Raw genomic sequence first — 57671 nt, forward strand, 5'->3', positions numbered from 1 at the left:
GGTAGCTGACGCAGGTCATAGTCGAACTCTGCCGTTATGTCGAACTGGCGCTCCATGGATCCTCCTGCACAAAGTACTTTTTACTTTAGCAGCGCCCTGTCTTTCGTCAACGCCCGTTCGCTCATTACTTGAGATTGCGCAGAACTACCCCGCCAGATAATTGTTCTTCACCCGCACATAATGCTCGGCCGAATACTTGAGGTAGGCGATCTCCTCCGCGCTCAGCGCCCGCGTCTTGACGGCCGGGCGGCCGATGTACAGGTGGCCGCTTTCCAGCACCTTGCCGGGCGAGACCAGGCTGCCGGCGCCGACCATTACCTGGTCTTGCACCACCACGTCGTCCATGATGATCGAGCCCATGCCGATCAGGCATTCGTTGCCGATGGAGCAGCCGTGCAGGATTACCGAGTGGCCGATGGTGACGTAGTTGCCGATGGTCAGCGGTGAACCGTCGGGTTTCGATGCGCTCTTGTGCGAGACATGGCCCATGGCAAAGTCCTGCACATTGCTGCACTCGCCGATGACGATGCGGTTGACGTCGCCGCGCAGCACGGTGTTGCACCATACCGAGCTGTCGCGGCCGATCTTTACGTCGCCGATCACTTGCGCCGATTCGTGGACGTAGATGTCTTCACCGAGCACGGGGCTGGTACCGAGGTAGGAAGTAAATGGCATAAAGGCTTTCTGGAAAGGGCAAACTGCCAGGAAAAGCGCCAGTGTAACCCGGTCAAGCCTGCAACAACACCGTCGCGCCGCGCGAGATCGCCTTCACTACTTTCATCACGTCCCAGTTGGTCAGACGGATGCAGCCGTGCGACTGGGTTTTGCCGATATTGGCCGGCTCGGGCGTGCCGTGAATGCCGTAGTGATCCTTGCTCAGGTCGATCCAGGCCACGCCCACCGGGTTGTTCGGGCCGGGGGCGATGCGCGCCTTGACGTCGCCCGGCTTGGCGTCCCAGAACAGCTTGGGGTTGTAGCGGTAGTCGGGATTGACGGCCACGCCCAGCACGGTCCAGCGCCCCTCCGGCAACGGGTCGTGCTTGCTGCCGGTACTGGCCGGGAACTGGGCGATCGGCATGCCACCAGCATCGAGCAAGGTCAACGTGCCCTCGGTGGCATCGACCAGGATGGTGGCGGCCTTGGGCAACGGCGGTGCGTTGACGACATTGGGCACCAGCAGTTGCTCACCCGCGCGCTTGAACGTCTTGCCCGGATTGAGCTTGCGCAGCAGCGCCGGGCTGCTGTGGAATTTTTCACCGAGCGCTTCGAGCAGGTTGGCGTATCCGAGCCGGGCCAGCTTGGCCTTGTCGCCCATGGCGGCGGGCACGGGCGCATACGGTCCGGCGATGTCTTCGGCGGTGAGCGTGTACACGTCGAGCGTGGGCGCCTGGTCGGCCTTGAGCGCGGCCCAGGTGGCGTCGTCGAGCTTGCCGGTTACCGGCAACTGGCGCAGCTTCTGGAAACCGGTGACAGCGCGGCGCAAGTTGCTGCCCACCGTGCCGTCGATCTCGCCAGATGAAAAATGGGCGCGGTCGAGCAGCACCTGGGCGCGCAAAATATTGTTGACGACAGGTGGCGCGATGGTGGGACTCGCAGCAGCGTTGGCAGAGACAGCGGTGGCAGCACCGGCATGGACGGCGACCGACAGAAGCAGTGCAGGAATCAGGAATTTCAAATCGAACTCGGTGCTTGAAGCGGACCCGTATTGTAGCCGCTGGTCGCTATGCGGGCAGGTACGTTACACCTGTAGCGCATTGAGACAGTCTCCAGAGCAAGGCGCAGCGATGCAGACAGTACGCCAGCACGGCGAGGAGCTGTAACGCCGCTATGGAGGCTGGTCAGGCGTTCTAATCCTGCTTGCGGTATTTTTCCAGGGTATAGCCGAGCCGACTGCGATTGACGTCGAGCCAGGTCCACAGCGCTTCGACCTGCGGGCGGTGTGCGCGGTAGTAGGACTCGTTGAACGCCAGCCACACGCGCGTGCTGATCAGCGGCTGTGGCAGTTGCACGATGGCGCCCTTGTAGCGGTCCAGCATGAGCTTGAGGTGCTTGGGCACCACGGCTGCCGCCACCACGCCATCGACGCGGCCGAGCCGCAGTTTTTCGATATTGCGGTCGAGATCGCGGCCGCCGTCATCGATGTTCAGGCCGGCCTCGCGCAGGCGCGCAGTGTAGCTTTGCCCGAGTGCCACGCCCAGCACCTTGCCTTGGAAATACTGCATCGGATCCGTGGTCGCGGGCAGCTTGTCCCTGGCGCGCACCAGCACCACCAGGGTGTTGTGCATGGCGCGCTCGAGGTCGATGTTGCCCTTCTTGTCGCGCGGCAGCGCGATTCCGGCCGGATAAGTGGGCATTTCACCGAGTGGCGACATGTCGATGTCGCCAGTGGCCAGCGCCACGCGCAGGCGCGCCGGCGGCAACCGTACCAGCGTGGGCGCGCAGCCGAAGCCGGCGGCCTGGGCGGCGTCGCGCATCAGGTCCACGCCGGCGCCGGGCGGTTCAGGCACCTGCTCGCCCTCGCCCATCCAGTACGGCGGGCGGTGCTGGTCGATGTAGCCGATTCGCAGGGGAATGCAGGTGTCAACAGCGCTGGCGGGGGCAACGGCCGCAACAACAGCGGCAGCGGCAAACACCGGGCCGGACATCGCGCCCAGTGCGAGCATCGTCCACAGCATGATGGCGCGCCAGAGCATGGTCAATGGGCTGGCGCGGGACGGGCAGGAGCATCGGCCGACGGCGGCGCCGCCAGCGGTACGTTCGGCACGGAATGGCCCTTGCCGACGATTTGCACGAAAATCTCGTTTTCCTTGATCATGCTGAGCTCGTAACGGGCGCGTTCCTCGACGGCGCCGGTGCCGTCCTTGAGGTCGCGCACTTCGGAATCGAGCTTGGCATTGCGGGCCAGGAGCTCCGCATTTTTCTTGTGGGCCGCATCGACTTGCGCCTCGAAATCGGCTACGCGCAGCCAGCCGCCCTTGCCCAGCCAGAGCGGGTACTGTATCAACAGCAGCAGGACTGCCAGGCCAAGTGTAATCAGACGCATGGAATAGGGAGTATAAAAAAGCGGCCGGGAAGTTCCGGCCGCTCGGTACAGAATTACTTCAGGTTGTAGAAGGCGTCGCGGCCTGGGTAGGAAGCGATGTCGCCCAGATCTTCTTCAATGCGCAGCAGCTGGTTGTACTTGGCCATGCGGTCCGAGCGCGACATCGAGCCGGTCTTGATCTGCAGGGCGTTCAGGCCAACAGCGATATCGGCAATGGTCGAATCTTCGGTCTCGCCCGAACGGTGCGAGATCACGGCCGTGTAACCGGCGCGCTTGGCCATTTCGATGGCCGCAAAAGTTTCGGTCAGGGTGCCGATCTGGTTGATCTTGATCAGGATCGAGTTGGCGATGCCCTTCTGGATGCCTTCTTTCAGGATCTTGGTGTTGGTGACGTACAGGTCGTCGCCTACCAGCTGGATTTTCTTGCCCAGTTCCTTGGTCAGGATCGCCCAGCCGTCCCAGTCACCTTCGTGCATCGCGTCTTCGATCGAGATGATCGGGTACTTGTCGCACCAGGTGGCCAGCAGGTTGGTGAACTCGGTGGCGGTGAGCGACAGGCCCTCGCCTTCCAGTTCGTACTTGCCGTTCTTGTAGAATTCCGACGCGGCGCAGTCCAGGCCCAGCGCGATCTGGGTGCCTGGCTCGTAGCCGGCTTCTTCGATGGCCTGGATGATCAGCTTGATGGCTTCCTCATGGTTGGCCAAGGAAGGAGCGAAACCGCCTTCGTCGCCCACGGCGGTGCTCAGACCCTTCTTGTGCAGGATCTTTTTCAGGGTGTGGAACACTTCCGCGCCGTAACGCACGGCTTCCTTGAACGATGGTGCGCCCACCGGAATGATCATGAATTCCTGGATGTCCAGGTTGTTGTCGGCGTGCGCGCCGCCATTGATCACGTTCATCATCGGCACTGGCAGTTGCATCGCGCCCGAACCGCCGAAGTAGCGGTACAGCGGCAGGCCCGCTTCTTCGGCAGCAGCCTTGGCCACGGCCATCGACACGGCCAGCATGGCGTTGGCGCCCAGGCGGCTCTTGTTTTCGGTACCGTCCAGGTCGATCAGAGTGCGGTCCAGGAACGCTTGCTCATTGGCGTCGAGGCCCATGATCGCTTCCGAGATTTCGGTGTTGATGTTTTCGCAGGCTTGCAGTACGCCCTTGCCGAAGTAACGCTTCGGATCGCCGTCGCGCAGCTCGATCGCTTCGCGCGAACCGGTCGATGCGCCCGACGGCACAGCCGCACGGCCCATCACGCCCGATTCCAGCAACACGTCGCATTCGACGGTTGGATTGCCGCGCGAGTCGATGATTTCACGGCCGATAATATCAACAATAGCACTCATTTAATTCTCCAAAGTTAGACGAAACAGAGTCCGCTCGATGCATCTTGCGCGCATGTGCGAGTGAAATAATAACGGGAATATAACCCAGTGCGGGCGCTTATGGCTACACGCGCGCACCGGGCAGACTGCTTTGGTGGAGGCTGCCAGCGCTTTTTACGCCGCCTCTCCTTGTGGTTGACCATCGGCAGGGCGATTGCCGCCGGCAGCCTTGTGAGCCAGTGCCGCCTTGATGTACGAGGTGAACAGCGGATGGCCGTCACGCGGGGTCGATTTGAATTCAGGGTGGTACTGCACGCCCATGTACCACGGGTGGGCGTTGTCGCCGGTGCGTGGCAGTTCCATGATTTCGCACAGGTCTTCGGTCGGCGTACGGGCCGCCACCACCAGGCCGGCAGCTTCCACGCGCGGCAAGTAATGGTTGTTGGCTTCGTAACGGTGACGGTGACGCTCGGTCACCACGGCGCCGTAGATCTCGGCAGCCAGCGTACCCGGCTTGATCTCGCAGGTTTGCGCGCCCAGGCGCATGGTGCCGCCCAGGTCGGAGTTCTCGTCGCGTTTTTCAACCTTGCCGTCCTGGCCTTGCCACTCGTCGATCAGGGCGACGACCGGTTGCGCGGTGTCGAGGTCGAACTCGGTGGAGTTGGCGGTGGTGAGACCGGCTTTATGGCGCGCATATTCGATCAGCGCCACCTGCATGCCCAGGCAGATGCCCAGGTAAGGAATCTTGTTTTCACGGGCAAACTGCGCCGCCATGATCTTGCCTTCCACGCCGCGCTTGCCGAAGCCGCCCGGTACCAGGATGGCGTCGTACTTGGCCAGGTCGGCGCAACCGGTGGTTTCGATTTCTTCCGAATCGATGTACTCGATGTTGACTTTCGATTCGTTGTGGATGCCGGCGTGGCGCAGCGCTTCGGTGAGCGACTTGTACGATTCGGTCAGTTCCACGTATTTGCCGACCATGCCGATCGACACTTCCGACTTCGGATGCTCGAGCGTGTAGATCAGTTTGCTCCAGACCGACAGGTCGGCCGGCGCAGGATTGATGTCCAGCGCTTCGCAGATGATCGCGTCCAGGCCCTGGTCGTGCAGCATTTGCGGCACTTTATAGATGGTGTCCACGTCCCATACCGAGATCACGGCCTGCTCTTCGATGTTCGAGAACAGCGAAATTTTGGCGCGCTCGTCGTCGGGAATCGGACGGTCGGCACGGCACAGCAGCGCGTTGGGCGAAATGCCGATCTCGCGCAGTTTTTGCACCGAGTGCTGGGTAGGCTTGGTTTTCAGTTCGCCAGCCGACGCAATGTACGGCACCAAAGTGAGGTGCACGAAAGCGGTGTTCTTGCGGCCAGCGCGCAGGCTCAGCTGACGGGCGGCTTCGAGGAACGGCAGCGATTCGATATCGCCCACGGTACCGCCGATTTCGCACAGGGCCACGTCGTAGCCTTCGGCGCCACGACGGATGTAGTCCTGGATTTCGTTGGTGATGTGCGGGATGACCTGCACGGTTTTACCGAGGTACTCGCCGCGGCGTTCCTTGCGGATCACGGATTCGTAGATCTGGCCGGTGGTGAAGTTGTTCACCTTGCGCATGCGGGTGGAGATGAAGCGCTCGTAGTGGCCGAGGTCGAGGTCGGTTTCAGCGCCGTCGTCGGTGACGAAGACTTCACCGTGTTGCATGGGGCTCATGGTGCCAGGATCGACATTGATGTACGGGTCGAGCTTGAGCATGGTGACTTTGAGGCCGCGCGATTCGAGGATCGCGGCGAGGGAGGCGGCGGCAATCCCTTTACCAAGGGAAGACACAACGCCACCGGTGACGAAGACAAATTTGGTCATTGCAGATGGTGCCGAACGGCACGTGCGGGAAATTGAAATTATATCCTAAAACCGCCAAATCAGCAGCATTACCCCCTGAAAATTCGGCTTTGACCATGCTGCACGACTGTGGCAAACCGTACAGACAGGTTGCATAAACAAGATCAGAATGACAACTCACAAATGCACAGGAGATAACCATGAGCTATACCGAACGCGATCCATACGGCATGTACGTGGACAACGGCCGCAAAGGCCCGGGTCCTGAATTGATGGGTGCCGACACCCTGATCGGTGACCACGTGCACAACCTGCAAAACGAACACCTGGGTGAAATCAAGGAAATCATGCTCGACATGCGCACCGGCAAAATCGCCTACGCGGTGATGGCCCACGGCGGCGTGCTGACCATCGGCGAAAAACTGTTTGCCGTGCCTTGGGAAGCCTTGACGCTGGACACCGTCAACAAGCGCTTCACGCTCAACCTCGACAAGGAACGCATCGAAAACGCCCCCGGCTTCGACAAGGACAACTGGCCCAATATGGCCAACCAGACCTGGGCGTCGCAAATCGACAGCTACTACGGCACCACTCGCCGCAGCAGCCTGAATTCGCCGATCGACTGATCCTGATTGCACTTTAAACGCATAGTCATCACCAGCGCGCCCGCCGTACGGGGCGCGCTGAAAACACTTTATTTTAGGCTTCAAGCATGGCGGTACGTATGACTACGTAGCGGTGAAACCTTAAAACAACACTAATAATGTTTGGTCCGCCAAACCGTGAGAAATCCTCATGTTGTTATGAGTAATTTGACTAGAATCAAATTTTGCTCATCGGAGATGCCACGTGTTTGCAGTTACCCATTTGCGTCAAGCCGTCCTGCTCAGCCTGTACGGCGCCTCGGCCATCACCGCCCTCGCCTTGGCCCCTGCAGTGCACGCCCAGACCCTCGCCACAGCCGAAGCCGACGTTGCCCCGGCGCCGCTGCAATCGGTGACCGTGGTCGGCTCGCGCCGCGCCACGTCGTCGTCCACCGACACCGTGGTGCCGGTCGATCTGATTCCGATGAACAAGCTGGCGGAACAAGGCGGCCAGTTCGACCTGGCCCAGACCCTGACTTACATCTCGCCGTCGTTCAACTCCACGCGCCAGAGCGGCGCTGACGGCGCCGACCTGGTCGATTCCGCCGCCCTGCGCGGCCTCGGTTCGGACCAGACCCTGGTGCTGGTCAACGGCAAGCGCCGTCACACCACCGCGCTGGTCAACCTGTTTGGTGCGCGCAATCGCGGCAACACCGGTACCGACCTCAATGCGATCCCGATGCTGGCCATCAAGGACGTGCAAATCCTGCGTGACGGCGCCGCCGCCCAGTACGGCTCGGACGCGATCGCCGGCGTCATGGATATCAGCCTCAAGAAGAGCAAGGGCTGCGAAGCGATTGCCGGGTACAGCCAGTACTCGGCCGGCGACGGCGAAAACTGGATGGGCTCGGCCTACTGCGGTTTCGACCTCGGCAACGGCGGCGTGCTGGCCCTGACCGGCGAGTACCTCGACCGTGGCCGCTCCAACCGTGCCGAACCGGACAATCCGCGCATCATCGGCGACACCAAGACCGAGAGCCAGACCATCTACGCCAACGGCGAACTGCCCACTACCGGCAACGGCCGCCTGTACTTCACGGCCGGCGCGCAAAAACGCGACGGCTCAAGCGCGGCATTCGCGCGCGGCGGCGTCGGCTCAGACGATATTCCAAGCCGTAACTCCGCTGCCATGTACCCGAACGGTTTCGTGCCGTTCATCAATGCCAAAATCGAGGACCGTACCGCCATCCTCGGCCACCGCATCCAGCTGGGCGAGTGGAACACCGACATCTCGCAGACGTACGGCTACAACAAGATGAAGTACGACATCAGCAACACCATCAACGCCTCGATCGCCAACCTTGACCTGCAGAACGGCGGCCGTGGCGTCAGCGCCAGCCAGTTCAATGCCGGTGGCTTCTCGTTCCAGCAACTGACCACCAACCTCGACCTGAGCCGCTACTATGACGGCATCATGGGCAAGGGCATGAACGTGGCGTTCGGCGCCGAGTATCGCCGCGAGGAATTCAAGATCTTCGCCGGCGAAGCCGGTTCGTACATCGACGCCGACGGCGTGGGCAACGGCGGTAACGCCGGCAGCCAGGGCTTCCCCGGCTTCCAGCCAGGCGATATCACCAACGCCAAGCGCCACAGCAACGCCGCCTACCTGGACCTGGAAGCGGACTTCACCGACCGCGTCAAAGCCCAGGCCGCCGTGCGTTACGAGAAATTCAGCGACTTCGGCTCCACCGTAACCGGCAAGCTGGCCGGCAGCATCCGTGTTGCCGATAGCGTGCTGCTGCGCGGTTCCGCCAGCACCGGCTTCCGCGCGCCGTCGCTGCAGCAAAGCCATTTGTCCACCACCTTTACCGACTTTATCGGCGGCGTACCGAAAGAAGTGGTGCTGGCGCCGAACGGCGGCGTGGTGGCCAACGCGGCCGGCATTCCGAAGCTGAAGGAAGAGAAATCGACCAGTTTCACCTTGGGCACCACCTGGACCCCGACCCAGGCGATCTCGCTCACGGCCGACCTTTACCACATCAAGATCAAGGACCGCATCGTGCTGTCGGGCCGCTTTACCGCCGACAACTACCCAGACCTGTCCGCGCGTCTGGCCGCGCTGGGCGTGGGCGAGGCGCAGTTCTTCGTCAACTCGGCCGACACCAAGACCCAGGGTATCGACCTGACCGCCTCGCACAAGGCGACCGTGCTGGGCGGCCGCCTGAACACCTTCCTGGCGATGAACGTCAGCAAGACCGAAGTGACCGACGTCCACGCACCGGCTTCGCTGCGCGGCTTCGAAGACGTGCTGCTGTCGGAAAAGGAACGCCTGTATATCGAGCAAGGCGCGCCGCGCTCGAAATTCACGCTGGGTTTCAACTACGGCCTGGGCGCGTGGGACACCGACCTGAAAATCATCCACTTCGGCCCGCAAACCCTGGGCACCTTCAGCGGCACCGCCGAGGGTGTACCGAACCAGCGCTACAAGTCGAAAACCTCGGCCGACCTGGCGTTTACCTACAACATCAACAAGAACATGAAGCTGACGTTTGGCGGCAACAACCTGTTCGGCGCGCGTCCTACCGCGCAGGACGCGGACCAGACCGACAATGGTTTCAAGTATGAGAGTGTGCAGTTCGGTTTGAACGGTACGTCTTACTTCAGCCGCCTGTGGGTCAAGTTCTAAAGTCGTTGTAGTTTCACCATCAAAAAGCCGCCATCCCCGCCGGGGAATGGCGGCTTTTCAGTTTCATGGCCGAGGTAACGTTTGCTTACATGGCGTTAACGCCATCCAACTTCCTGCCGCAATACACTATACTCATATTTACTCCAAGCAACGGAACATCCCATGCGTCCCGCCATCGTCCTCATGTTTTTCGTCACCGTGCTGCAAGGCGCGCTCGCCTACGCAGCGCTCGGTAGTGCACCGTCCGATTTCGGCGGCACACCGGTACGCGCCGCGCGCAGCCTGGCAGCAGCCGGCAACAATACCGCCAACGCGGTCTACACGGTCAGCCAGAGCACGCTCGACAGCGGCACCATCGTGCGCGAATACACGGACGCGGCCGGCAAGGTGTTTGCCGTCAGCTGGACCGGCCCTACCCTGCCCGACCTGCGTACCCTGCTCGGCAGCAAGTTCACCGCGCTGACCGACGCCACCGGCAGGCGCACCCAGGCCGGCCACTCGCAGCTGGCGCTCAACCAGTCCGACGTGGTGATCGTCTCGAACGGCCACATGCGCTCGTTTGCCGGCCACGCCTTCATCCCGTCGGCCGTGCCGGCCGGCTTCGATACCACCACGATAGAGTAAGGAAGTTCCGCATGACCAGCCTGTTGCAACGCGCTCGCGCGGTATTGACCCCTGCCCGCCCGGCACTGATTGCTGCTGACGCGAAGCCGACAGCCGAGGCATCCGTTGTTGCCCGTGCCAGCCGCTGGGTCGCCAGCCGCTGGACCGCCAGCCGGGCGGCCACCGCCGTTACAACCATACTGTGCTTGGCGCTGACCGCCTGTGGCGGCGGTGGCGGAGGTAGCAGCAGTGCAACAAACACCGCCTCAACCACGACCACGCCGACCGTCACGGCGGCTGCACCCGTGGTCAGCATCAGCGCCACGCCTACGGCCACCACGGTGGGCCAGGTGATCACGCTGACCTGGAGCGTGAGCAATGCCACTGCCGCCAATTGCACTGCGTCCGACGCGTGGAGCGGCACCGTGGCCACCAGCGGTTCGCAAACCGTGACTGCCGGCGCGGCCGGCACCGCGCGTTACGCGCTCACGTGCAGCGGCGTGACCAACAGCACTTCCGTCACCATCAGCTCGCCGCCACCGGCGCCCACGGTCAGCCTGACATTGGCGCCGGCCGCCATCAACACCACCCAGACGTCGGTGCTGAGCTGGTCGTCGGCCAATGCCAGCAGTTGCACCGCCAGCGGTGCGTGGATCGGCAACCGCGCCACGTCCGGCTCGGTCACCGTATCGTCGGCAACTGCCGGCAATATCACCTACAGCCTCACCTGCACCGGCAGCGGCGGCGAGGCCAGTGCCAGCGCGCAGCTGGGCGTGACCGCCGTTCTCAGCAACAGCGTGCCGATCACGGTGGACAACGGCCCGGCCGGCGCCAGCGGCGTGATCAACGTTCCTTACGTCAACGTGACCATCTGCCGCCCCGGCACCACCACCTGCCAGACCATCGACCACGTGCTGCTCGACACCGGCTCCTATGGCCTGCGCGTGCTCGCTTCCGCGCTCGACAGCGGCCTCTCCCTGCCGTCGGTGCAGACCGCCAGTGGCGCCGATGCCGGCGAATGCGGCAAGTTCATCAGTGGCTACACCTGGGGTTCGGTGCGCCGGGCCGACGTCAAGATGGCCGACGAAACGGCGGCCGGCATCTCGGTACAGGTGATCGGCGATACCAACGCCAACTTCGCCGCCACGCCTTCCAGCTGCAGCAGCGCCGGCAACAACCTGGGCTCGATGAGCGCCATTGGCGCCAAGGGCATCCTCGGCGTGGGGCTGTTCAAGCACGACTGCGGCAATGCCTGCGCGCAGTCGGCGATCAGCGGCGTGTATTACGCCTGCACGGCCGGCACCTGTACGTCCAGCGCCATGCCGCTGGCGTCGCAGATCACCAACCCGGTGTCGTCGTTTGCCGTCAACAACAATGGCGTACTGGTGAGCTTGCCGGCGGTGGGACCGAACGGACTGACATCGGTCAGCGGCACGCTGGTGTTTGGCGTCAATACGCAAAGCAATAACACGATTGCCAGCGAGACGATTTACAAGGCCAACAGCAGCGGCAACTTCAGCACCACCTACAACGGCAAGACCTACAACGCCAGCTTTATCGACAGCGGCTCGAACGGCTATTTCTTCACCGATCCCGATATCCGCACCTGCTCGGGCGGCGACTTCTTCTGCCCTGCCGCCACGCTGGCGCTGTCGGCCACCAATACGGCGTCGGACGGCAGCGCCACCGGCGTGGTCAACTTCAACATCGTCAACCTGGTGCAACTGTCCTCGAGCGTACGCGCGGCGCAAGTGGGCGGCACGCTGAGCAGCTCGGCGTCGTCGAGCACGTATTTCGACTGGGGTTTGCCGTTCTTTTACGGTCGCCGGGTGTTCGTGGTGATGGAGGGCGCGTCGGTGGGCGGCAAGGCCGGACCGTTGTGGGCGTATTGAGTATTTGTCACGGGGCCGTCATGTAATCTGGCTAAACTCGCTACCTTGAAATTTAATTACTTCGAGGTATGCGATGAAAACGAATCTGGTGCTGCTGGCAGCAATGACGGCAGCCGGCCTGGCTGGCTGTGGCGGTGAAGCGAATCTGGTGCCGCCAGTGCAGGAAGGCACGACCGTTGCGTTGGCGTTGATGGAGACCACCGATCTCCACGCCAACGTGATGAGCTACAACTACTACTCGCTGTCCGAGGACACCAGCCTGGGCCTGGAGCGCACCGCCACCCTGGTGGCTGCCGCCCGCGCCGAAAACCCCAACAACATCCTGCTCGACAACGGCGACACCATCCAGGGCACCCTGCTGGGCGACCTGCAGGCAGTGACCAAGCCGGTCGCCTGCAGCGAGACCATGGCCATCCACAAGGCGATGAACGCCATGAAGTTCGACGGTGGCGGCTTCGGCAACCACGAGTTCAACTATGGTCTGCCGCTGCTGAGCCAGATCACCAATACCGACTTCGGCATTCCCGGCGTGACCAAGCCAACCGGCAACTGCGGCGCGCCAACCTTCCCGCTGGCGCTGACCAACGTCACCGGCGTGGCCAGCGGCAAGCCGATCGTGCAACCGACCGCCCTGCTGCCGCGCACCTTCCGCGCCACGGCGCCCGATGGCAGCCAACTCGACGTCAAGATCAATATCGGCATCATGAGTTTCGTGCCGCCGCAAATCCTCGAATGGGACCAGAAGAACCTGGCCGGCAAGGTGGCGGTCACCGGCGCCGTGGAAGCGGCCAAACAGTACATTCCAGAACTGCGCAGCAAGGGCGCCGACCTGGTGGTGGCGCTGTCGCACGGCGGCCTCGACCCCAGCGCGTACAGCCCGAAGATGGAAAACCCCAGCTACCACCTGGCCGGCACCGGCATCGACGCCCTCTTGATCGGTCATTCGCACCTGATCTTCCCCAAGGGTAAAGAGACCGGCGCTGCGGCGCTGGACGCCTCGTTTGCCTCCTTCCCGGCCAGCGCCAAGATCGACGCCGTCAACGGTTTTGTCAATGGCGTGCCGACCGTGATGGCGCAAAGCTGGGGCCGCCGCCTGGGCATCATCAAGCTGACCCTGGTGTACCAGGGTGGCAAGTGGGTGGTGCAACCGGCCAAAACCAGCGTGGAGTCGCGCGGCTTCAAGTACACCGACGGCACGACCAACGTCGCTGCCGATCCTACTATCGCACCGCTGGTGGCTACCGAGCACGCCGCCACCATCGCCTACGCCAGGCAACCGCTGGGCGTGGCCACCGACTTCGAAATGTCGTCGTACTTCTCGCTGGCGGGCGACGTGACCGCGATCCAGCTCGTCAACCAGGCGCAACTGGACTACGTGAAGAATTTCATCGCCACCAGCACCGACGCGACGATTGCCAGCTACAAGAACATCCCGGTGCTGTCGTCCAGCGCGCCGTTCAAGGCCGGCCGCAACGGTCCGTCGGACTTCACCGATGTGGCGCCGGGTGCCACACCAGCCGCGCCGGTGGGCCTGCAAGTACGCAACCCCGGTGACCTCTATTTGTACAGCAACAACAACCTGCAGGCGGTCAAGATCAAGGGCGCGGACCTGAAGGCGTGGCTGGAAACGTCGGCCAAGCAATTCGGCCCCATCAACCCTGCCCTCACCACCGAGCAGGACCTGGTGCCGAGCTACGCCACCATCTATAACTACGACGTGTTCTACGCCGAGAACAATGCGCTGACGTACCAGATCGACGTCACCAAGCCGGCGGGCAGCCGCATCGTCAACCTGGTGTACCTGGGCAAGCCGGTCGCCGACACCGACGACTTCATCGTCGCCACCAACGACTACCGCGCAGGTGGCGGCGGCGCCGTGCCCGGCATCGACGGCAGCAAGACCATCATCAAGTCGCCGGATGCCAACCAGACCGTGGTCAGCAACTACCTGGCGGCGCGTGGCAAGGCTACCGGCAAGGTCAGCCTGGTCGATAACGGCAGCGCGCGCAGCTGGAGCTTCGTCAAGGTGGCCACCGCCGGCCCGGTCATCCTGCGCTCGGCGCCGGGTCACCTGGGCCTGGCGAAAAGCGCCGGCATCACGGCGGTCACGGCTGAAGGCGGCCTCGACGCCAGCGGCTTTGCCAAGTATGCGATCGATCTGAGCAAGTGATGTTGTCCCAGGGCCGGCCGGTGCCGGCTCGTCAACCGTGCTAACCATGCGAGGTGCAACGATGAAAAATTATCCGGGTGCGATGCTGCTGGCGATCGCGGGTTCGGTATGGCTGTCGGGCTGCCAAATGCAGCGCGAGAAGCCCACCGATGCCCAGATCGAGGTGGTGGGCATGAAGGCGATCCAGGAAGCGGACGCCAGCGCCGAGCGCAAGCTGATGTCGTGGTCGCAGCAAAACCTGCCGGTGGCGCAGCGCGAACTGGCGCTGGTGTACCAGCAGCGTCCGCAACAGCGCAAGGACGCGCTGCGCCTGTTCGAACAGGCCGCGCGCGGCGGCGACATCGAAGCCGCGTACGAACTGGGCGAGATGCTGCGCACCGGCGTGATCAACGTGCCGCCGCAACCGCTGGCCGCGTCAAGCTGGTACACGCAGGCCGCGCAACAGGGCCACGCGCGCGCCGCGCTGGCGCTGGCACTGCTTTACAAGAACGGCACGGGCGTCGCCCGCAACGATTTGCAGGCGGCGCACTGGCTGCAAACGGCCAGCGACGGCGGCAATCCGCACGCGATGTTCCTGCTGTCGTATTTCTACCGCGACGGCCAGGGCGTGCCGCAAGACGCCGCCAAGGCCCGCGCGCTGCTGGAAGAATCGGCCGAACACGAATATCCGCCCGCGATCCAGGAACTGGCAATGACGGTGGAACTGGGCGACGAACACAGCCCCAGGGACCTGCACCGCGCCAGCCACCTGCTCAAGGAAGCCACCGAGCACCGCCACAACAACTGGAACCGTTTCTAGTTCTTATTCGCCGGCCAGGCGCGCCATTTCGCGTTCCATGTTGTCGATGGCGCGGTCGTTGTACTGGTCGGCGAAATACGGGTCGCAGAACAGCTTGTTCGCTTCGGCCTTGCGGCACAGGTGCGCCAGCGCGCCGGCGCGCTGGCGGCGGTATTCGTCGTCGGCCAGGTGCGCGTATTCCTGCCGGATGGCTTGCGCGTAGTTCTGATAGACCTCGTCGTCCTGGCCCAGGATGGCCAGGTCCACGCTCAGCAGCACTGCCTTGAGCGGATGCTCGATCGACGCTTCCTGGAAGTGGTCGGTGGCGCGGATCAGCGCGGCGGCCGGGTCCATTTCCTGGCCCAGGTGGCTGCCCAACCAGAGCTGGGCACTGGCTTCCTCGTTGCTGGGTGCGCCGGCCTCGCGGCCGTGTTCGTACTCGGCGTCGTGGAACCAGAACGCCTGCTTGACGATCTCGATATCGAGCGCGGACGGCTTGGTGTTGGCGGCCCAGGCGCGGATTTCGGACAGGCCGTGTACCAGGTGGTCGAGGTTGTGATAGTGGCGCGCCGTGCCGCCATACGCGGTGGCGCCGGTCAGCCGCGCGAACCAGGCGTCGGCGTGGTTGATGGCCGATTCATCGGCCTGGGCGTAGTCCCACAGCAGTTCCCACTCGTTGCGCAGCCAGCCCAGCACCCAGGCGTGGTACGCCGGACCCGGCACGAATTTCTTCATGATCCAGTTCCAGCCGATCGGGCCTTCCAGCGCCTTCACAAAACTCGAACTGACCGAACCCAGGTCGCGCGGGGGCATCACGAAAATCGTCTTGGCGCCTTGCAGCACATCGACATTGGTTTGCTGGATCAGGTTTTCGTAGTCGAAATCGGCGGTGGTGCGGATGCCGCGGATCAGGTATTCGGCGCCGTGCTTGCGGGCCGCGCGGGCCGTGTAATCACCGCGCACGATCACCACTTGCACATTGTTCCAGCCCTGCTCGGCGCAACTGAGCGCGATGATGCTCTTGCGCTCCTCGGCCGTGAACTTGGGTTTCTTGGCGGTGTTCTCGGACAGGAACACCACCACCTCGTCCGCCATCGACCGGGCTTCGTTGATCACCCACATGTGGCCGTTGGTGATCGGGTCCAGGGTTCCCGAGAATCCGATTTTTTTCATGGTGCCGTCCGCATATCAAAACGGCATTTTAGACCGGCGTGGGCCTCGCCGTCTCGGGAAAATCGATTTTGATCTTGAGCCCGCCCAGCCGCTCGGAGCTGTCGAGCGTGAGCACGGCGCCATGGCGCTCGGCAATCGACTTGATAATCGCCAATCCCAGGCCGCTGCCGCCGGCCTGGCTGCCGGGCACGCGGTAGAAGCGACTGAACACGCGCTCGCGCTCGTCCGGCGGAATGCCGGGACCGGAATCCTCGACGCTGAGCAGCACGCGGCCCGGCCCGGCCACGCCCTTGACCTTGGCTTCGGCAGGAACGCGGCGCAGCTCGATATCGACGGTGCCGCCAGCCGGCGTGTACTTGATGGCGTTATCGACCAGGTTGCGCATCAGGATGATCAGCGCGTCGGGCTGGCCGTCAACGGCCACATCGTCGGCGTGCTCGAGGCCCAGGTCGATCTGGCGCGCCTGCGCCAGGCCCGCCATGTCGCCCAGGGTGCGCTTGACCAGGTCGGACAGGTTGACGCGATCGAGCCGTACATCATCGACCGAGCCTTCCTGGCGCGCCAGCACCAGCAATTGTTCGACCAGCCGCGTGGCGCGTTCGATGCCGGCCGTGACGCGGCCGATCGCCACGCTGCGCGCCGCGTCGTCCTGCGCCCGTTCCAGGCTCAGCACCTGCAATTTTAACGCGGCCAGCGGCGAGCGCAGCTCGTGTGCGGCGTCGGCCACGAAATGCTGCTGTGCCTCGAAGGCCGTGCGCACGCGCCCGAACAGTAAATTGAGCTCGTGCACCAGCGGCAGCACTTCGTCCGGCAAATCGTTTTCGGACACCGGCGACAAATCATCGGCCTGGCGCGCCGCCACCTGGCGTTTGACCCGCGACACCGGGGCGAGCGAGCCGCTGACCACCCACCAGACTACCAGCATCAGGATCGGCGCCATCACGGCAATCGGCCCCACCGTGCGCAGGGCCAGGGTGCCGGCCATGCGCTGGCGCACCGCCATGTCCATGGCGACCTGCACGGTCTGGTTACTGGTTTGCACCGAGAAAATCCGGTACGTGGTGTTGTTGGCCTTGACGTTGGAAAAGCCGAGCACGGCGCGCTGCGGCAGCGCCGCCCGCGATAGCGAGCGGAACACTTGCGCGCCGTCCGGGGTCCACACCTGCACCACCAGGTCGTCGTTGCCGGGATCGGGCGAGGCGTCGGCGGCCTTGTTGGTGAGCGTGGCGCTCGAGCGCAGCGACATCGCCATTTGCTGCATGTGGTAATCGAAAATCTGGTCGGCGTCGCTGAGCGCGCTGCGGTAGGCAATCGCCGCCTGGGCAATCGCCGCCATGGTGATGGCTGCCAGCAGGAACCACAGCAAGCGTCCGCGCAGCGAGTGCGTGACCACCGGCACCCGTGGCATCGGCGGCAGCTTCACCTTCATTCTCATAGCTTGGGCACCATGTAGCCAAGGCCGCGCACATTCTGGATCAGTTCGGCGCCGAGCTTCTTGCGCAGGCCGTGGATATACACTTCCACCGCGTTGCTGTTGACTTCATCCTTCCAGCTGTACAGCTTTTCTTCCAGCTGGTGGCGCGACAGCACGATGCCGGGGCGAGCGATCAAGGCCTCGAGCACGGCCCATTCGCGCGCCGACAGGCTCACCTGCTTGCCATCGGCCAGCACTTCGCGGGTTTGCGGATTGACGCTGACGCCGCCGTGCTCGAACACCGGCTCGGCGCGACCGGCAGACCGGCGCAGCAAGGCACGGATGCGCGCCAGCAGTTCGTCGAGGTCGTACGGCTTGAGCACGTAGTCGTCGGCGCCGGCATCGAGGCCGGCAATGCGTTGTTCCTTGGCGTCGCGCGCAGTGGCCACCAGCACCGGCGTAAGTTCCTTGCGCGCGCGCATCGAGCGCAGCACTTCGAGGCCATCCTTGCGCGGCAAACCGAGGTCGAGCAACACCAGGTCGTAGGTTTGGGTTTGCAGCGCGGTGTCGGCCATGTCGCCGTCCTTGACCCAGTCCACGGCGTAGTGCTCGGCGCGCAGGAGGTCGAGCACTACTTCGCCGATCATGGTGTCATCTTCTACCAGCAGAAGTCGCATGGTGTGTTCCTTTTCTTGTTGTTGGTGCGTTCTGCAGGCCGGGTTAACCCAGGCGCACGGGAATAAAGATTGTATCGCCGCCACGCTGTATCAGCAACGCCACAGACTTGCCGGACTTGTCGACCACCTGGCGCACCTGGTCCACGTTGCTGACCGCGTAACCATTTACCGACAGCAGCACGTCGCCCGGTTGCACGCCTGCGCTTTGCGCGGCGCCGCCGGCGTCTTCGATCAAGAGGCCGTTGGGGATGCCGCTATCGCGGCGCTCGTTGGGGTCCAGCGGACGCAGCGACAATCCGAGCTTGCTGCTGGCCTGCTCGGCACGCTCGCTGGTCGGCGACACGGCAGCGACTTTGTCGGTCAGATTACCGAGCTTGGCATCGAGCGCAATCAGCTTGCCCTGGCGCCAGACTTCCAGCTTGACGGTGCTGCCCGGCCTGGTCAGGCCGACCATCGCCGGCAAGTCGATCGAACTGACGATTTTCTTGCCGTTCATGCTGCGCACCACGTCGCCGGCTTTCAGGCCGGCCTTGTCGGCGGGACCGCCACGCTCGACATTGGCCACCAGCGCGCCTTCGGGCGTGGCCAGCTTGAACGAATCGGCAATATCCTGGCCCACTTCCTGCACCGTCACGCCCAGCTTGGCGTGTTCGACCTTGCCGGTGGCGACGATCTGGTTGGCAACCGTAGTCGCCACTTCGATCGGGATCGCAAACGACAGGCCCTGGTAGCCGCCGGTCTGGCTGTAAATCTGCGAGTTGATACCAACCACTTCGCCACGGGCATTGAACAGCGGGCCGCCCGAGTTGCCGGGGTTGACGGCCACGTCGGTCTGAATGAACGGCACGTACTGGTCGTCGGGCAAGGTGCGGCCCTTGGCGCTGACCACGCCGGCGGTGACCGTGTTATCGAGGCCGTATGGCGAACCGATTGCCAGCACCCATTCGCCCACTTTGACGTTATCGGCCTTGGCCAGCGGCACGACGGGCAGGTTCTTGGCGTCGATCTTCAGCACGGCGACGTCGGTTTTCGGGTCGGAACCAAGCACCTTGGCGCGGAATTCGCGGCGGTCGGTCAGTTTGACCGTTACTTCACGCGCATCGCGCACCACGTGGGCATTGGTCAGGATAATGCCGTCAGAGCTGATGATGAAACCGGAACCCATGCCGTGGGTAGGCACTTCGCGCTGGCCACCACGAGGCCCCTGCCCCTGGAAGCGGCGGAAAAATTCCAGGAACGGGTCGTCGCCAAACGCTTCGGCACGGCCTTGCCCTTGTCCCTGGCCATCGTAGGAAGCCTTGGTGCTGCCGCGCACGTCGATATTGACCACCGCCGGACCGTTGTTGGCAGCAACCACCGAAAAGTCGGGCAGGGAGATGGACGGCGCGGCCACTGCGGCCGGCGCGCCGGCATTGGCCGACGGCGGCGCCGTGACTGCCGCTACCGGCGTGCCGGCAGCAACCGCGTTGCTCTGCTTGACGGCGACTGCGCCACCGGCGCCGATGGCAGCCACGATGGCCAGCGCGGCAACAGTGCGTTTGAAGGTTTTCGATCCGGTTGAGGTAGTCTGGGACATGTTGCACTCCTGAATTGAACTAGGATTTTAGATGTATTCAATATGAGGCAAAAAACTTAGACCCTACTTAATCAAATTTCCACCGAAACATATGCTTACAACAGTGCTGACGGCGGATGCGGGTCAGGGAGGATCCGTAAACGCACCACTGGCCGGATCAACCGGCCAGTGGGGTCTTACCTCGAAATCAAGCGCTTACGCGGCCTGGCGTTGCTCCAGGGCAGTCACGTTTTCGCTGCCGCTTTGACCATCGATGACGATTTTACGTGGCTTGAGCGCTTCGGGCACCTCGCGCACCAGTTCGATGGTGAGCATGCCGTTGTCGAAGCTGGCGCCGGTCACCTTGACGTGGGTGGCCAGCTGGAAGCGCTGTTCGAAGTCGCGCGCGGCGATGCCACGGTGCAGGTAGGTGCGCTCGGTGGCGTCCTTCTGCTTGCGGCCAACGACGTGCAGCGAATCGCGCTCGAAGGTGATGTCGATCTCGTCGCGGCTGAAGCCGGCCAGCGCCATCACGATGCGGTACTGGTCATCGGACACGAGTTCGATGTTGTAAGGAGGATAGCTGGGCGACGAATCGGCGCGCTGGGCGTCGTTGAGCATTTGGGCCAGGCGATCGAAGCCGATGGCGGAACGGTACAGCGGGGTCAGGTCGAAAGTACGCATAATAAATATCCTTGTCAAATTAAGCGATAAATGAAGTCCCGTCGGAAGCGTTCCTCGGGGCCGGTGGTCCCCTGCTGGGCAACCACTGAGTACGATATAGGGTGGTGGTCGCTGGCTTTCAAGAGCTTTTTTTGCGATTTTTTTTGCGGTTTTTTCCAACTGCCCCTGCGTGCTAAACTCTTTCTCTTGTTCAATCACGATCCGAGTCCTTCATGCCTTTCACCCGTGCCGTACTTGCCGTCCTGCTCGCTACTACCTTCAGCGCCCAGGCCGACACGATTTCCGAACAGCCTTACCCGGGCACCATCGTCCTCAAAGTGGACGCCTCCAATACGGCACAACAAATCTTCCGCGTCCGCCAGACCATTCCGGCCAAGCCCGGCAAGCTGACCTTGCTGTACCCGCAATGGGTGGTGGCCAATCACGGCCCCAGCGGCGCGCTGAACCAGTTTGCCGGTCTCAAAGCGAGCGCGAACGGCAAGCCGCTCGACTGGCGCCGCGACCCGCTCAACGTCTGGGCCTTCACGGTTGACGTGCCGGCCGACGCCAATGCGATCGACATCGAATTCCAGTACCTGTCGCCGGTGGAAGCGAGCCAGGGCCGCACCACGTTTACCAACGACATCCTCGGCGTGCAGTGGCAGTCGCTGGCGATTTACCCGGCCGGCTACCGCAGCCGCAACATCACGATCCAGCCCAACCTGACCGTGCCACCGGGCTGGCAGTTCGGCACCGCGCTGGAAACGGCCGCGCGCAACGGCGACGAGATCGCCTTCAAGCCGCTCGACTTCGAAACCTTCCTCGATTCGCCGCTGTTCGCAGGCCGTTATTTCCGCCGCATCGACCTCGATCCGGGCGCAAAAATCCCGGTACATTTGAACGTGGTGGCCGACAGCCCGGAACAGCTCGAAGCGACGCCGGAACAGATCGCCCCGCACCGCGCGCTGATCCAGCAATCGTATAAACTGTTTAACTCGAAACACTATAAGCACTACGATTTCCTGTTCGCCATCAGCGACGAATTCGGCGGCATCGGCCGCGAGCACCACCAGTCGAGCGAGAACGGCGTCAAGGCCGGCTACTTCACCGACTGGAACAAGTGGGAAGCGCGCCGTGAACTGCTGCCGCACGAATTTGCCCACTCGTGGAACGGCAAGTTCCGCCGCCCAGCCGGCCAAGACGTGCCCAACTTCAACACTCCGCTCGACAACTCGCTGCTGTGGGTGTACGAGGGTCAAACCCAGTACTGGGGCGCCGTCCTTGCGGCCCGCTCGGGCCTGATCAAGCCGGAAAACACGCGCGACCTGCTGGCCGCATCGGCCGCCCGCCTCGACAACGTGCGTGGCCGCAGCTGGCGCGCGGTGCAGGACACCACGTACGATCCGATCATCAATGCCCGCCGCCCGCAAGTATGGAACAACTGGCAACGCGGCGAGGACTACTACCAGGAAGGCCAGCTGATCTGGTTAGATGCCGACACGCTGATCCGCGAACTGTCGGGCGGCAAGCGCTCGCTCAACGATTTCGCGCGCGGCTTCTTCGGCGTCGATGACGGCGTCAACGTCGCCAAGCACTACACGTTCGACGACGTGGTGGCTGCCCTGAACGCCGTGCAGCCGCACGACTGGGCCACCTTCCTGCGCAGCCGCGTGGAAAGCCACGGTCCGGGCGCGCCGCTCGACGGCCTCACGCGCGCCGGCTGGAAACTGGTCTATACCGACAAGCAGACGCCGTTCCTGAAAGCCCAGGAAGACCTGAGCAAGTCGGCCAACTTCCAGTACTCGCTCGGCTTCTCGGTGGGCGCCGAAGGCAAGCTCGAATCGTTCATCTGGGAAGGCATCGGCTTCAAGGCTGGCCTGTCGGGCAACTCGACCTTGCTGGCGGTCAATGGCCGCGCCTACAAGCCCGAGGTGCTGCGCGCGGCGATCACGGCCGCCAAGGACAGCAAGGAGCCGATCCAGCTGCTGGTGAAAAAGGGCAACCTGTACACCACGTATGCGATCGACTACCACGACGGTTTGAAGTACCCGCGCCTGGAACGGATCAAGGGCACGCCTGACCGCCTGGAAGCAATTCTGCAGCCGTTGAAGTAAGATGGCTCAACGCCCAAACCTGAGGACACTATGAGCAATAACACTGATATCCAATTGAGCGGCCCTTTCAAGGCTACCGACGGCGCCGGCCGTGCCCACGACGCCAAGGCGATCCGTATCTTCGATGAAGGTTATGGCGCAATCGACGTCTACGTGGACTTTGCCGGTTCGGTCAGTGGCCTGCACAAGGACAAGTCCCTGATCGACGCCGTGGTGGCGCAACTGCGCACGGTCGGCTACAAGGGCCCGGCCCTCACCGCCGGCGACCCGGTGCTGCAGGAAGGCAAACTGCTGGTGCTGGAAGCACCGGACGAGTTCAACACCTTTGCCGCTGGCAAGGGCTGGAAGGATTTGGCCGAGGAATTTGGCGACGAGTAGTTCTCAATCGCTGGCTGAAATCCATCATTCCGGCGCAGGCCGGAATCCGGTTTTTCAGCCTATGCCAGATAGCGGCGGCTCCACGCCGCTATCAAGTCCGCCACATACACCGCATCCTCGCGCCGGGTCAGCAAATGGTCGGCGGTATCGAGCGACACGAAACTTTTCGGGTGCCTGGCGGCAGTCACAATTTCCATGGCATTGGCCACCGGCACGGTATCGTCGCCCGGTGCGTGCATCACCAGCAAAGCGCGCTTCAAGCCCGCAATCTTCGGTTTCAACGCATACCCTTCGGCATCGTCGAAAAACTGGCGCTTGATGCGGAATGGCCGTCCGGCCAGCGGCACCATGGCCTCCCCTTCCTGCCTGATCAGTTCCAGGTACTTGCTGCCGAACAGGCTGGGCATATGGGTCGGATCGCTGGGCGAACCGATCGTCACCACCGCCGTGGCCTCCGCGATCTGCCCGGCCGCCGCCAGCATGGCCGTGCCGCCCAGGCTATGGCCGATCAACAACTGCGGCGCCTCATGGTGCGTGCGCAAAAAATCGGCAGCGGCCACCAGGTCGGCCACATTCGAAGAAAAATTGGTATCGGCAAAATCGCCCTCGCTGCCACCGAGGCCCGTAAAATCGAACCGCAGCACGGCGATGCCATGCCCAGCCAACGCTTGCGCCAGCCGGTGCGCGCCAATCGCATCCTTGCCGCAGGTAAAGCAATGGGCAAACAGCGCGTACGCGCGAATGTCACCATCGGGCGCATCGAGCTTGGCGGCCAGCTTGAGGCCGTTGGAGATAAATTCCTGTCTTTGAGAACGCATGCAAACTCCTGCAACTTCGATGAAGGCGTACTCTGACGCATAAGTGGCGGCGGGACAAGTCCAGCGTTCACCATTACCAACCTTCGGGTATCTCGCAAACACCGCAACAAAATCGACCTTGCACCTCAACGCTAACGCAGATTATACTGTACATGCATACAGTATCAATTTACCAACTCGTTTTGTGCGCCCATGTGCACAAGTTTATTTTTACCTTTTACGTTCGTTCTCGACCACCCGTGCAGCCATGCTTACGCCACCGCTCCCCATCACCGCCGCAGCCGCGCAGGCTGGCCGCCTGGCCATGCGCGATGTGTGGCGTGCCAGCGAGTTGGCCATTTCGCGCTCCACCACTTGCAGCACCGGGCACGACCGGCTCGATCGCGAACTGCCCAACCAGGGCTGGCCACGCTCGGCGCTGATCGAGCTGCTGGTGCAGCAACACGGCATCGGCGAAATGCAATTATTAAAACCCGTGCTGGCCAGCCTGGCCGCGCGCCAGCGCGTGGCGCTGGTGCAGCCGCCTTATTTGCCGCACGCCATGGCGTGCCGGGCCTGGCAGGTCAACGACCGCAACCTGCTGTGGCTTAAACCTGCCAGCAGTGCCGATGCGCTGTGGGCGGCCGAACAAATTCTCAAGAACGGCTCGTGCGGCGCGGTGCTGCTGTGGCAGGCCAATGTACGGCCCGAAGCGCTGCGCCGGCTCAACCTGGCCGCGCAAAGCACCGATACCTGGCTGTGGCTGCTGCGACCGATCGCGGCGGCAGCCGACGCTTCGCCGTCGCCGCTGCGCATGACCTTGCGCCCGGCCGCTGGCGGCGTTTCGGTGGACATTATCAAGCGCAAGGGTCCCCATTGCGAGCAACCTTTTTTCATTCCCCTCGGCGATATGCCGGTACCGCTGCATATCCCCCTGCAACCTGTCCCCCACGATCATGAAACTGATGTTAAGCGTCCACCTGCCGTTGTTGCCGCTCGAAGCGCAACGACCGTGCTGGTCTGAGCCGGCGCCCATGGTCGTCGTCGAGCACGGCCTGGTGCTGACCATGTCGCGCCAGGCCGCGCAGGCCGGCGTGCGCCTTGGGATGCGCGGCGGCGGCGTGGCGGCCATTGCGCCCCAGACCATCCTGCTCGACCGCGCGGCCGACAAGGAAGACCTGGCACTGGAAGCGATTGCCACCGCCTTGATGCAATACACGCCCGACATCACGTACCAATCCGACTGGTCGCTGCTGCTGGACGTGAGCGCCAGCCTCACGCTGTTCAAGGGCCCGCATGCGTTGTGCCTGCGCGTGCTGCGCAGCGTGGCAGCGCTCGGCTTCACGCTGCAACTGGGCGCCGCTCCCACGGCCGAGGGCGCCTGGCTGCTGGCGCGCAACGAGCGGCGCAAGGACCAGCCCAAGGGGCGCCGGGTGGCGTCGATGGAACGCCTGCAACAGCGCCTCAACCAGCTGCCGTGCGAGCTGATCCCGGCCGCCGCACCGTTTCATGGCTGGCTCACCGACATCGGCGCGCGCGACCTGGGCGCCTTGCGCCGGCTGCCGCGCGCAGGGCTGCTGCGGCGCACCGATAAAGACTTATTGGCCGCGCTCGACCGCGCCTATGGCGAGGCGCCGGAAATGTTCGAGTGGATCAAGCCACCGTTGCAATTTTGCGCGCGCATCGAAACCTTCGAACGCGTCGAGCATGCCGACGCCTTGCTGCACGGAGCGTCGAGCCTGATCCTGCAACTGGTGGGCTGGCTTACCGCCATGCAGCAGGCAGTGCGCGCGTTCACGCTATACCTCGAACACGAGCGCGGCCGGGCAGCAATAACACCTACGGCGCTCGAGATCATGCTGGCCGAACCGGCATGGCACGAGTCGCACCTGGTGCGCCTGCTCAAGGAGCGCCTCGGCAAGGTGGAACTGCACGCGCCGGTGATCGCGCTGCGGCTCGAAGCAGTCAAGATCGAAGCCATGCTGCCACCCAATGCGTCGCTGTTTCCCGAACCGGGCGGCACGCCGCAGGACTATCACCGGCTGCTCGAACTGCTCACCGCGCGCCTCGGCGCCGACAACGTGCTCACGCCCGCCACCGTGGACGACTACCGCCCCGAAATCTGCAACACCTGGCTGCCGGCCACGGCCAGGCGCCCCAAGCCGCAACTGGAGGAAGTGTTTGACGGCCGGCCGTTCTGGCTGCTGCCGAAACCGATCGCGCTGCTGATGCGCGACAACCGGCCGTTTTACGGCAGCGCCCTCAAAATCCTCTCCGGCCCCGAGCGGCTGGAGGCCGGCTGGTGGAACGATCAAACCGCCGCCCGCGACTATTTCGTCGCCCAGGGCAGCGACGCCAGTTGCTACTGGATCTATCTCGAACGCACCACCGATGCGCGCTGGTTTTTGCATGGGCTGTATGCCTGACCATGGAGACCACGCCCGCCCCTGTGATCCTGCCCGACTACGCGGAACTGCAAGTGTTCAGCAATTTCAGCTTCCTGCGCGGCGCCTCGCCGCCCGAGCAGCTGGTGCAGCGCGCCCACCAGCTTGGCTACAGCGCGATCGCCATCACCGACGAATGCAGCCTGGCCGGCGTGGTGCGCGCCCACGTGGCGGCCAAGGAATGCGGCCTGCACCTGGTAATCGGCAGCCAGATGGCAATTACGCCCGAGGACGGCAGCCCGCCGTTCAACCTGATCATCATCGCCACCAACAAGAACGGCTACGGCAACTTGAGCGAACTGATCACCGTGGGCCGCATGCGCGCCGACAAGGGTACGTATCTGGTGCGCCCGCGCGACATCGCCCAGCCCGTTGGCGACCTCGTGCATTTGCGTGGCCTGCCCGATTGCCAGTTCATCCTGGCGCCGCGCTACTGTGCGCCATACGAGGAGGTGGAGCGGCACGCGCAATGGCTGCTGCACAACGCCCCGGGCCGGGTGCGCATCGCGCTCACGCTGCACCACCGCACGCGCGACGCAATGCACCGGCGCATGATCGAGGGCATTTCCGAAGAATTCGCCATCCCGGTAGTGGCCACCGGCGACGTCTGCATGCACCTGCGCTCGTACAAGCCCTTGCAGGACACCATGACGGCGATCCACCACGGCATTCCGGTGGCGCAGTGCGGCTACAAGCTGGCGCCCAATGCCGAGCAACATTTGCGTTCGCGCGTGCGCCTCGGCAACCTGTACCCGCGCGCGGCGCTGGACGAAACCGTGCGGCTGGCGCGCCAATGTCAATTTTCGCTCGACGAGCTGCGCTACGAATACCCGCACGAGCTGGTGCCGGACGGCGAAACGCCCACCAGCTACCTGCGCAAGGAAGCGTATGTCGGCGCCCACTGGCGCTACCCGCACGGTATCCCTGCCAATGTGCAGGCATCGCTCGAACGCGAGCTCGACATCATCGCCGACCTGCAATACGAAGCCTATTTTTTGACCGTGTACGACATCGTGCGCTTTGCCCGCACGCAGCAGATCCTGTGCCAGGGGCGCGGCTCGGCCGCCAACTCGGCCGTGTGTTATTGCCTCGGTGTGACCGAGGTCGATCCGTCACGCGGCACCTTGCTGTTCGAGCGTTTTTTGTCAAAAGAGCGCAACGAGCCGCCCGACATCGACGTCGACTTCGAACACCAGCGCCGCGAAGAAGTGCTGCAATACGTGTACAACAAGTACGGCCGCATGCGCGCGGCGCTGACCGCCGTGGTCATCTCGTACCGGCCCAGGAGCGTGCTGCGCGACGTGGGCAAGGCGCTTGGCGTCGATCTGACGGTGGTGGACAAGGTGGCCAAGGCCTCGCACAGCTGGGGCGGCCGTGCCGACCTCGAACAGCGTCTGCTCGACTGCGGCTTCGACACCAGCTCGCCGGTCGTGGAAAAATGGAACTACCTGGCCGACCTGCTGATGCACTTTCCGCGCCACCTGAGCCAGCACCCGGGCGGCTTCGTCATCTCGCACACCAAGCTGTGCCGCCTGGTGCCGATCGAGAACGCCGCCATGGCAGACCGCAGCATCGTGCAGTGGGACAAGGACGATCTTGATGCGGTCGGTCTGATGAAAGTGGACTTGCTGGCGCTGGGCATGCTCAGCTGCATCCGCCGCACGCTCGATCTCGTGTCCGAGCGGCGCGGCCAGCGTTTCGAGATGGGCGACATTCCGGCCGAAGACCCGGCCACCTACGAGATGATCTGCCAGGCCGACACCATCGGCGTATTCCAGATCGAATCACGCGCGCAGATGTCGATGCTGCCGCGCCTGCGGCCGCAAACTTTTTATGACCTGGTGATCGAAGTGGCGATCGTGCGGCCGGGGCCGATCCAGGGCGACATGATCCACCCGTATTTGCGGCGGCGGCAGGATATCGATCCGGTGTCGTATCACAGTGAAGCGATCAAAGGCGTACTCGAGAGAACCCTGGGCATTCCGATTTTCCAGGAGCAGGTAATGCAGATCGCCATCGTGGCCGGCGGCTTTACACCGGGCGAAGCCGATGAGCTGCGGCGCGCCATGGCGGCGTGGAAGCGCAAGGGTGGCTTGCAACCATTCAAGGACAAGCTCAAGGCTGGCATGGACGCGCGCGGCTATCCGCCCGAGTTTGCGGAAACCATCTTCAACCAGATCAAGGGCTTCGCCGAATACGGTTTCCCCGAATCGCATGCATCGTCCTTTGCGCTGCTAGCCTACGTCTCGAGCTGGCTCAAATGCCACGAACCGGCGGCCTTTCTGGCCGCCCTGCTCAACTCGCAGCCGATGGGCTTTTACTCGCGTTCGGCGCTGGTGCAGGATGCGCGCCGCCATGGCGTCGAAGTGTATGCGGTCGATGTGGCCGTGAGCACCTGGGAAGCAGCGCTCGAACCTGCTGCCGATGGGATGCCAGCCGTGCGCTTGGGTCTCAACAACGTCGACGGTATGGAGAAAGACGCCGCCTGGCGCATCGAAGAAGCGCGCGCGGTGGCGCCGTTTGCCGACACGTCCGACCTGGCCGCACGCGCCGGCCTCGATGCGCGCCAGATGACGCACCTGGCCAGCGCCAACGCCCTCGCCTCGCTGGCCGGCCACCGCCGCCAGGCCATGTGGCAAGCCGCCTCAAGCGTGCCCGACAAGGGCCTGCTGCGCCCGGCCACCGTGGTGGAAGAAGCGATCGAACTCGAAGCGCCATCGGCTGCCGAAAGCGTGGTGGCCGACTATCGCCACCTGGGCCTCACGCTGGGCCGGCACCCGGTCTCGTTCCTGCGCGAGCGCCTGTACAAGATGCGCTTCACACCCTCGGATGTGCTGATGGGGTTTACCAACGGCCAACTGGCGCGCGGCTGCGGCATTGTCACCGTGCGCCAGCGGCCGGGTACGGCCAAGGGCGTGGTGTTCATCACACTGGAAGACGAGGCCGGCACCGTCAACGTGATCTGCTGGAAAAGCCTGGTGGAACAGCAACGCCGCGAAGTGATGGGCGCGCAACTGCTGGGCGTGTACGGCGTGTGGCAAACCGAAAACAATGTGCGCCACCTGGTCGCCAAGCGCCTGGTAGACCTGTCCCACCTGCTGGGCGCACTCGACACGCGGTCGCGCGATTTTCATTGAGGGCGACACACCCGCAGCGCACCGAGTGCGGTACCATACCGGTTGGAAAATTTAATCAAATACCAACCTCCGGACACGTCTTGAAGCACGCCCCCAAATTCCTGCTCTGCCTGCTGCTGGCTGCCACGACCGGCGCTGTATCGGCAGGACCGGCGCAGCAGCTGGCCGGCATTATCGCCAGCGGCGAACTGCGCGTGGGCACGCCTGCCGATTACAAGCCCTATACGTATCGACTGGGCCAGAGCAGTGCATACCTCGGGCTCGATATCGACCTGGCGGCCGGGCTGGCCAGGCGCCTCGGTGTCAAGCTCACCATCGTCCCCACCAGCTGGCCTACTTTGCTGGCCGACTGGAATGCCGACAAGTTCGACATCGCCGTGGGCGGCATTTCCATCACGCCGGAGCGCCAGCAACATGGCCTGTTTTCGATCCCGTACCAGCGCGACGGCAAGACCCCGATCACGCGCTGCGAAAATGAGCAACGCTTCCAGACGCTGGCGCAGATCAACCAGCCGGACGTGCGCCTGATCGTCAACCCGGGCGGCACCAACGAACGCTTTGCCCGCAGCCATGCGCCGCGTGCACAACTGACGGTCTACCCGGACAATGTGACCATCTTCGGCCAGATCGTCGCCGGCAAAGCCGACCTGATGATGACCGACGCCATGGAAACCCGGCTGCAACAACGCCTGCACCCTCAACTGTGTGCAGTGCACCCGGAAGCGCCGTTCGACAGCGCCGACAAGGCCATGCTGCTGCCGCACGACCCGGCTTTCAAAGCCGTGGTGGACCAATGGTTGCAGGAACGTCTCGCCAGCGGCGCGCTGCAACAGGATGTCGAACACTGGCTGGCGTTCCCGTGGACGCTGGAACCGTTGCGCCAGGCCATCGACCAGCGCCTGCTGCTGGCTGAACCGGTCGCGCGCGCCAAGTGGAACAAGCAGGCGCCAATCGAAGACCTGCCGCGCGAGGCACTGGTGATTGCTGCCGCCGTCGAGCAAGGCCGCGCGCTCGGTTTGCCGGCGGACCGGGTGGAAGCGGTGTTTCACGCCCAGATCGAAGCCTCCAAAACAGTGCAGCGCGAGCTGTATGCACGCTGGAGCGCCCAGCACGCCGGCCGCTTCGCCGACGCCCCCGACCTGGCCGCCGAGATCCGTCCCAAACTCGACCTGATCACTACCCAACTGCTGGCGGCGCTGGCTGCCAACCAGGCCATTCTTGCAGACGCCACGCGCTGCAACGAGGTCGCGCAAGCGCTGCGCACGCTCGACGCCACCGCAATGAGTCCCGCCGCCGCACGGCAAGCGCTGGCGCCACTAATCATCAACAACTAAGGTTCTCTTTTGCAAAATATCGAACTCATCGGCGCAATCCTGTTCGCGCTGGCCCTGCTCCACACGTTTGCCGCGAAATCGTTCGAGGTGCTGGCGCACCGCCATCCGCGCCACGCTGGCTTGTTCCACCTGCTGGGCGAAGTGGAGGTGGTGTTCGGCTTCTGGGCGTTTGTCCTGATCGTGTTCATGGCGCTGACCAACGGCGGCCAGGCCGCCATCGCGTATGCCGAATCGCGCCACTACACCGAGCCGCTGTTCGTGTTCACGGTAATGGTGGTGGCCGCCTCGCGCCCGGTGCTCGAGGCCGTTCAGCAGCTATTGCTGGCGTTCTCGCACAAGCTGCCGGTACGCACCGAGCTGGCGCTGGCCTGGTTGGGCCTGGCGCTGGTGCCGCTGGCCGGCTCGCTGATCACGGAACCTGCTGCGATGACCCTAGCGGCGCTGATGCTCGCACCGCTGGTGTTCCGCCGTGGTATGCCGGAACCGCTCAAGTACGCCGCGCTGGGCGTGCTGTTCGTCAACGTCTCCATCGGCGGCACCCTGACGTCGTACGCGGCGCCGCCGGTGCTGATGGTGGCCGCCACCTGGCAGTGGGATAGCGCCTTCATGGCCAGCACCTTCGGCTGGAAGGCGGTGATCGCGGTAGTGATCAACGCGACCGTGGTAAGCATGCTGCTGCGCCCGCACCTGCGCGGCAAGGCGGCCAATGACGACAGCATCACGGCCACCACCGCTACCGGCAAGGCGCCGCCGGTGCCGCTGGCGGTCACGCTGATCCACCTGGCTTTCCTGGCCGGCGTGGTCGTGTTCGGCCACCACCCGGTGCTGTTCCTGGGCCTGTTCATGCTGTTCCTCGGTTTTACGTCCGCGTACCAGCGCTACCAGTCGCCGCTGATCATCAAGGAGGCGCTGCTGGTCGGCTTCTTCCTGGCCGGGCTGGTGGTACTCGGCGGCATGCAGCAATGGTGGTTGCAGCCGATCGTCGAGAGTCTGTCGCCGCTGGCCCTGTTCTTCGGCGCCACGGCCTTGACGGCGATCACCGACAACGCCGCCCTCACCTACCTCGGCTCGCTGATCGACGGCATCTCGCCGCAGGCGCAATACATGTTGATGGCAGGGGCCGTGACCGGCGGCGGCCTGACCGTGATCGCCAACGCACCCAACCCGGCCGGCGTGGCGCTGCTGCGGCGCGGCTTCAACGACGAGTCGATCGGCATGGCGGGGCTGCTGCTGGGCGCGCTGGCGCCAACCGCAGTAGCTGCTGCCGCCTTCCTGCTGCTCTAGGCAATGTCCAGCCGGGCCTGGGGCGCCAGCGCCGCGATCCTGATCCAGTGCCTGACGCTGTGGCTGTTCCTGGCGCCGGGGCGCAAGGTGCAACCTGCGGCGCAAGGCGCGCGCTCCTCGATCCTGATGCTGCTGACGCTGCCCAATGCGGCGCCGCCAAAAGCCGCGCTGCGTCCCGCACCGACGGTGGCCGCAGCGCCACTGCGCAGCCCGCCAGTCGCCGTCGCACCGCTGCGGCGCCCCACGGTCCCACCTGCCAGCATCACACCAGCTCCAGCCGACCGCGCACCGGCGCCGGCGCCAGCAGTGCCCACCAACGCGACAACCTCGGCGCTGCCAGACACCAGCCCACCGGACCCGTTTGCCATCAGCCAGGCGCCTACCGAGCGCAACGCGCACACCATCATCACCCAGGCCAAGCGCGACCTGCCGCGCATCGACAAGGAAATCCTCGGCAAGGCCAAGGGTGTACCGGACGACCGGCCCGAGACACTGGAAGAGCGCCTGGCGCGCGGCATTGCCGGCGCGTACGTGGGAAGCGACACGGCCGAAACCATACACCGCTACACCGCGCCGGACGGTGTGGGCTACACTAGAATCACCAAAGGTCCGCATACAACGTGCTACCGGAGCCGCACCGCCGACTTCAACGCGGTATTCGGCACCAGCAAAACATGGACGCCGACCAAATGCCCGCCCGCCAACAGCGGCTGGACCAGGTAATCACAATACAGGAGGATGGCATGAAACGCGTCACCGGCATCGGCGGTATCTTCTTCCACGCAAAAGACCCGGTCGCCTTGCGCGCCTGGTACCAGCGCCACCTCGGCATCGACGTCCAGACCTGGGGCGGCGCCGCCTTCACCTGGACCGACGACGCGGGACAACCGACCGGTGGCAGCACCATCTGGTCGATCAATGCGGCAGATGGCGCACCGTTTGCGCCGGGCCAGGCGTCGTTCATGGTCAATTACCGGGTGGACGATCTCGATGCGCTGCTTGCCGTGCTGCGCGACGAAGGCTGCCAGGTGCTCGACAAGGCCGACGACTCGGACTACGGAAAATTCGGCTGGGTGATCGACCCCGAGGGTAACAAGGTCGAACTGTGGCAGCCGCCGCACGGGCAATAGGCACCAGCCGCTCATGGGCTGCCGGGCAGGCTCCAGGCTTTAGCCGCGCCGATGCCGCGCGAAAAATTCCAGCATCATGCGGGTGGCGTCCGGGCCGGCCTTGGCGTTGAATTTTAATGCCGGGTCGCCGCCGCTCCAGGCGTGGTCGAGGGCGTCGATGCGGGCCACGTGCAGCAGCAATTTGCGGCCGTCGTAAAAATCGTCAATGCGATGGGCGTTGTGCCGGGCGTTGCTGCCTTGCGCCTTGTGCGTAATTTTCGCCGGTGCGTCAGGCGCCAGGCCATTGAAGGCCAGCCCCTGGCGGGCCAGTTGAACCTGGTTGATCGGACGCACCACGCTGTCGCCCTCGCCCGCAATCAAGATCGTGGGCATGCCGGGAAAACGCGCGTGGCGGGCCAGCACTTCGCGCACGGCCAGGTCGGCGCGCAGGGCGGCGCCATGTTGCATCACGCCCAGCGCGCCCATCGTGCTGTGACCGGCGCCGAACACGGGGCCGGAGTGCAAGCCTACGGCAGCAAACAGTTGCGGGTGATTCAGTGCGAGGATATTGGCCATGCCGGCGCCAGCCGAAATCCCGGCGACATACACGCGCGAGCGGTCGATCGCATACGCGCCCGCCACCTTATCGATCATGGCGACGATAGTGGGAACGTCGCCGCCGCCCTCCTGCGTGGCGCGGTCGTACCATTTCCAGCAGCGCTGGGACTGGTTGCTGACCAGTTGTTGCGGGTACAACACGGCGTACCCCTTGCGCTCGGCCCACTGGTTCATGCGCGTGCCCTGGGCGAACTGGGTGGCGGTCTGGTGGCAGCCATGCAGCATGACGATCAGCGGCAGGCCTTGGGCTATTGCTTCCTCGGGGACGTTCTGCGGAAGGTACAGCCAAAAGCTCATGCGGCGGGTGTTGGCGCTTTCGACGTGGGACGTGAGCCATTTGCCGGGCGCGATGTTGCTGCTGGCCGGTGGTGGCGTGACTCTGCCGGGCGAGGACCGGGAGGTCGATGCTGCTGGCTTTGAAGTCGATGCTGGCGGCTTTGCGGACGAAGGCGCCGGCCTGGGCGATGCAGTGGACGATGAAGCCGCCGGCTTGGCGCGGGCCTTGCGCCTGGGCGGCGCCGGCGTCAGCATCGCCGTCATCAGCTTGTTGACGGCAGCGCCCTGGCGCGCGGTCTTGATCGACGTGCGCATCAGGCTGCGGAATAAACCAGCGGCTTTCTTCATCGAACCTCCTGTAGTCTCCCAGTCTAAGCGGAAACCACCTGCGCACGATCATTACCGTTGCATCGATTCCCACACTTTTTGCAGCCGCTTCACCGACACCGGCATCGGCGTGCGCAGTTCCTGGGCAAAGAGCGATACCCGCAACTCTTCCAGCATCCAGCGGAACTCGACCAGTTTCGGGTCGGTATTCTTGCCGGCGCTCTTGTCGCGGTGCAGGCGCTGGTATGGCGTGGCGGCCAGTTGCCAGTCGGCCATGAGCTTGGCGTCGCGGGCGGGATCGGCGCGCAGCTTTTCGATGCGCACGTTCATCGCCTTCAGGTAGCGCGGAAAGTGTGACAGCTGGCTGTAGTCGTTGTCGGACAGGAAGCGCTTATGTACCAGGCCCTGCAACTGGCCCTGCATATCGGTTGCCGCTGCCTGCGGCAAGCCTTGCAGGCGCTTGGGCAGGCCGTGGAACTCGGTCAGCACTTGCGACAGCAGGCGCGCCACTTCGTTGACCAGCAGCACCAGGCGCGACTTGCCTTCGTCCTTGCGTTTGGTGAAACTGGCAGCATCGGTCGGCAACGGATCTTGCAGGCAGGCGATGTCGAGCGCCTTGTTGATGATCTCGTCGCGCAGTTCTTCCTGCGTGCCCATGGCCATGTATTGCATGCCCATTTGCTGCAGGTTCGGGATGCTTTTCTCGATGAACTTGATTTGATCCTTCATCTGCAGCGCGAACAGGCGGCGCAGGCCCTGGCGGTGGGTGCGCGCTGCCACGGTCGGGTCGTCGAAGACTTCGAGGTCGCAGTGGGTACGCTTGTCCACCAGCGCGGGGAAGCCGATCAGCGTCAGTTTGCCTTGCGGGATTTCGAGCAGTTCGGGCAGTTCGCCAAAGGTCCAGTTGCTGAGGTTGGTCAGGTTGGACGGTTCGGCAGCGTCCACGCCACCGTGTGGCGCCGCACCGGTGCCCCCCTTGCCGCCCGTCGCAGTGACGGGCGCCGCAGCACCTGCCTTGCCGCCGGCGGCTGGCCTGGCGCCGCTGGCCGGCTGGGCAGCCGACAGCGCGGCGGATGTTACCGTGGTGCCCGACGTCTCCGCCATCTTCTGGAAACTCTCGCGCGCCTGCATGCCGAAATCGGCTTGCAAGGTGGCCAGGTTGCGGCCCATGTCCAGTTGGCGGCCGTGCTCGTCGATCACCTTGAAATTCATGAAGTGGTGGGCGGGCAAGGTTTCCGGCTTGAAGTCGGTGGTCAGCACGGCAATCGTCAGTTGCTTGCGGATGTCGGCAATGACGGCGTCCACCAGGTCGCCACGGCCGAACACGCCCGCTTCGTGCACGCGCTCGCAGAATTTCGCCGCGTAGTCGGGCAGCGGCACGCAGTGGCGGCGCAGCTTTTGCGGCAGGGACTTGAGCAGCAGGTGCACTTTTTCCTTGAGCATGCCCGGCACCAGCCATTCGCAGCGCTCGCGCGGCAACTGGTTCAGTGCGTACAGCGGCACGGCCAGGGTCACGCCGTCACGCACGCTGCCCGGTTCGAAGTGGTATGTCAGGCCCAGCTCGAGGCCAGTGACCGACATGATCTTCGGGAACAGCTCGGTGGTAACGCCAGCCGCTTCGTGGCGCATCAGTTCGTCGCGGTTGAGGTACAGCAGCCGTGGCTCGGCGGCGGTGGCGTCCTTGTGCCATTTTTCGAAACCGGCGCCGTTGACCACGTCGGCCGGAATCAGCTTGTCGTAAAACGCTGCGATCAGTTCATCATCGACCAGCACGTCCAAGCGGCGCGACTTGTGTTCGAGGTTTTCGATGTCCTTGATCAGCTTGTGGTTGTGGGCGAAAAACGGCGCGCGCGTGTCGTAATCGCCACCGACCAGCGCGTCGCGAATGAAGATTTCGCGGGCCTCGGTCGGGTTGAAAGCGCCGTAGTTGATGCGGCGCTGGCTGTACACGACCAGCCCGTACAGCGTGGCGCGTTCGGACGCCGTCACCTGCGCCGAGCGCTTTTCCCAGCGCGGCTCGCCCCACGATTTTTTCAAGAGGTGGCCGCCCACTTTTTCCAGCCATTCCGGCTCGATGCGGGCCACGCAGCGCGCGTAAAGGCGCGTGGTATCGACCAGTTCGGCCGCCATGATCCACTTGCCCGGTTTTTTCAGCAGCGACGATCCCGGCCAGATATGGAACTTGATGCCGCGTGCGCCGAGATACCCGGCGCCCGGCTCGTCCTCGCTCTTGAAGCCGATATTGCCGAGCAAACCGGTCAGCAGCGCCAGGTGCAGGTTCTCGTACGTGGCCGGCAATTCGTTGATGCGCCAGCCCTGCTCCTTGACCAGCGTGACCAGTTGCGAATGGACGTCGCGCCACTCGCGCAGGCGCAGCTGCGACAGGAAGTTGGTGCGGCAGTTGTCCATCAACTGCCGGTTGGTTTTCTTGTGCTCGATGGCGTTTTCGAACCAGCGCCAGATTTTCAGGTAGCTGAGGAATTCGGATTTTTCATCGGCGAATTTTTTATGCGCTTCGTCGGCCGCCTGCTGGTGTTCCATCGGGCGGTCGCGAGGATCTTGCACCGACAGCGCGGACGCGATGATCAGTACTTCGCTCAGGCACACGTTATCGAGGGCGGCGAGGATCATGCGGCCGACGCGCGGGTCGAGCGGCAGCTTGGCCAGCTTCTGGCCCAGTGGCGTCAACTGGTTGTATTCATCGACGGCACCGAGTTCCTGCAGCAGCTGGTAGCCGTCGGCAATCGCGCGCGCCAGCGGCGGCTCGATGAACGGGAAGCTTTCCACGTCGGTCAAATGCAGCGACTTCATGCGCAGGATGACGGACGCCAGCGACGAGCGCAGGATTTCCGGCTCGGTGAACTTGGGCCGCAGCAGGTAATCCTGCTCGTCGTACAGGCGGATACACACGCCATCGGCCACGCGGCCGCAACGGCCGGCGCGCTGGTTGGCGGCCGACTGCGCGATCGGCTCGATCTGCAGCTGCTCGACCTTGTTGCGGTAGCTATAGCGTTTGACGCGGGCCAAACCGGCATCGACCACGTAGCGGATGCCGGGCACGGTCAGCGACGTCTCGGCCACGTTGGTGGCCAGCACGATGCGGCGCGCATTGCTCACCTTGAACACGCGCTCCTGTTCTTCCGCCGACAACCGCGCGAAGAGCGGCAGGATTTCCACGTGCGGCGGATGGTGCTTGCGCAGCGCTTCGGCGGTGTCGCGGATTTCGCGTTCGCCGGGCAAAAAGACCAGCACGTCGCCGGAACCGAGGCGCGCCAGTTCATCGACCGCATCGACCACCGCATCCATCAGGTCGCGCTTTTCGCGCGCGGCGGCCGTGCGCTGGCCACGGCCTTCGGCGTTGGCAATCGCCGTGGCGTTGCCGCCCGGGTTGGCCTTGTTGGGCACATCGCTGTCGATCGGCCGGTAGCGCACTTCCACCGCGTACAGCCGGCCCGACACTTCGATCACCGGCGCCGGCTTCTCTGGCGTGCCGAAGTGGCGCGAAAAGCGGTCGGCATCGATGGTGGCCGACGTGATGATGATCTTTAAATCCGGGCGGCGCGGCAGCAACTGCTTGAGGTAACCGAGCAGGAAGTCGATGTTCAGGCTGCGTTCGTGCGCCTCGTCGATGATGATGGTGTCGTAGGCTTTTAATAACGGATCGGTCTGGGTTTCGGCCAGCAGGATACCGTCGGTCATCAGCTTGACCGACGCGCCCTTTTGCAGGGTATCGGCAAAACGCACCTTGAAACCCACGTGCTGGCCTAGCGGCGAATTGAGTTCGGCGGCAATCCGCTTGGCGGTGGACGACGCGGCGATCCGGCGCGGCTGGGTGTGGCCGATCAGCCCCTTTTGGCCACGGCCCAGTTCCAGGCAGATTTTCGGCAGCTGGGTGGTTTTACCGGACCCGGTCTCGCCGGAAACGATGATCACCTGGTTCGCCTGCAAGGCGGCGGCGATCTCGTGGCGGCGGCCCGAGACGGGCAAATCTTCGGGGAAGGTGATCGGCGGCAGCGGCGTACGGAAATTGCGCTCGGCCTCGCGCGCCTCGCGTGCGGCTTCGCGGGCGGCCTGCTCTTCCGGTGTCAGGCGCGCGCGCGACGCATTCTTGCCGTCGCCCTCCGCCCTGGTGGACGGACTACCGCCAGGCGCACCGCGGCCACGGCCGTCGTTGCCAGCAGCGGGACGCCGTTGGGACGTGCGATCACCCGGACCTTCGATGCCAGCAGCCGGGCGCTGTTGCGGCGCGCCCTTGCCGCGCGGCGCCCCGCCCGGGTTCGGGACCTTTGCCGGCACCGGCTCCGTCCTGACAGCGACTACGCCTTTTAATGCCTCGGCAAACGGGCTGGCGGGGGCTTGCGGGCGGCGGTCTTGCGGGCCACGGAGTGTATTGGGGGGGCTTTTGGGCTTGTTGCTGGCTTCTGACATTGTTTTTTACAAGTATAGGGTGCGGAATTCGCGCACCGAATTATAATGCCGGTAATGGAAAACCCTACCCAATTCGTCCAATGGCTGCGTTCAGTCGCGCCCTACATCCACGCCTTCCGCGGCAAGACCTTCGTGGTGGCCTTTCCCGGTGAACTCGTTTCCGCCGGCGCCCTGCAGGTGCTGGCCCACGATCTGTCGCTGCTGCACGCGCTCGACATCAATGTGACCGTGGTCTATGGCTCGCGCCCGCAGGTGGCCGAGCAGTTAGCCCTGCGCAACGTCGAAGGGCGCTTCCACAACGGCGTGCGCATCACCGATACGGCCGCCATGGAGTGCGCCAAGGAAGCAGCCGGCGAGCTGCGCCTCGATATCGAGGCCGCATTCAGCCAGGGGTTACCCAATACGCCGATGTCGAATGCGGCCATCCGTATCATTTCCGGCAACTTCATCACGGCCCGTCCGCTGGGCGTGATTGACGGCGTGGACCTGGAACTGACGGGCGTCACACGCAAGGTCGATGCCGAAACCATCCATTCCATCCTCGGGTCCGACGGCCTGGTGCTGCTGTCGCCACTGGGCTTCTCGCCCACCGGCGAGGCATTCAACCTGACCATGGAAGACGTGGCCTGCAGCGCGGCAATTGCCCTGCATGCCGACAAGCTGGTGTTCATCACCGAAACGCCGATGATGACCGACGCCGGCGGCACCGAAATCCGTGAACTGTCGTCGCACATGGCCGAAGCCGTGCTCGACGCCGGCTTCCTCGACGACGCCACCGCGTTTTACCTGCGCCACTGCATCAAGGCGTGCGACAACGGCGTGGAACGCTCGCACATCGTGCCGTTCGCGATGGACGGCTCGGCCCTGCTCGAACTGTTCACCCACGATGGCGTGGGCACCATGATCTCGCACGAAAACCTCGAATCGCTGCGCAAGGCGACGATCGAGGACGTGGGCGGCATCATCAAGCTGATCGAACCGCTGGAAGCGGACGGCACCCTGGTCAAGCGCGGCCGCGAGCTGATCGAGCGCGAAATCGACTACTTCTCGGTTATCGAGCACGATGGCGTGATCTTCGGCTGTGCGGCGCTGTACCCTTTCCCGGAACACAAGATGGCCGAAATGGCATGTTTGACGGTAAACCCCGAAGTGCAGGCCCAGGGCGACGGCGAACGCATTTTGAAACACATGGAAAACCGCGCACGCGCGCTGGGCGTGACCAAGCTGTTCGTGCTCACCACGCGCACGTCGCACTGGTTCCAGAAGCGCGGCTTCGTGCCGGCCACGGTCGATGCGCTACCGAAGGATCGCCAGCACATGTATAACTGGCAGCGCAAATCCCAGGTCCTCATTAAATCTTTATAATGACGTCTTTACGTTACAGCTTTAGGAGCAAGACAGATGGCCCGCACCGTACATTGCATTAAACTCAACAAAGAAGCCGAGGGCATGGATTTCCCACCAGTTCCTGGCGAAATGGGCAAGAAGATCTACGAGTCGGTTTCGAAAGAAGCGTGGGCCGCGTGGATGAAGCACCAGACCATGCTGGTCAACGAAAACCGCCTGAACCTGGCCGACCTGCGCGCCCGTAAATACCTGGCGCAGCAGATGGAAAAACATTTCTTCGGCGACGGCGCCGATGCGGCGATGGGCTACGTGCCACCGACCGAGTAACTCCGGATGCTGGCCGCCGAGGCGGCCAGCAAATCCTTAGAACTTCAGGGTTTTCACGCCCTCGGCCATCCCCAGCAGGCACACATTGGCGCCACGCGCGGCAAACAGCCCCACCGCGATCACGCCCACGATCTGGTTGATCTGCGCTTCCAGCGCCACCGGATCCGTAATCGACAATCCCGATACATCGAGCAACTGGCCGCCATTGTCGGTCACGAACGCCTCATCCGTGCCCGGTTTCAACCGCAGCTTCGGCACGCCGCCCAGCGCGCTTAAGGCGCGGGCCACGGCTTCGCGCGCCATCGGCACCACTTCCACCGGCAGCGGGAACTTGCCCATCACGTCCACCAGCTTGGAGCCGTCGGCGATGCAGACGAACTGCCTCGATACCGATGCGACAATCTTTTCACGCGTCAATGCCGCGCCGCCGCCCTTGATCATGGCGCCGGAAGCGTCGATTTCGTCGGCGCCGTCGATGTACACGGCAATCGCCGGCACGTCGTTGAGGTCATACACCGCGATGCCGTGGCCGCGCAGGCGGGCGGCGGTCGCTTCCGACGACGCCACGGTGCCCTTGATGCGGTCCTTGATCTTGGCCAGCTCATCAATGAAGAAATTGGCGGTGGAACCGGTGCCGACGCCGATGATTTCGTTGTCCACCACGTAGTCGATGGCGGCGCGCGCTACGGCTTGTTTCAGTTCGTCTTGGGTCATGATTTTTAACAATTAAAGGAAAGCGGGAGGAATCAGTGGCGCTATTTTAACGGATAGCTGCCAAGCAAAACCCTATTATGCGAGAATGCCCCATACATACAAGCCAGGAGGTGACATGACTGACGTTACACCCGAGCGAACAAAAACCGTGTTGATTGTCGATGACAGCCGCGTCTCACGGATGATGGCGCGCCAATATATTTTGCATCTGCAACCCGGCTGGAACGTGGTGGAAGCCGGCACCGGCGAAGAGTCGCTGGAGAAGGCACGCGCGGCCCTGCCCGACCTGGTGCTGATGGATGTCAATATGCCCGGCATGGGCGGCATCGCCGCCGCCGAGCAATTGCGGCGGCTGGCGCCTGCGCTGCCAATCTCCCTGCTGACCGCCAACGTGCAGTCCGCCACGCGCGAGCGGGCCGAGGCGCTGGGGCTGGGATTCATGGAAAAGCCGATCACCGAGGCGCGCATCGCCCAGTTGCTGGCGCTGGCGGGAGGCTGACATGGTGGAATTGTCCGAGCTGGAAAACGACGCCCTGATCGAGATTTTCAATATCGGCGTGGGCCAGGCTGCCGCGTCGATGAGCGCGCTGGTCAGCGAAGAGGTGCGCATGTCGGTGCCGTCGATCAGCTTCATCAGCCGTGCCGACGCGGCGCGGCTGCTGGGCAGCAGGCTGGCGGCCGAGGCCGAGGCGCCGGACCGCATTTGCGGCGTCAGCCAGCACTACGAGGGCGCGTTCGATACCGACGCCATCCTCATGTTCCCCGAAGACAAAAGCCTGGAACTGGTGCGCCTGATGGTCGGCGAAACCGTGCCCTTGCAAGAGCTGACCGACATGGAGCAGGAAGCCATGTGCGAAATCGGCAACATCATCCTCAATGCCTGCATCGGCACCCTGGCTAATGTCTTCGAACAGGAACTGCACGGATCGTTGCCGGAATACCACGTTGGCACCAGCGACGAGATTCTCGGCGTGTCCGGCAACGAACCCGACAGCGTGGTGCTGATGCTGCACATCGACTTCGCGCTCGACAAGCACCAGATTCTCGGCTATGTCGCTTTCGTGCTCGACATCTCGGCGCTGCACGACCTCAAAGAACAAATCAACCGCTACATCGCCCGCGCGATGGGGCAAGCCTGAGGTGGCTGGCTTGACGACGGTACGAGAACCCTCGCTCGATTTGCTGCACAGCGTGCTCAACGCGGTGACCCTGGGCGCGGTGGTGCTGGGCCCCGACCGCCGCGTGGTGCTGTGGAACGACTGGATGAGCGAACACGCGCAGATTTCGCAGCAGCAGGCGCTGGGCGCCGACTTGCTGGCTCTGTTCCCGGCACTGCGCGGCAGCCGGGTCGACGCCGCCATCGACCAGGCGCTGCGCCACCATTTTCCGTCGCTGCTGTCGCAGTCGCTCAACAAGGCGCCGTTCCCGTTGTACGCCAATGCCGCAGCGGCGCGCCTGGACGAACGCCTGCAACAGGCGGTGGCGGTGACGCCGGTCGATGTGGTCGACGGCGGACGCCACTGCCTGATCCAGATCACCGATGTCAGCATCGCCGTGGGCCGTGAAAAGCTGCTGCGCGAACAAACCCTGGTGCTGCGCTCGCAAACCTTTGCCGACGGCCTGACCGGCATCGCCAACCGCCGCCACTTCGACGTGGCGATCGAGCGCGAACACCGGCGCGCGCGCCGCCATGGCACGCCGCTGTCGCTCTTGATGATCGACATCGACCACTTCAAGGCCTATAACGACCACTACGGCCACCAGAAGGGCGACCAGTGCCTGATCCAGGTGGCGGCCGCGCTGTCCGGCATGCTCAAGCGCTCGGGCGACCTGATGGCGCGCTACGGCGGCGAGGAATTCGCCATGATCCTGCCCGACACCGACACCGCCCAGGCCACGCAGATGGCCGAAGCGATCCGCGCCCGCGCCGAAGCGCTGGCGATTGCCCATGCGCACGGCGGCGCCAGCGGCGTGGTGACGGTCAGCATCGGCGTGGCCACCCGCAGCGTGGCATCGGCAGTCAACATCGACACCCTGATCGGCGCCGCCGACCGCGCGCTGTACCGCGCCAAGAAGAACGGCCGCAACCGGGTGGAAGCACAAACGCCCGGCTAGCCCCCACAACCAGGAGACATCACTTGCCCGATACCGCCACGCTCGCTACGCCCCTACGGCGCATTGCCGACCTGCCCGGTCCGCGTCCGTGGCCGCTGGTGGGCAACCTGCTGCAAATGCGGCCGCTGCGCTTCCACCAGGATGTCGAAGCCTGGTGCCGCGAATTCGGGCCACTGTTTCGCATGTCGCTCGGGCCCACCCAGGCGCTGGTGGTGTCCGATCATAAACTGGTGTCGGCCGCGCTGCGCGACCGCCCCGACGGCTACCGCCGCCCCGCTGTCACCGAGCACATCGCCAAGGAAATGAAGGGCCGCCCCGGCGTGTTCCTCGAAGAAGGCGCAGCGTGGCGCGAGCAGCGGCGCATGGTGATGGCGGCGCTGGCGCCGCACGCGGTCAAGGCCTATTTCCCGTCGCTGGTGGCCGTGGCGCTGCGCCTGCAACGGCGCTGGGCCAGCGCAGCCGACAGCGGCGCCACCATCGACCTGGCGGACGACCTCAAGCGCTACAGCGTCGATATCGTGGCCGGGCTGGCGTTCGGCACCGAGGTTAATACCATCGATGGCGGCGAGGATGTGTTACAGCGCCACATGGACCGCATCCTGCCGGCCGTGTCGAAACGGTCGCTGTCGCTGTTTCCCTACTGGCGCTACGTCAAGCTGGCGGCCGACCGCGAACTCGACCACAGCATCGCCGCCCTGAACACCGCCATCGACGCCCTGGTGGCCGAAGCCCGCGCCCGCCTGGCTGCCGATCCGGCGCGACGCGAACGCCCCGCCAACCTGCTCGAAGCAATGATCTGCGCGGCAGAAGACGATGGCACCGGCCTGGCAGAAGACGCCGTGGCCGGCAACGTTACCACCATGCTGCTGGCCGGCGAAGACACCACCAGCCATACGCTGGCCTGGATGTTGTACCTGCTGCAGCAAAATCCGGCAGCGCTGGAAGCCGCCCGCGCCGAAGTGCAACGCGTGGCGCCTGCTGCCGCAGCGTTCACCATCGAGCAGATGGACGCGCTCGACTACATCGACGCCTGCGCCCAGGAAGCCATGCGCCTCAAACCCGTGGCGCCGTACATTCCGCTCGAGGCGCTGCGTGACAGCGTGGTAGGCGATGTCGCGGTGCCGGCCGGCAGCCTGGTATGGCTGGTGATGCGCCACGACAGCATGAGCGACGACCACGTGGCACGCGCCACGCAGTTCGATCCTTCGCGCTGGCTCGACGGCGGCGTTATGAACAAGCAGGTGTCGATGCCGTTCGGCGCCGGCGTGCGCACCTGCCCCGGGCGCTACCTGGCGCTGCTGGAAATCAAGATTGCCACCGCCATGCTGCTGGGCAGTTTCGATATCGCGTCCGTGGCGACCGCCGACGGTGCCGAGCCGGAGGAGTTATCAGGCTTTACCATGTCACCAGTCGGCTTGCGCATGCAGTTGCGCAAGCTCTCGCCACCATCCGGAGAGTAATCAATGCGCTTCAAGTTCGAAACCAGACGACACGGCCGCTGCCTGGCGGAAGCCGAACATCGTGGCGACCAGGTCGTCATCGATATCTGGTGGGACCAGAACACCGACCCCAAGCGCGTGGAATACCTGCTGCACATCAAGGACCTGCCACTGCCCAAGCAGATTCCCGAAGGCGGCGCCTTGCAGGACGCGGTGCGCATCGCCGTCAACCATTTCGAAACCTTCAAGGTCAAGGACGGCGACGACTTCGAATTCCATTGCAGCCGCATTACCATGCGCTGGGACGGAAAACTGTACAACAAGATGGGCGGCTAGCGCCTTTGCAAGATGGGCGGCTGATCACGTGGCGCGGTGGGCCGCGAATCCCGTCACGCCCGGCGCCAGCTCGTCGCGCAAGGTCAGCGCCGGAATCGCGTAGTCGCCCGCGTTCTGCGCCCGGAACGCAATCGGCGCAGTGCTGGCCAGCGTGTCGAGGCGCTGTGCCAGTTGCGCGCACAGTTCCGCGAATTTGACCTCATCGACCTTGCCGGTGCGGTACACCACGAACGGCGGCAGCACATCGAACCCCGGATAGAACAGGATGCCGTGCTGGATCGGGAACAGCAGGTCGTCGATCGGGCCATTGATGCCGCGCGCGCTGTAGTGAGATTCCCAGCCGCCCGTGGTCACCATCAGCATGGCGCGCTTGCCGGCCAGGTTGCCCTCGCCGTAGCGGTTGCCCCAGCGCTGGTCCGAGTGTTCGCCCACGCCATAGGCAAAGCCGTTGGCGTACACGCGGTCCACCCAGCCTTTCAAGATGGCCGGCATCGAGAACCACCACAGCGGAAATTGCAGGATCACGGTATCGGCCCAGCGCAGCTTTTCCTGCTCGAGCGCGATGTCTGCGCTTTGGCGACCGCTGTCGTAGGCCAGGCGCGAATCGGCAGACGCGTCGAAACGTTCGCCCGCCGCGCCATCGAGGCTGTCGTGCGCATCGAGCGACGGCTTCCACTGCATCGCGTACAGGTCGGATACCTGCACCGCGTGGCCCGCCGCCTCCAGGTGGCGCACGGCAAAATCCTTGAGGGCGCCGCTGAGCGACTGCGGTTCGGGGTGGGCGTGGACGATCAGGATGTTCATGCTGGTACTCCTTTGAATAAGAAGCACACAGCGTAAAGTTTGCTCAGGTATATTGGAAATGAATTCCCAACATAGCAGGTATTAGAATGCTTAATCTTCGACGGCTGGACCTGAACCTGCTCGTTACGCTGGACGTGCTGCTGGCCGAGCACAACGTCACGCGCGCGGCGCAGCGGCTGAACCTGTCGCAGCCGTCGGTGAGCGTGCACCTGGCCAGGCTGCGCGACATCTTCGGCGACCCGCTGCTGCTGCCCGGACCGCGCGGCATGAAGCCTACCGCGCGCGGCGAGGAGCTGCGTGAACCGCTGCGCCTGGCCCTCGAAGCGCTGGGACAGGCGGTGGCGCCGGCCAGCGCCTTCGATCCTGCCAGCGCCACCAATACCTGGCGCGTGGCCGCCACCGACTACGGCGAATCGACCATCGTGCTGCCCGCACTGGCAAGCCTGCGCCAGTTGGCGCCCGCTACCCGGCTGGCGGTACTGGAACTGGCGCCCGACCGCATCACCCGCCAGGCCGAGCAGGGCGAGATCGACCTGGCCTTCCACACCAGCGCCGGCGCGCCGCCGGGCCTGCGTCGCCGCACACTGTTTGCCGAGCGCTACGTGCTGGCGGGCCGGGTGGACCACCCGCGCCTGCAGCGCAAACCCACGCTCAGGCAATTCTGCGCGCTCGAACATGTGCTGGTCTCGAACAACGGCGGCGGCTTTTACGGCGTCACCGACGAAGCGCTGGCGCAAGCGGGCCTGACCCGCCGGGTGGCGCTGTCGGTACCACACTTCCTGTTCATGATCGCGGCGCTGGCTGCCACCGACCTGGTGGCGATGGTGCCGGAGCGGCTGGTACGCGGCAACGGTGCCTTGAAAACCGTCGCCCCGCCGATCGAGGTACCAGGCTACGAGATGGCGATGCTGTGGCACGAACGCGCGCACCGCGATCCGGCGCACCAGTGGCTGCGGGCGCACATTCAAAACGCGGTGGCGCCGGTTCGCTGACGTCATTGGTGGTTGACGTCGGCACATACGCGGTGTTACTGTACTATTTGTACTAGTACAGTGGAAATATAAAATGAACCAGCCGCGCCGCAGTCCCCTGATGTTACAAATCGCCACAGGCGATCCGCGTCCGATCAACCGCCAGATTGTCGATGGCGTCAAACGCCTGGTCGCCAGCGGCGAGCTGGCCGTGGGCGCCGCCCTGCCCAGCGTGCGCGGCCTGGCTACCCAGCTGGCGATCAACCCCAACACGGTCGCCAAGGCCTACACCGAACTGACCACCGAAGGCTGGCTCGACGCCCGCGCCGGGCTGGGCCTGTTCGTGGCCATGCCGCGCCAGCGCCTGTCCGATCCCGAGCGCGAGCGCCGCCTGAACGACGCCGTGGTCCGTTTTGTCGGCGACGTGATCGCGCTCGACTATCCGGCCGACGCGCTGATCGACCGGGTGGCCGCCGAACTGGCCCTGGTCGCGCCAAAAAAAACCGCCTGAACCACACCATCACCAACCAGGAACCTGGATGAACACGTCCTCTCCCGTCGCCCGTGGCGACTATCTGATCGAAACAGAAGCATTGAGCCTGCAATTCAAGGGCAAGCTGGCGCTCAACGGCCTCAACCTGAAAGTGGCGCGCGGCGGCATTCACGCGGTGGTGGGCGCAAACGGGGCCGGCAAATCGTCGCTGTTTCGCGTGCTGCTCGGATTTGAAGCAGCCACCGGCGGCAGCGCCCGCATCCTCGGCTGCGACAGCGCCCAGCTGACGCCCGACCTGCGCGCGCGCATCGGTTTTGTCAACGAAGAGCACACCCTGCCGCCATGGATGCGGGTGGACGAGGTGACCGCCATGCAGCGCCGCCAGTACCGCGCGTGGGACGAGCAACGCTACCACGCGGTGCTGCGCAACTTCAACGTGCTGCCCGGCCAGCGCATCGCCGAACTCTCGCGTGGCGAACGCGCCGGCGTCAACCTGGCGCTGGCGCTGGGCCAGGCGCCCGAACTGCTGATCCTCGACGAGCCCACGCTGGGACTGGACGTGGTGGCGCGGCGGGTGTTCCTGACCGCGCTAATGGACAGCAGCTACACGGGCGGCACTACCGTCGTCTATTGCTCGCACCAGATGGACGAAATCGAACGCGTGGCCGACCAGTTGATCATCCTCGAACGCGGCCGCTTGCTGCACGCGTCGGCGCCCGACGAGTTCTGCGAGCGCATGCGGTTGTGGGTGGCCGAGTTTCCGTTCCGCGCGCCCGAGCTGGGCGCCATGGCCGGCGTGCTGCAAACCGAACATATCGACGGACTCACGCACCTGATCGTCTTCGACCAGGGCGACCAGTTCGAAGCGCAATTGCGGCTGCTGGGCGCACGCACCGTACACCATATGCCGATCGGCCTTGACCGGGCAGTAAACGGCATGCTGGCGCGCGGCCATATCGGCAGTGTTTCTTCTACCCCTATTATTCAAGCAGCCTGAGGAATTTCACCATGCGCGACCTGTTTTTCAGCGAGTGCCGCCGTTACCGGCGCGCCGCCCTGATGTTTTTCGTGGCCCACCTGGTGCTGCTGCTGTTCTTCTGCAGGGTCAACGACCCGCTGGCGCAAGCGTGGCAGGTGCAGGTCGTGATGCTGGGCGCCTATGCGCTGGCCGGCCTCGGCTTCGCCCTGCACCAGATCGGCAGCTACCGCCAGCCCGGCCGCTGGGTATGGCTGATGCACCGGCCGCTGCCGCGCAGCGCCATCTTCGGTGCCATCACCCTGGCCTCGGCCGCCATGATAGCCCTGGCGGTTGGCGTGCCGCTGCTGCTGGCCGTGCTGGGCACCGACTGGTTCAGCGACCGTCCCGTGGACCTGCGCCATTACGTGATGGTGGCCTACGTGGTGATGATCGTGATCATGGCCTGGCTGGCCGGCGCCGCCATCATGCTCGGCGCCAGCCGCTGTGCGGTGCTGGTCGTGGCGCTGCCGTGGGTCATGCTGATGCACGAATCGACTGCCATCGCCCTGCTGGCCATGTGCGTGCCGTGCGCTGTGCTGATGGCGGCCGTGGTCTACACCAGCTTCCAGCCCAACCGCGCCAGGGCCCCGGCGCCCGGCATCGCCACCATGCTGGCCGCGCTGCCGCTGGTGCTGGGCCTGTACCTGCTGGCGCCGGGCAGCGTTCAATTTGCCGTGCAACTGGGCGCCATGGCGACCGGCACGCATCCGCAACAGATGTCGCAGCCACCAGCAGGCAGCGACTCGGACCTGCGCATCCTGGACAGCCAGGACGTGCTGCGCATGGGCCTCCAGAGTACGGCCAGCAACGAGTCGCGCGCCGACCGCTGGCGCAGCGAACTGGCGCGGATGACACCGCAAAAAATCATGACCGGCTGGATCGGCTATGCCTTGCCACAACAGCTGTCCAACAAAAATATGCCGAGCGGTAAGATCAACGACAACCAGCTGCTCAGCTTCAATCACGACACCATGCGCTTCGACCTGACCGACCTGCGCACCGGGGCCGCCATCGCATCCCTGGGACCTGGCGGCGTCCGCGATACCACCGGCTTCCCTGCCGTGCCAGCGCTGACGGGAAAAATGATGCTGCCGCACACCATGCTCGATATCGACACCCGCACGCTCACTTTCATCACACTGGCCACCCTGCCCACCAACGAAATTTTTATGGTGCGCCCGGTGGTGGCCGGTGATACGGCTTACGCGGTGAGCAACCAGCGGCTGATCGTCTACCGCACCGCAGGTCCGCAAGCGCCTTACCGGGCGCTGTACAGCGTGCCCCTGCCCGGCCCACTCAACGACATGGCGAGGATCGATGTCGCCCGGTTGTCCGACGGCGTATTGGTGTCCTTTGCCGGTGGCCGCGACCGGTCGCATGGCGCTGCCAACACCGGCTTGCAGACGGTGGTGTTTGTCGGCGCCGACGGCAAGCCGCAAACCATCGCCACCCGAGCGATCAGTCCCGACTACCCACCGCTGCTGAACCAGCTGGACTGGTGGATATCGCCGGTGCTCGACGCCGTTACCGCCTTGCCGGCATGGATACTGCCGCACACAGCCTCGGCCGAAAGCCTGGCAGCACCGCTCCTGCCACAGCGTTCGGGCGAGATGTGGATGGCGGCATTGCTATCGAACCTGCTGGCAGCGACCGGCGCCTGGCTGTGGCGCCGCCGCGCGCTGCGCCAACCGCGCCATGCGATTGGCGCGGGCTGGCTGCCGGCCTGCCTGGTGTTCGGCCTGCCCTGCCTGGCAGCCATGATGATAATGTATCCGCACCGTCGCACCAGCCGCGCAACCGCCAAGGCCGCCGCGCAACAGGTTGTTGCCGTCTAGCACATTCGATGCGCCGCGCTTGCGGCGTATCAAAAACTTCGGCAGCACTTGCAGTATATGTATAGGATATGCATAATCCTAAAACATACATCGAATTCGATCCGTTCAAGGCCAAGTTCAACCGCGCCAAGCATGGCGTCAGTTTTGCCCAGGCGGAGGAAGCGTTGCACGACTTCATGGCGGTCACGATCGAGGATCCCGACGCGTTTGGCGAGCAACGCTTCGTCACGCTGGGGGCCGATGGCAACGGACGATTATTGATCGTGGTGTACACCATGCGCGGCGAAAACATCCGGCTGATCTCCGCGCGCAAGGCCAGCAAAGGCGAGACGAGGACATATCATGCGCAATGATTACGATTTTACGGAAGGAAAACGCGGTGCAGTGGTGCCAGCCACTGGCAAAAGCCGCATCACCATCATGTTTGACGACGACGTGCTGGCGTTTTTCCGCGAGCAGGCCGAGGCGCAGGGCATCGGCTATCAAACGCTGATCAACGCCGAGTTGCGCAAGGCGATGCAGCCGCCAAAGGGTTCCCCACTCACTGTGGCCAGTTTGCGCAAGGTGCTCAAGGAAGAACTGGCGGCGCTCAGAACCCTCACCGCCTGAAAATAAAAAAACGACGCCGCAGCGTCGTTTTCGTCAGCAAGTCGAACCAGCCTAGATGCGCAAGCCGCTGGCCGCCTTGGCCAGGTCGGTGATGCGTTCCCAATCGCCTGCGGCAATCGCGTCTTTCGGCGTCAGCCACGAGCCGCCCACGCAGGCGACGTTTTTCAGCTTGAGGAACTGGCCGGCCGTCTCTTGCGAGATGCCGCCGGTCGGGCAGAACGTCACGTCCGACAGCGGGCCGTAAATGGCATTCAGCATGCCAACGCCACCGGCCGGCACGGCAGGGAACAGTTTCAGCTGCTTGAAGCCGTGTTCGCGCGCAGCCATGACCTCGGACGGCGTCATCACGCCCGGCAGCAGTGGCAGGCCGCTGGATTTTGCAGCCTGGATCAGGGCGGCGGTCAGGCCCGGCGACACGCCGAAGACGGCGCCGGCATCGCGCGCAGCAGCGAATTCTTCCGGCGCAGTCAGGGTGCCCACGCCCACGATGGCGCCTTCCACCTCGGACATGGCGCGGATGGCACCCAGGCCGTGTTTGGTACGCAGCGTCACTTCCAGCACCCGGATGCCGCCGGCGACCAGCGCCTTGGCCAGCGGTACCGCGTGTTCGGGTTCGTCGATCGCGATCACGGGGATCACGGCGGAAGTACGCATAATGTCGAGCAGAGTCATGGTCATGATTTACGCTTCTTTCTTCATCGAGAAATCTTCATCGGAACCCGGCACGGTGTTACCGACCGGATCTTTGTCATGCAGGCCGACGACGGTCGGAATCGGCGACGGCAGGCCGAAGGTGGTGGCGCCCTTCTCTGCTTCGGAGACGCTGTGGCGGAACATGGCAAACAGCTCGCGGCCCATGCCGACGCCGTTCGGGGTGAGGTCGGCCGTGGCCTGTTCACGCGCAGCCCATACCGAGGCTTCCACTTTCGCTTCGAGCGTACCGGTACGGGCGCACACGCGGATGATGTCGCCATCGCGTACACGACCCAGCGGTCCGCCGGCCAGGATTTCCGGCGACACGTGGATCGCTGCCGGCACCTTGCCCGACGCGCCCGACATGCGGCCGTCGGTCACCAGCGCCACGTGGCGGCCGGCGTCCTGCAGGTTGGCCAGCGCCGGCGTCAAGGCGTGCAGTTCCGGCATGCCGTTGGCGCGCGGCCCCTGGAAGCGCAGCACGGCAACGAAGTCGCGGTCGAGCTGGCCGGCCTTGTAGGCGTCCATGAAATCTTCCTGCGAGTTGAATACCAGCGCCGGCGCTTCCACGGTCTGGTGCTCGGGCTTCACCGCCGATACTTTCATCACCGCGCGGCCCAGGTTGCCCTTGACCAGCACCGTGCCGCCGTCCGGCGAGAACGGCGCGGTGATCTTGCGCAGCACCGCTTCGTCGCCCGATTGTTCCGGCGCCGCTTTCCACACCACGCCCTCGCGTCCAACCTCACCTTCGCCGAGGAATGGTTCGGTGGTGTGGGCGCGCAGGCCCTTGCCCAAAATCGTGGTGACGTCGTCGTGCAGCAGGCCGCCGTCGAGCAGTTCGCGGATCACGAAGCCGGTGCCGCCAGCGGCGTGGAAGTGATTGACGTCGGCATTGCCGTTCGGGTAAATGCGGGTGAGCAGCGGCACGACTTTCGACAGCTCGTCGAAATCGTCCCAGTCGATCACGATGCCGGCCGCCTTGGCAATCGCCACCAAGTGCAGCGTGTGGTTGGTGGAACCACCGGTGGTGAGCAGCGCGACAATCGCGTTGACGATCGATTTTTCATCGACCACGTGGCCGACCGGCAGGTATTCGTCCGATTGCGCACTGATCACGGCGGCGCGGCGGGCGGCAGCCTTGGTCAGCTCGGCGCGCAGCGGGGTGTTGGGGGTAATGAAGGCGGCGCCCGGCAGGTGCAGGCCCATCACTTCCATCAGCATCTGGTTGCTGTTGGCGGTGCCGTAGAAGGTGCAAGTGCCGGCGCCGTGGTACGACTGCGACTCGCCTTCGAGCAGTTCGGCGCGGCCGACCTTGCCCTGGGCATACAGCTGGCGGATCTTGGCTTTCTCGGAGTTGGACAGGCCGGTGGTCATCGGGCCGGCCGGCACGAACACGGCAGGCAAGTGGCCGAAGTGCAGCGCGCCGATCAGCAGGCCCGGCACAATCTTGTCGCACACGCCCAGGTACACGGCCGCGTCGAACATATTGTGCGACAGTGCGATGGCGGTGGACATGGCAATCGCGTCACGCGAGAACAGCGACAATTCCATGCCGGGCTGCCCTTGCGTGACGCCATCACACATGGCGGGCGTGCCGCCGGCAAATTGCGCCACCGCGCCCACTTCGCGCACGGCGTCCTTGATCAGCGCCGGGAAGCCTTCGAACGGCTGGTGCGCGGACAGCATGTCGTTGTAGGCGGAAACAATCGCCACCGACGGCTTTTTCAGCTCCTTGAGCGAGAGCTTGTCGTTGGCGGGAAACGCCGCAAAGCCGTGCGCCAGGTTGGTACATGCCAGGGTGCCGCGCTGCACGCCCTTCACGCGCGCTGCTTCGAGATGCTCAAGATAAGCGCCACGCGAAGGTTTGCTACGCGAAATGATGCGCGCGGTGACGGATTCCAGTACGGGATGCAAGGCCATGTTGATTCCTTATCGATTAACTTATGAAATTTTACTACAAAATGGCGCAGCCAGCGATTTTTCGTGAGGAATTCGTGATCCCGTCTAGCGTGGCGAGCTGTTTTTTCTTACTTGGCTAGCTGATTAGTGTGCAGAAAAACCGACCTTCCCACCCGATAAAATTCCATAATTTCAACAGAACCGTAGTGAATTTACCGCTTTTTCCTGTATTATTCAACCATCTTATTCTTACTTCCATTCGACGCCCAACACTATGCGCCAACCTGCCCTTACCTCGACCGCCAGCTACCAAGCCCTCGCAGCCCACGCCGTTGACGCCCGCCAGTGGCAGATGCGCCAACTGTTTGCCGACAATGACCAGCGCTTCCCGCAATTGACGGTCGATGCCGCCGGCCTGTTCCTCGACTACTCGAAGAACCGCCTGGACGCCGACACCATCGCCCTGCTGGTGGACCTGGCCCGTGAACGCGGCGTGGAGACGCAGCGCGACGCCATGCTGCGTGGTGACAAGATCAATCTTACCGAACATCGTGCCGTACTGCATACCGCCCTGCGTTTGCCGCGCGGCAAAAGCCTGGTGGTCGATGGCCGCGACGTGGTGCCCGATGTGCACGCCGTACTGGACCAGGTGCGCGACTTCACCGACAAGGTGCGCAGCGGCGCCTGGCTCGGCTACAGCGGCAAGCCAATCACCGACATCGTCAACATCGGCATCGGCGGCTCGGATCTGGGCCCGAAAATGGCCGTGCTGGCGCTGCGCTCGTTCGCTCACCCACGTTTGAAGATGCATTTCGTCTCCAACGTCGATGGCCACGACATGGACGCCGCATTGGCCCTGGTCAACCCGGAAACCACGTTGTTCATCGTTGCGTCGAAAACCTTCACCACGGCTGAAACCATGCTCAACGCGAACACCGCGCGCACCTGGTTCCTGCAAAGCGCCACCGAGGCCGACCTGGCGCGCCACTTCGTGGCCGTCTCCACCAACCTCGAGTCGGTGCAGGCGTTCGGCATCGACCCGGCCAATATGTTCCCGTTCTGGGACTGGGTGGGCGGGCGTTACTCGGTGTGGTCGGCAATTGGCCTGTCGGTGGCGTTGGCCGTCGGCTTCGGCTACTTCAGCGACTTCCTCGCTGGCGCCCACGCCATCGACGAGCATTTCCGCGAGGCGCCGCTGGAACAGAATATGCCGGTACTGCTGGCCCTGGTCGGTTTCTGGAACCGCGAGTTCCTCGACGCCGGCTCGCTGTCGATCGCACCGTACCACCAGGACCTGAACCGTTTCCCCGCCTACCTGCAACAGCTGGACATGGAAAGCAACGGCAAGCGCGTCACCCGTGGCGGCGCGGCGGTCGATACCGCCACCTGCCCGGTCGTGTGGGGCGAATGCGGCACCAACGCCCAGCACGCGTACTTCCAGCTGCTGCACCAGGGTACCGACATCACGCCGATCGACTTCATCGCCGCACTGCGCGCCACGCACGACCTGCCGGGCCACCACGACGCCCTGCTGGCCAACTGCTTTGCCCAGTCCGAAGCGTTCATGACCGGCAAGACCGGCGACGAAGTGCGCGCCGACCTGACCGCGCAAAAACTCTCCGCCACCGAAATCGACGAACTGGTGCCGCATAAAACCTTCCCCGGCAACCGGCCGTCGAACACCATCCTGATGGATCAGTTGACGCCGCTGACACTGGGCGCGCTGATCGCGCTGTACGAACATAAAACCTTCGTGCAGGGCGTGATCTGGGACGTGAACAGTTTCGACCAGTGGGGCGTGGAACTGGGCAAGGTCCTGGCCAAGAATATCCAGGCCGAGCTGCAAGGCGAGATCAAGCCGGAACGCCACGACAGCTCGACCAATGGCCTGATCATCATGGCCAAGGCGGCGCAGCACCTGTAACCAAGGATACGCATATGGACACCACCCCGATCATCCAGGTCGCCTGCGACGCCGTCATGCAAACCGGCGAATCGCCGCTGTGGCATGCCGACGAGCAGGTGCTGTACTGGGTCGATATCCCGGCTCGCACCGTGCACCGGCTCGATCCTGCCAGCGGCGCCCACCACGCATGGCTGCTCGAGAGCGAACCGGCCAGCCTGGCGCTTGCCGACCAGGGCGGCCTGATCGTTGCCACCCGCAACGGCGTGCAGCACCTCGATACCGCCAGCGAGGCTGTGCGCACCACGCTGATTGCTCCTGCTCCCTACGATACGGCCATCACCCGTTTCAACGACGGCAAGGTCGATGGCGCCGGCCGCTACTGGATCGGCACCATTTACGAACCACGCGATAAACCCGCTGCCGAGATGTACGTGCTGGAGCAAGGACAACTGCGCCGCGCGTGGGCCGGCGGCATGACCAATTCCAACGGCCTGGCCTTCAGCCCCGACCAGAAAACCATGTACCACGCCGACACCAGCGCCCACCTGCTGCGCCGTTTCGACTACGACGTGGCGACCGGTGCGGTCGGCAATGAGCAGGTATTCCGGCAATTTTCAGCCGACAAGACCAGTAATTACGGCGGCCGCCCGGACGGCGGCGCGGTCGATAGCGAAGGCAATTACTGGAGCGCCCTGTTCGAAGGCGCGCGCATCGTCAAGCTCTCACCCAGCGGCGAAGTACTGGCCGAAATCGCCTTGCCGGTGCGCTGCCCCACCATGGTGGCCTTCGGTGGCCCGAACCTGCGCACGCTGTATGTCACCAGCGCCGGCGCACGACCGGCCGAAGAACTGGCACAATACCCGTTCAGCGGCAAACTGCTGGCCGTGCAAGTGGATGTGGCCGGCCGGGTGGAACCGGCATACCGACAGTAATGTAGTAAAGTTTCTTGCTTTTCGCATTTCAGCGTAGTAAATTTACATATCCACCATCAAGCTCTTTTACCTCAGATCTCACTATGGCACTTACCGATTTTGACCTGGTTCTGTTCGGCGGCAGCGGCGACCTGTCGATGCGCAAATTGCTGCCCGCGATGTACGCGCGCGACGTGGCCAACGACCTGCCCCCTACCGCCCGCATCATTTGCGTAGGCCGCGCGGACGCCAGCCAGGAAGAGTTCCTGCACACGGTCGAGACCACGTCGAAGCCGCTGATCAAGTCGCCTGCCGTTGCGCCGGCCGCGTGGGCGCGCTTCACCGCCCGCATCGTGTACGTGTCGCTCAACGCCACCGACGCCACCACCTATGCGCCGCTGGTCGAAGCGCTGCGCCAGGATAGCGCGATTACCCGCGTGTACTACCTGGCCACGCCGCCGGCCATCTTCGCCCGCATTTGCGAGAGTCTCAAGGAAAACGGCCTGGTCACCGCCAACTCGCGCGTGGTGCTGGAAAAGCCGCTGGGCCGCGATCTGGCCTCGGCCAAGCAGATCAATGCCGAAGTGGGCAAGGTCTTCGAAGAATCGCAGATTTACCGGATCGACCACTACCTGGGCAAGGAGACCGTGCAGAATCTGCTGGCCCTGCGCTTCGGCAACATCCTGTTCGAACCGCTGTGGCGCCGCGAGTGGATTTCCGACGTACAAATCACCATCGCCGAGAAACTGGGCGTGGGCAACCGCATGGGTTACTACGACACGTCGGGCGCGCTGCGCGACATGCTGCAAAACCACTTGCTGCAACTGCTATGCATTGTGGCCATGGAACCACCCACCTCGATCGCACCGGACGCCGTACGCGACGCCAAGTTGCAAGTGCTGCGTTCGCTTAAAAAATTCACCCCGAGCACGCTGGCGCAAAACATCGTGCGCGGCCAGTACCGCGCCGGTCACGTCGATGGCAAGGCCGTGCCAAGCTACCGCGACGAACCGGACGCACCCGAACATTCGCGCACCGAAACCTTCGTGGCCATGAAGGCCGAGATCGACACCTGGCGCTGGGCCGGCGTGCCGTTCTACCTGCGTACCGGCAAGCGCATGGCCGACAGCCTGGCCGAGATCGTCGTGCGCTTCAAGCAGATTCCGCACTCGATCTTTGCCCAGCCCACCAACAGCTTCCAGCCCAACTCGCTGGTGATCCGCCTGCAGCCGGACGAAGGCCTGCGCATGAACCTGATGGCCAAGACCCCGGGCGACGGCATGCGCTTGAAGCAAGCCGAGCTGGAACTGGACTTCCGCGAACAGTTCAAATCGCCACGCATGGAAGCGTACGAGCGCCTGCTGCTCGACGTGCTGCGCGGCCAGCTGACCCTGTTCATGCGCGGTGACGAACTGGAAGCGGCGTGGGAATGGGTCGAGCCGATCCTCGACCACTGGGAATCGGACGACAGCTATCCGGTGCCGTACTCGGCCGGTACCTGGGGCCCGGCCGCCTCGTCGGCACTGATCAGCCGCGAAGGCTTGCAGTGGCGCGAAGAAGCGCTGCCGGAAGACTAGGACCCATAACGCCATGCTGCTCGACTCGATCCGCACCCAGC

The 57671-nt window shown here is 64.0% G+C and carries 51 protein-coding genes (2 of these 51 only partly in view); 32 read left to right on the forward strand and 19 right to left on the reverse strand.

Translation table 11 applies throughout. The features are described 5' to 3' along the window. The 7 genes from F8197_RS09190 to F8197_RS09220 form a co-directional block, all read right to left on the reverse strand. Positions 1-56: the 5' end (the start) of a hypothetical protein gene (locus F8197_RS09190; protein ID WP_152881614.1), read on the reverse strand. 322 nt of this gene lie to the left of the window's left edge; 56 of the gene's 378 nt are visible here — the first part of the coding sequence; the start codon lies at positions 54-56; the stop codon falls past the left edge of the window. Positions 57-144: 88 nt separating this feature from the next. Continuing rightward, complete coding sequence (locus F8197_RS09195; RefSeq protein WP_152881615.1) at positions 145-675, reverse strand: gamma carbonic anhydrase family protein; 531 nt, start codon at positions 673-675, stop codon at positions 145-147. A 52-nt stretch (positions 676-727) separates the two neighbouring features. Then, complete coding sequence (locus tag F8197_RS09200; RefSeq protein WP_152881616.1) at positions 728-1675, reverse strand: L,D-transpeptidase; 948 nt, start codon at positions 1673-1675, stop codon at positions 728-730. 172 nt (positions 1676-1847) lie between these two features. Beyond that, entirely contained in the window at positions 1848-2693 is an 846-nt protein-coding gene (locus F8197_RS09205; RefSeq protein WP_152881617.1) for a transporter substrate-binding domain-containing protein, read from the reverse strand. 2 nt (positions 2694-2695) lie between these two features. Next, a complete protein-coding gene (gene ftsB / locus F8197_RS09210; protein ID WP_056140532.1) occupies positions 2696-3043 on the reverse strand; it encodes a cell division protein FtsB in 348 nt (115 codons plus the stop codon). A gap of 53 nt (positions 3044-3096) precedes the next feature. Next, positions 3097-4380 (reverse strand): phosphopyruvate hydratase, encoded by a 1284-nt coding sequence (gene eno, locus F8197_RS09215; RefSeq protein ID WP_070248795.1) that lies wholly within the window; start codon positions 4378-4380, stop codon positions 3097-3099. A 153-nt stretch (positions 4381-4533) separates the two neighbouring features. Then, the gene (locus tag F8197_RS09220) at positions 4534-6216 is read right to left on the reverse strand and encodes a CTP synthase (RefSeq protein ID WP_056140535.1); all 1683 of its coding nucleotides are present in this window, start codon (positions 6214-6216) and stop codon (positions 4534-4536) included. A gap of 179 nt (positions 6217-6395) precedes the next feature. Between F8197_RS09220 and F8197_RS09225 the strand changes: the two genes are divergently transcribed. The 6 genes from F8197_RS09225 (at position 6396) to F8197_RS09250 (ending at position 14929) form a co-directional block, all read left to right on the forward strand. Next, positions 6396-6821, forward strand: a complete 426-nt coding sequence (locus tag F8197_RS09225; RefSeq protein WP_056140538.1) for a PRC-barrel domain-containing protein — start codon at positions 6396-6398, stop codon at positions 6819-6821. Between the two features lie 223 nt (positions 6822-7044). Next, positions 7045-9465: a TonB-dependent receptor plug domain-containing protein gene (locus tag F8197_RS09230; RefSeq protein WP_373996825.1), complete on the forward strand. Its 2421-nt coding sequence runs from the start codon at positions 7045-7047 to the stop codon at positions 9463-9465. A gap of 162 nt (positions 9466-9627) precedes the next feature. Beyond that, positions 9628-10089, forward strand: coding sequence for a DUF2844 domain-containing protein (locus F8197_RS09235; protein WP_152881618.1), 462 nt, complete (start codon positions 9628-9630; stop codon positions 10087-10089). 11 nt (positions 10090-10100) lie between these two features. Beyond that, positions 10101-11960, forward strand: a complete 1860-nt coding sequence (locus F8197_RS09240) for a DUF3443 domain-containing protein (protein ID WP_227012172.1) — start codon at positions 10101-10103, stop codon at positions 11958-11960. 73 nt (positions 11961-12033) lie between these two features. Beyond that, the gene (locus F8197_RS09245; RefSeq protein ID WP_152881619.1) at positions 12034-14130 is read left to right on the forward strand and encodes a bifunctional 2',3'-cyclic-nucleotide 2'-phosphodiesterase/3'-nucleotidase; all 2097 of its coding nucleotides are present in this window, start codon (positions 12034-12036) and stop codon (positions 14128-14130) included. A 61-nt stretch (positions 14131-14191) separates the two neighbouring features. Beyond that, entirely contained in the window at positions 14192-14929 is a 738-nt protein-coding gene (locus F8197_RS09250) for a tetratricopeptide repeat protein (protein ID WP_227012173.1), read from the forward strand. A 3-nt stretch (positions 14930-14932) separates the two neighbouring features. On the opposite strand, the gene coaD is transcribed toward F8197_RS09250, so the two are convergent. The 5 genes from coaD to F8197_RS09275 all read right to left on the reverse strand — a co-directional run bounded on the left by coaD (position 14933) and on the right by F8197_RS09275 (position 20411). After that, a complete protein-coding gene (coaD, locus tag F8197_RS09255; protein ID WP_152881620.1) occupies positions 14933-16081 on the reverse strand; it encodes a pantetheine-phosphate adenylyltransferase in 1149 nt (382 codons plus the stop codon). Positions 16082-16109: 28 nt separating this feature from the next. Next, the gene (locus tag F8197_RS09260; protein ID WP_152881621.1) at positions 16110-17510 is read right to left on the reverse strand and encodes an ATP-binding protein; all 1401 of its coding nucleotides are present in this window, start codon (positions 17508-17510) and stop codon (positions 16110-16112) included. 2 nt (positions 17511-17512) lie between these two features. Further along, positions 17513-18172, reverse strand: coding sequence for a response regulator transcription factor (locus F8197_RS09265; RefSeq protein WP_019922755.1), 660 nt, complete (start codon positions 18170-18172; stop codon positions 17513-17515). Between the two features lie 43 nt (positions 18173-18215). Beyond that, positions 18216-19748, reverse strand: a complete 1533-nt coding sequence (locus F8197_RS09270) for a DegQ family serine endoprotease (RefSeq protein WP_152881622.1) — start codon at positions 19746-19748, stop codon at positions 18216-18218. A gap of 195 nt (positions 19749-19943) precedes the next feature. After that, positions 19944-20411 (reverse strand): Hsp20 family protein, encoded by a 468-nt coding sequence (locus F8197_RS09275; RefSeq protein ID WP_056140563.1) that lies wholly within the window; start codon positions 20409-20411, stop codon positions 19944-19946. 212 nt (positions 20412-20623) lie between these two features. Between F8197_RS09275 and F8197_RS09280 the strand changes: the two genes are divergently transcribed. Beyond that, positions 20624-22504, forward strand: a complete 1881-nt coding sequence (locus F8197_RS09280; RefSeq protein ID WP_152881623.1) for a M61 family metallopeptidase — start codon at positions 20624-20626, stop codon at positions 22502-22504. 30 nt (positions 22505-22534) lie between these two features. Next, positions 22535-22882, forward strand: coding sequence for a hypothetical protein (locus F8197_RS09285; protein ID WP_019922759.1), 348 nt, complete (start codon positions 22535-22537; stop codon positions 22880-22882). 59 nt (positions 22883-22941) lie between these two features. On the opposite strand, the gene F8197_RS09290 is transcribed toward F8197_RS09285, so the two are convergent. Further along, a complete protein-coding gene (locus tag F8197_RS09290) occupies positions 22942-23700 on the reverse strand; it encodes a S9 family peptidase (protein WP_152881624.1) in 759 nt (252 codons plus the stop codon). Positions 23701-23947: 247 nt separating this feature from the next. On the opposite strand from F8197_RS09290, the gene imuA reads away from it, so the two are divergent. The 7 genes from imuA (at position 23948) to F8197_RS09325 (ending at position 33008) form a co-directional block, all read left to right on the forward strand. Beyond that, entirely contained in the window at positions 23948-24703 is a 756-nt protein-coding gene (gene imuA, locus F8197_RS09295; protein WP_152881625.1) for a translesion DNA synthesis-associated protein ImuA, read from the forward strand. Then, positions 24636-26105: a DNA polymerase Y family protein gene (locus F8197_RS09300; RefSeq protein ID WP_227012174.1), complete on the forward strand. Its 1470-nt coding sequence runs from the start codon at positions 24636-24638 to the stop codon at positions 26103-26105. Before imuA ends, F8197_RS09300 begins: the two co-directional genes overlap by 68 nt. 2 nt (positions 26106-26107) lie before the next feature. Further along, positions 26108-29260 carry an error-prone DNA polymerase gene (locus F8197_RS09305; protein WP_152881626.1) on the forward strand — a complete coding sequence of 1051 codons (3153 nt, stop codon included), beginning with the start codon at positions 26108-26110 and terminating at the stop codon, positions 29258-29260. A gap of 80 nt (positions 29261-29340) precedes the next feature. Next, positions 29341-30594 (forward strand): gamma subclass chorismate mutase AroQ, encoded by a 1254-nt coding sequence (aroQ, locus tag F8197_RS29155; RefSeq protein ID WP_152881627.1) that lies wholly within the window; start codon positions 29341-29343, stop codon positions 30592-30594. Between the two features lie 9 nt (positions 30595-30603). After that, positions 30604-31878, forward strand: coding sequence for a putative Na+/H+ antiporter (locus tag F8197_RS09315; protein ID WP_152881628.1), 1275 nt, complete (start codon positions 30604-30606; stop codon positions 31876-31878). A gap of 3 nt (positions 31879-31881) precedes the next feature. Beyond that, entirely contained in the window at positions 31882-32601 is a 720-nt protein-coding gene (locus F8197_RS09320; RefSeq protein WP_152881629.1) for a hypothetical protein, read from the forward strand. A gap of 20 nt (positions 32602-32621) precedes the next feature. Continuing rightward, a complete protein-coding gene (locus F8197_RS09325; RefSeq protein WP_152881630.1) occupies positions 32622-33008 on the forward strand; it encodes a VOC family protein in 387 nt (128 codons plus the stop codon). A gap of 39 nt (positions 33009-33047) precedes the next feature. Here the strand turns inward: F8197_RS09325 and F8197_RS09330 are convergent, their stop codons facing one another. Together F8197_RS09330 and hrpA are read right to left on the reverse strand one after the other, a co-directional pair. Next, on the reverse strand, positions 33048-34229 hold the full coding sequence (locus F8197_RS09330; protein WP_227012175.1) for a PHB depolymerase family esterase: 1182 nt from the start codon (positions 34227-34229) through the stop codon (positions 33048-33050). 51 nt (positions 34230-34280) lie between these two features. Continuing rightward, complete coding sequence (gene hrpA / locus F8197_RS09335; protein ID WP_152881631.1) at positions 34281-38636, reverse strand: ATP-dependent RNA helicase HrpA; 4356 nt, start codon at positions 38634-38636, stop codon at positions 34281-34283. Positions 38637-38690: 54 nt separating this feature from the next. Between hrpA and argA the strand changes: the two genes are divergently transcribed. Further along, positions 38691-40001 carry an amino-acid N-acetyltransferase gene (argA, locus tag F8197_RS09340; protein ID WP_082488672.1) on the forward strand — a complete coding sequence of 437 codons (1311 nt, stop codon included), beginning with the start codon at positions 38691-38693 and terminating at the stop codon, positions 39999-40001. A 36-nt stretch (positions 40002-40037) separates the two neighbouring features. After that, positions 40038-40310, forward strand: a complete 273-nt coding sequence (locus F8197_RS09345) for an oxidative damage protection protein (protein WP_019922774.1) — start codon at positions 40038-40040, stop codon at positions 40308-40310. A gap of 36 nt (positions 40311-40346) precedes the next feature. Here F8197_RS09345 and rpiA read toward each other — a convergent pair whose 3' ends face one another. After that, on the reverse strand, positions 40347-41024 hold the full coding sequence (gene rpiA / locus F8197_RS09350; protein WP_152881632.1) for a ribose-5-phosphate isomerase RpiA: 678 nt from the start codon (positions 41022-41024) through the stop codon (positions 40347-40349). 115 nt (positions 41025-41139) lie between these two features. Here rpiA and F8197_RS09355 point away from each other — a divergent pair, with 115 nt between their 5' ends. Genes F8197_RS09355 through F8197_RS09375 form a run of 5 tightly spaced genes read left to right on the forward strand, consistent with a single transcriptional unit; the run spans position 41140 to position 44914 of the window. After that, positions 41140-41523 (forward strand): response regulator, encoded by a 384-nt coding sequence (locus tag F8197_RS09355; RefSeq protein WP_056140596.1) that lies wholly within the window; start codon positions 41140-41142, stop codon positions 41521-41523. A 1-nt stretch (position 41524) separates the two neighbouring features. Continuing rightward, on the forward strand, positions 41525-42163 hold the full coding sequence (locus F8197_RS09360) for a chemotaxis protein CheC (RefSeq protein ID WP_152881633.1): 639 nt from the start codon (positions 41525-41527) through the stop codon (positions 42161-42163). Between the two features lie 10 nt (positions 42164-42173). Continuing rightward, the gene (locus tag F8197_RS09365) at positions 42174-43139 is read left to right on the forward strand and encodes a GGDEF domain-containing protein (RefSeq protein WP_227012176.1); all 966 of its coding nucleotides are present in this window, start codon (positions 42174-42176) and stop codon (positions 43137-43139) included. A 23-nt stretch (positions 43140-43162) separates the two neighbouring features. After that, a complete protein-coding gene (locus F8197_RS09370; RefSeq protein ID WP_152881634.1) occupies positions 43163-44599 on the forward strand; it encodes a cytochrome P450 in 1437 nt (478 codons plus the stop codon). A 3-nt stretch (positions 44600-44602) separates the two neighbouring features. Continuing rightward, entirely contained in the window at positions 44603-44914 is a 312-nt protein-coding gene (locus F8197_RS09375) for a hypothetical protein (protein WP_152881635.1), read from the forward strand. 24 nt (positions 44915-44938) lie between these two features. Here F8197_RS09375 and F8197_RS09380 read toward each other — a convergent pair whose 3' ends face one another. Continuing rightward, a complete protein-coding gene (locus F8197_RS09380) occupies positions 44939-45718 on the reverse strand; it encodes an NAD(P)H-dependent oxidoreductase (protein WP_152881636.1) in 780 nt (259 codons plus the stop codon). An 86-nt stretch (positions 45719-45804) separates the two neighbouring features. Between F8197_RS09380 and F8197_RS09385 the strand changes: the two genes are divergently transcribed. The 6 genes from F8197_RS09385 (at position 45805) to F8197_RS09410 (ending at position 50644) form a co-directional block, all read left to right on the forward strand. Next, a complete protein-coding gene (locus F8197_RS09385; RefSeq protein WP_152881637.1) occupies positions 45805-46710 on the forward strand; it encodes a LysR family transcriptional regulator in 906 nt (301 codons plus the stop codon). A 73-nt stretch (positions 46711-46783) separates the two neighbouring features. Further along, a complete protein-coding gene (locus tag F8197_RS09390; protein WP_152881638.1) occupies positions 46784-47200 on the forward strand; it encodes a GntR family transcriptional regulator in 417 nt (138 codons plus the stop codon). A 28-nt stretch (positions 47201-47228) separates the two neighbouring features. Then, entirely contained in the window at positions 47229-48179 is a 951-nt protein-coding gene (locus F8197_RS09395; RefSeq protein WP_152881639.1) for an ABC transporter ATP-binding protein, read from the forward strand. Between the two features lie 11 nt (positions 48180-48190). Further along, on the forward strand, positions 48191-50035 hold the full coding sequence (locus F8197_RS09400; RefSeq protein WP_152881640.1) for a hypothetical protein: 1845 nt from the start codon (positions 48191-48193) through the stop codon (positions 50033-50035). 68 nt (positions 50036-50103) lie between these two features. Then, complete coding sequence (locus F8197_RS09405) at positions 50104-50388, forward strand: BrnT family toxin (protein WP_152881641.1); 285 nt, start codon at positions 50104-50106, stop codon at positions 50386-50388. Continuing rightward, positions 50378-50644 (forward strand): BrnA antitoxin family protein, encoded by a 267-nt coding sequence (locus tag F8197_RS09410; RefSeq protein WP_152881642.1) that lies wholly within the window; start codon positions 50378-50380, stop codon positions 50642-50644. Before F8197_RS09405 ends, F8197_RS09410 begins: the two co-directional genes overlap by 11 nt. 51 nt (positions 50645-50695) lie before the next feature. Here F8197_RS09410 and eda read toward each other — a convergent pair whose 3' ends face one another. Together eda and edd are read right to left on the reverse strand one after the other, a co-directional pair. Next, the gene (gene eda / locus F8197_RS09415; RefSeq protein WP_019922788.1) at positions 50696-51322 is read right to left on the reverse strand and encodes a bifunctional 4-hydroxy-2-oxoglutarate aldolase/2-dehydro-3-deoxy-phosphogluconate aldolase; all 627 of its coding nucleotides are present in this window, start codon (positions 51320-51322) and stop codon (positions 50696-50698) included. Positions 51323-51325: 3 nt separating this feature from the next. Then, the gene (gene edd / locus F8197_RS09420) at positions 51326-53257 is read right to left on the reverse strand and encodes a phosphogluconate dehydratase (protein WP_152881643.1); all 1932 of its coding nucleotides are present in this window, start codon (positions 53255-53257) and stop codon (positions 51326-51328) included. A 253-nt stretch (positions 53258-53510) separates the two neighbouring features. Here edd and pgi point away from each other — a divergent pair, with 253 nt between their 5' ends. The 4 genes from pgi to F8197_RS09440 form a co-directional block, all read left to right on the forward strand. Next, positions 53511-55160, forward strand: a complete 1650-nt coding sequence (gene pgi, locus F8197_RS09425; RefSeq protein ID WP_056140617.1) for a glucose-6-phosphate isomerase — start codon at positions 53511-53513, stop codon at positions 55158-55160. Between the two features lie 14 nt (positions 55161-55174). Then, a complete protein-coding gene (locus F8197_RS09430; RefSeq protein ID WP_152881644.1) occupies positions 55175-56074 on the forward strand; it encodes an SMP-30/gluconolactonase/LRE family protein in 900 nt (299 codons plus the stop codon). An 83-nt stretch (positions 56075-56157) separates the two neighbouring features. After that, positions 56158-57630: a glucose-6-phosphate dehydrogenase gene (gene zwf, locus F8197_RS09435; RefSeq protein WP_019922792.1), complete on the forward strand. Its 1473-nt coding sequence runs from the start codon at positions 56158-56160 to the stop codon at positions 57628-57630. A gap of 13 nt (positions 57631-57643) precedes the next feature. After that, a protein-coding gene (locus F8197_RS09440; RefSeq protein WP_019922793.1) for an SIS domain-containing protein crosses the window boundary here: on the forward strand, positions 57644-57671 show its 5' end (the start). 827 nt of this gene lie beyond the right edge of the window; 28 of the gene's 855 nt are visible here — the first part of the coding sequence; the start codon lies at positions 57644-57646; its stop codon lies beyond the right edge, outside the window.

The sequence above is a fragment of the Duganella sp. FT27W genome, assembly GCF_009295655.1.
GTDB classification, from domain to species: Bacteria; Pseudomonadota; Gammaproteobacteria; order Burkholderiales; family Burkholderiaceae_D; genus Rugamonas; species Rugamonas zoogloeoides.

Coding starts and splice junctions, on each gene's coding strand:
- F8197_RS09195 (WP_152881615.1), bottom strand. CDS start 675: ATGCCATTTACTTCCTACCTCGGTACCAGCCCCGTGCTCGGTGAAGAC.
- F8197_RS09205 (WP_152881617.1), bottom strand. CDS start 2,693: ATGCTCTGGCGCGCCATCATGCTGTGGACGATGCTCGCACTGGGCGCG.
- ftsB (WP_056140532.1), bottom strand. CDS start 3,043: ATGCGTCTGATTACACTTGGCCTGGCAGTCCTGCTGCTGTTGATACAG.
- eno (WP_070248795.1), bottom strand. CDS start 4,380: ATGAGTGCTATTGTTGATATTATCGGCCGTGAAATCATCGACTCGCGC.
- F8197_RS09220 (WP_056140535.1), bottom strand. CDS start 6,216: ATGACCAAATTTGTCTTCGTCACCGGTGGCGTTGTGTCTTCCCTTGGT.
- F8197_RS09225 (WP_056140538.1), top strand. CDS start 6,396: ATGAGCTATACCGAACGCGATCCATACGGCATGTACGTGGACAACGGC.
- F8197_RS09235 (WP_152881618.1), top strand. CDS start 9,628: ATGCGTCCCGCCATCGTCCTCATGTTTTTCGTCACCGTGCTGCAAGGC.
- F8197_RS09240 (WP_227012172.1), top strand. CDS start 10,101: ATGACCAGCCTGTTGCAACGCGCTCGCGCGGTATTGACCCCTGCCCGC.
- F8197_RS09245 (WP_152881619.1), top strand. CDS start 12,034: ATGAAAACGAATCTGGTGCTGCTGGCAGCAATGACGGCAGCCGGCCTG.
- F8197_RS09250 (WP_227012173.1), top strand. CDS start 14,192: ATGAAAAATTATCCGGGTGCGATGCTGCTGGCGATCGCGGGTTCGGTA.
- coaD (WP_152881620.1), bottom strand. CDS start 16,081: ATGAAAAAAATCGGATTCTCGGGAACCCTGGACCCGATCACCAACGGC.
- F8197_RS09260 (WP_152881621.1), bottom strand. CDS start 17,510: ATGAAGGTGAAGCTGCCGCCGATGCCACGGGTGCCGGTGGTCACGCAC.
- F8197_RS09265 (WP_019922755.1), bottom strand. CDS start 18,172: ATGCGACTTCTGCTGGTAGAAGATGACACCATGATCGGCGAAGTAGTG.
- F8197_RS09270 (WP_152881622.1), bottom strand. CDS start 19,748: ATGTCCCAGACTACCTCAACCGGATCGAAAACCTTCAAACGCACTGTT.
- F8197_RS09275 (WP_056140563.1), bottom strand. CDS start 20,411: ATGCGTACTTTCGACCTGACCCCGCTGTACCGTTCCGCCATCGGCTTC.
- F8197_RS09280 (WP_152881623.1), top strand. CDS start 20,624: ATGCCTTTCACCCGTGCCGTACTTGCCGTCCTGCTCGCTACTACCTTC.
- F8197_RS09285 (WP_019922759.1), top strand. CDS start 22,535: ATGAGCAATAACACTGATATCCAATTGAGCGGCCCTTTCAAGGCTACC.
- F8197_RS09290 (WP_152881624.1), bottom strand. CDS start 23,700: ATGCGTTCTCAAAGACAGGAATTTATCTCCAACGGCCTCAAGCTGGCC.
- imuA (WP_152881625.1), top strand. CDS start 23,948: ATGCTTACGCCACCGCTCCCCATCACCGCCGCAGCCGCGCAGGCTGGC.
- F8197_RS09300 (WP_227012174.1), top strand. CDS start 24,636: ATGAAACTGATGTTAAGCGTCCACCTGCCGTTGTTGCCGCTCGAAGCG.
- F8197_RS09305 (WP_152881626.1), top strand. CDS start 26,108: ATGGAGACCACGCCCGCCCCTGTGATCCTGCCCGACTACGCGGAACTG.
- F8197_RS09320 (WP_152881629.1), top strand. CDS start 31,882: ATGTCCAGCCGGGCCTGGGGCGCCAGCGCCGCGATCCTGATCCAGTGC.
- F8197_RS09325 (WP_152881630.1), top strand. CDS start 32,622: ATGAAACGCGTCACCGGCATCGGCGGTATCTTCTTCCACGCAAAAGAC.
- F8197_RS09330 (WP_227012175.1), bottom strand. CDS start 34,229: ATGAAGAAAGCCGCTGGTTTATTCCGCAGCCTGATGCGCACGTCGATC.
- hrpA (WP_152881631.1), bottom strand. CDS start 38,636: ATGTCAGAAGCCAGCAACAAGCCCAAAAGCCCCCCCAATACACTCCGT.
- argA (WP_082488672.1), top strand. CDS start 38,691: ATGGAAAACCCTACCCAATTCGTCCAATGGCTGCGTTCAGTCGCGCCC.
- F8197_RS09345 (WP_019922774.1), top strand. CDS start 40,038: ATGGCCCGCACCGTACATTGCATTAAACTCAACAAAGAAGCCGAGGGC.
- rpiA (WP_152881632.1), bottom strand. CDS start 41,024: ATGACCCAAGACGAACTGAAACAAGCCGTAGCGCGCGCCGCCATCGAC.
- F8197_RS09355 (WP_056140596.1), top strand. CDS start 41,140: ATGACTGACGTTACACCCGAGCGAACAAAAACCGTGTTGATTGTCGAT.
- F8197_RS09360 (WP_152881633.1), top strand. CDS start 41,525: ATGGTGGAATTGTCCGAGCTGGAAAACGACGCCCTGATCGAGATTTTC.
- F8197_RS09375 (WP_152881635.1), top strand. CDS start 44,603: ATGCGCTTCAAGTTCGAAACCAGACGACACGGCCGCTGCCTGGCGGAA.
- F8197_RS09380 (WP_152881636.1), bottom strand. CDS start 45,718: ATGAACATCCTGATCGTCCACGCCCACCCCGAACCGCAGTCGCTCAGC.
- F8197_RS09385 (WP_152881637.1), top strand. CDS start 45,805: ATGCTTAATCTTCGACGGCTGGACCTGAACCTGCTCGTTACGCTGGAC.
- F8197_RS09390 (WP_152881638.1), top strand. CDS start 46,784: ATGAACCAGCCGCGCCGCAGTCCCCTGATGTTACAAATCGCCACAGGC.
- F8197_RS09395 (WP_152881639.1), top strand. CDS start 47,229: ATGAACACGTCCTCTCCCGTCGCCCGTGGCGACTATCTGATCGAAACA.
- F8197_RS09400 (WP_152881640.1), top strand. CDS start 48,191: ATGCGCGACCTGTTTTTCAGCGAGTGCCGCCGTTACCGGCGCGCCGCC.
- F8197_RS09405 (WP_152881641.1), top strand. CDS start 50,104: ATGCATAATCCTAAAACATACATCGAATTCGATCCGTTCAAGGCCAAG.
- F8197_RS09410 (WP_152881642.1), top strand. CDS start 50,378: ATGCGCAATGATTACGATTTTACGGAAGGAAAACGCGGTGCAGTGGTG.
- eda (WP_019922788.1), bottom strand. CDS start 51,322: ATGACCATGACTCTGCTCGACATTATGCGTACTTCCGCCGTGATCCCC.
- edd (WP_152881643.1), bottom strand. CDS start 53,257: ATGGCCTTGCATCCCGTACTGGAATCCGTCACCGCGCGCATCATTTCG.
- pgi (WP_056140617.1), top strand. CDS start 53,511: ATGCGCCAACCTGCCCTTACCTCGACCGCCAGCTACCAAGCCCTCGCA.
- F8197_RS09430 (WP_152881644.1), top strand. CDS start 55,175: ATGGACACCACCCCGATCATCCAGGTCGCCTGCGACGCCGTCATGCAA.
- zwf (WP_019922792.1), top strand. CDS start 56,158: ATGGCACTTACCGATTTTGACCTGGTTCTGTTCGGCGGCAGCGGCGAC.